This window comes from Streptomyces sp. SID13726 (assembly GCF_010548375.1).
Lineage (GTDB): Bacteria > Actinomycetota > Actinomycetes > Streptomycetales > Streptomycetaceae > Streptomyces.
Window position 1 is genome coordinate 1 of the sequence record NZ_JAAGLY010000031.1, and the last position, 57,671, is coordinate 57,671.

Here is a 57,671-nt window from a genome sequence, read left to right on the forward strand (position 1 = left end):
GCTCCTGGCAGCGGGCCGACGGCTCAGGCCCCGGGTCACGCGCCCGGGACCACACCGCCCGCCGCCCAGGCCCCCGAGGGCGCCCCGGTCGGCGCTGCCCCGGCGCAGCCGTCCGCCGCCCCGCAGGGATCCGCCCCGACCCAGTCCGAGGACGTCCGATGAGCACCCCGCAGCCCCCGATGCCCCAGGCCGCCGCGGCCGTCGCGAACTGGCAGGCGCCGGGTGGGCAGCCGCACCCCGGCTACACCTCGCCGATCCCCGTCGTGCGCACGCACCTCGGGCACGCCGTCACGTCGGAGTGGACGAAGATCCGGTCCGTCAGGTCGACGATCTGGACGCTGGGCGTGTTCGTGCTGCTCGTCGTCGGGATCGGGCTCGGGGCCGCCGCGCTGGTCGCGGCCAACGCCTCCGAGGAGAGCATGCGGGGCGAGAACCCGCTGTCGTTCGGCTTCTTCGGACTGCTGCTCGGCAGCATGTGCGTCATCACGCTCGGCGTGCTGACCACCGCTTCCGAGTACGGCACCGGCATGATCCGGACCACCATGGTCGCCTGCCCCTCGCGCAGCCGCGTGCTGGCGGCGAAGGCCATCGTGTTCTTCTCCGTCGCCTTCGTGACCACCCTGGTCTCGGTCCTCGTCGTCGCCTTCGCCGACGTGGCCCTGCTGGACGGCGCCCGGACCCCGACCGGCCAGGAGTGGCTGAAGGGCACCCTCGGGATCTCGCTCTACATCGCCCTGCTCGGTCTGCTCTCGCTGATCATCGGCTCGATCATCCGGCACTCGGCGGGCGCGATCACCGTCATGATCGGCGTGGTGCTGGCCCCGCTGGTCATCGCGCTGTTCATGTTCTCGCAGTCCCTGGAGAACCTGCGCCAGGCGCTGTTCGAGTACTCCATCCCGAACCAGCTGAGCGTCTTCTACTCCAACTCCCTCACCGAGACCGGCCCTTCGGGCTGGGACCCGCTGTGGATCATCATCGGCGTGACCGCCGCCGCGTTCGCCGGCGCCTACGCCCTGCTGGAGAAGCGGGACGTGTAACTCCCTCAGAACTTCGGCGCGTTACGGGACCGCTGCACCCGCGTGGTGCGGCGGTCCCGTGCGTTCCAGCACGCCTTGTGCCAGTGCCGGCGCTCGTCGACGCCCGAGTGGTCCGGCCACGCCACCACGTGCGGGACGCCGTCCGGGATCATCTGGTCGCAGCCCGGGCAGCGGTACGCCTTGCCCTGCGCGCTGGCCCCCGCCACATGCCGGACGTTCCACTCCTCGCCCTGCCAGTTCGTGGAGGACTGGAAGCCGCCGTAGCGGCCGGACCGGTCGTCCTCGGCACTCCGGCCGACCGAGTCCGACGAACCGGAACCCTTGGGTCGGTTGCGACGCGGGGACACAGGACACCTCACGGGGCTATACAGGAAGCAGGAACCGTGTCCAGCCTACGCGGCGCGAAGCTGGGTACGCGTAGGGAACCAACCCCCACAAGTCCCCCTCCGGGACGACGCATTCTGAAGACAATCGGCAAATCCCTCCGCCAGGCCGTGTCCTCGGCACGTGTCAGACGGTTATGCCGTGTGGGGGAGCTCCGCGTCGGAGCCAAGGAAGCAGGAAAAGCAATGCACGTTGGAACATTCGTGTTGGCGGCCCAGTTCCCGGGACAGGGCCAGGGGGAGGCGCTGCACCGCGCGGTCCGCTCGGCCGAGGTCGCGGAGGAGGCCGGACTCGACGCGGTCTGGCTGGCGGAGCACCACTTCGTGCCGTACGGCACCTGCCCGTCCGCGATCACCCTCGCGGCCCTGCTGCTGGGCCGCACCCGCCGTATCCGCGTCGGCACCGCCGTGAGCGTGCTGCCCACCGTCCACCCCGTCGCCCTCGGCGAGCAGGCCGCGCTGCTGCACATGACGAGCGGCGGGCGCTTCTCGCTCGGCGTGGGGCGCGGCGGGCCGTGGGTCGACCTGGAGGTGTTCGGCTCGGGGCTCCAGGCGTACGAGAAGGGGTTCCCGGAATCACTCGATCTGCTGGTGCGCTGGCTGCGTGAGCCCTCCGTCGGGGCGGACGGCGAGCGCTTCCGGTTCCGTGAGGTACCCGTCGTGCCGCGGCCCTCGGAGTCGCTCTCGGAGGCGGCGGGGCCCGAGGTCGTGGTCGCCTGCACCTCCCCGGCGAGTGTCCGGCTCGCCGCCGAGCGCGGGCTGGCGATGCTGCTCGGGATGCATGTCGGGGACGAGGAGAAGGCGGAGATGGTGGCGCTGTGGCGCAGGCACGCGCGCGCCGCCGGACACACGCCCCAGAAGGTCCTGGAGGCGCCCCACGTCTCGGCCGGGGTCTGCCAGCTCGCCGACCGGCGCACGGACGCGGTGGAGGCCCTGGTGAAGGCGATGCCGGGCTGGCTGCGGCAGGGGCTCGGCGCCCATGTCACGGTCGACGGCCGGGTCCGCCAGATGCGCGACCCGGTGGCGTACACCGAACTGCTCTGCGGACTGCACCCGGTGGGCACCCCGAGGCTCGCCGCCGACCGGCTCGCGGCGACCAGTGAGCGGACGGGCATCTCCCGTTTCGCCCTGCTCGTCGAGGGTTCGGGAGACCTGGCGGCCACCGAGGAGAACGTACGGCGGCTGGGCGCGGAAGTGCTGCCGCACCTGACCTGAAGGGAACAACCCTGTCCAGCGGGAGCTTGCCGCCCCGGTACTGATGCACCTCCCGCGTACGGAGCGGCAAGCAAGCGGCGCCGCCTCAGCAGTCCCGGAACTCCGGAGACTGGTTCAGCAGCTGACTGCGCACCGAGGTGAAGCGGACGAGCGTCTCGTCGACCGAGGAGTCCAACGGGAACACCGCCACCCGGTGGCAGTTCTGGAAGGCCAGCCGCACACCGAAGTGCCGCTGGAGCGCGCCGCGTATCGCGTCACTCGCAAGCGCACGCAGCAGCTGGCCGCGTGCCTGCTCGTCCGGCGGGGGCGTCTGGTTGTCGGCGAAGTTGCCGCCGTCCACCTTCAGCTGGGCCACCAGGGAGCTGATCATCTCCCATGCATAGGGCAGGGAGGTCCGGACGCAGTCGACGAATTCGGCTTCGTCGACCTCGCCTCGCTCGGCCTTCTCGAGTAGGGCCGGTGAGACGTCGAGCGACATGGGTTCTCCTCTCGCACCCCTGATTTCATTCAGGGGTTGCCGGACAGGTAAAGGGAGTTCGCGCTGCCGGACACTCTCAGTACACGCCTCGCGACCTCCCGTTTACTACGGTAGGCAACGGACCGTGACGGCACCAGGAGAATGCGAACAAAGGGCACTCCCAACAGGCCCACAATCGGCCACAAGTGAACAGGCTTCCTCCACAGCCTTACGGGCCGAATCGCGTGGACATGCGCCCGTCGAGTAGCGTTGCCGACCATGCGTCTCGTCATTGCCCGGTGTTCCGTCGACTACGCGGGCCGGCTCACCGCCCACCTGCCCTCGGCCCCCCGTCTGATCCTGGTGAAGGCCGACGGCAGCGTCTCCATCCACGCGGACGACCGCGCCTACAAGCCTCTGAACTGGATGTCGCCGCCCTGCACGTTGAAGGAGGGGACCGGCGACGAGGAGGGCGTCTGGACCGTCATCAACAAGGCGGGCGAGAAGCTCATCATCACGATGGAGGAGGTTCTGCACGACTCCTCGCACGAACTGGGCGTCGATCCGGGCCTGATCAAGGACGGCGTGGAAGCACACCTTCAGGAGCTGCTCGCCGACCGCATCGAAACCCTCGGCGACGGCTACACGTTGATCCGCCGCGAGTACATGACGGCCATCGGCCCGGTCGACATCCTGTGCCGGGACGCCGAGGGCCAGACCGTCGCGGTGGAGATCAAGCGGCGCGGCGAGATCGACGGCGTGGAGCAACTCACCCGCTATCTCGACCTGTTGAACCGCGACCCCCATCTCGCCCCGGTCCGCGGCATCTTCGCCGCGCAGGAGATCAAGCCCCAGGCCCGCGTCCTCGCCACCGACCGCGGCATCGGCTGCCACCTCATGGACTACGACGCGCTGCGGGGCATCGAGGACGACAAGCTGCGGCTCTTCTGACCGCGGTTCCTCTTCTACGGCTTCTACAGCTTCTACGACGACGAGGGCCGGGTCCGTGTGAACGGACCCGGCCCTCGTGCTGTCGTGCGGTGTGTCAGATGACCTGTTGCGAACTGCTCGGCGAACTCACGGTGGTGGTCTCCACCGGGGTGGTGGAGGCGGGGCCGCTGGCCGAGTCGGACGTGGTGGGCTCGGTCGTGGTCGGCTCACTGGTCGTCGGTTCCGACGTGGTCGGCTCACTGGTGGTCGGTTCCGACGTGGTCGGCTCGTCCGTCGGCGTGGACGGTGTCGAGGGCCTGGGCGACGAGGGCTTGGGCGACGTCGGCTTCGGCGAACTCGGTGTGCTCCCCGTCCCCTTCGTCCCACTCGGATCGTCGGACGGCCTGGACCCACCCGTAGGCGTCGGATCGTCCGAAGTCCCGTACGTCCCGTCCGGCCCCGGATCGGTCGGCCGGGAGGTTGCCGTACCCGTGTCGCCCTTGCCGTCGCCGTCCTGCGGAGCGTCCGCGCCGAGGTTGCCGTCGTCGAGGCCGACGCTGGCCGAGGGGTTCACGCCGACCTGGGTGGACGGGTCTCCCGGGTCGTGGTCGGAGGTGGCGCCCAGGGTCACGACCGTGCCGAGCACCGCGACCAGCAGCGCGCCCGCGCCCGCCGCGACGAGGTTGCGCTTGGCGAGGCCCTTGAGCCCGCCCCGGGCCTTGCGCGAGGGCGCGGGGCCGGACGGGGTGCGGTGGACGACGATGGTCTGCGAGTCGCCCGGCGGCTGGAGCGGCGGGAAGGCCGCGGGGACGCCCCCGGGCGGTGAGGCCGACTCGTCGTACCGGGCGTCGGGCACCTCCTCGCCCGCTGTCGCGCCGAGCCCTGCCAGTCCGGAGAGTCCGCCCGCGGTGCCGTCCCGGTCGGAGACCAGGGCGAGGGCACGGCGGCCGGCGACGGTGCCCCGCTTGTCGGCGAGCGCGCCGCGCAGGCCGATGGAGGCCTCCAGTTCGGCGCGGGCCCGGTCGAGCTGTTCGCCGCAGAGCGCGAGGATGCCGAGTTCGTGGTGGAAGTAGGCCTGTTCGGACACCTCGCCGGCGAGCCGGGAGGCTTCCGCACCGGCCCGCAGCGAGCGCTCCCAGGCGCCCCAGTGACCGCCAGCGGCGAACGCGGGTGCCGCCGTGCGGGCCAGCTGCACGGTGGCGCTCTCCTCGCCCTCGGCGGGCGCGGTGGTGACCGGGGCGAGGACGCCGAGCGCGGCGAGCAGGGCGTCCGCCTCGGCGCACACCCGCTCCGGGGTGACCGAGGGGTGTCCGGCCCACCAGCCGTAGTGCTGGGCGGCGGCGAGGGCGCGGGGCTCGATGTCGTCGCCGTAGCCCGCGGCCTCCAGCTGGGTCAGGACCCCGGCGGCGAGCCGGTAACGGGCGCCGACCGGGGAGACCAGTCCGCAGTCCGCGAGTTCGCCGAGCGCGGCGTCCGCGTGGGTGTCGCCGACCAGGGCGGGCAGGTGCGCCTGGTGGGGCACCTCGCCGCCGAGGGCTACGGCGAACCGCAGGGTGGCGCGCGCGGACTCGCTGAGCCGGGAGGCGAGCAGCGGGGCGGGCGCGGCGGCCTCGCCGAGCGCGGGCAGCGGTATCTCCTCGCCCTCGTCGGGGACCAGCGGCGCGTCGGCCGTGACCGCGTCCGCGAAGACCCCGAACTCGTCGACGGCACCGGCCCCGGCCCGCTGCCGGTCGCGCTGCCTGAGCAGGGCGCCGGCCTGGACGAACCGCAGCGGCAGGCCCTCGGACTCGAACCAGAGGTCGCCCGCCCAGTTCGACTCCTCCTCCGTCAGCACCCGGCCGACGGCACGCTCCAGGAGTTCGAGCCCGTCGGCGCGCTCCAGGCCGCTGAGGAAGACCTCCTCGACGGCGGAGTCGGCGGAGGGCGCGGGCACCTCGGGGGTGGCACCGATCACGAACGCGCACTCGGGGGTGGCGTCCAGCAGCTCGTCCAGGGCCGCGCCGCCGAACTCGATGTCGTCGAGGACGACGACCGCGCCGACGTCCCGGACGCAGGAGAGCAGCGCGTCCCGGTCGGGGCGGTGCAGGGGTGAGTTGTGGACCGCGTAGTAGAGGTCGTACAGCAGGTCGCTCGCGGTGCGGTGGAAGCCGGTGAGGCGGACCACGCCGTCGGGGGCGAGGTCCGAGCAGTCCTCGGCGACGACGTCGAGGAGGCTGGTGCGGCCCGATCCGGCGGCGCCGGTCAGGCGGACCGAGCGGCCCCGGGCGAGCAGCCGTACGAGACGCTCGCGCTCGTCCTGGCGGGCCAGCAGGGGCAGGGCGGTGCGGGTGGGTCCCGGTGGAACGGGCGGGCGGGCCGCGCGGTCCACCTCGGCGCGTTCGGCGGCGCTGAACTTCTCGGGTCTCCCCGGCCGCTCACCGGGCGGGCAGGCCTCTATCTCGCTGCCGTCGACCGGGTTGACGGTGAGCAGGAAGTCACCCGCGACGAGCTGCACGGTGCGGGCGAGCGCGGGCGAGTGCTGGCCGAAGTCGGACGTGAGGGAGTCCCTGGGCGGGCGCTGACGGGGCGAACCGGTGTCGCCGTCATGGCCGTACTCCTCGGGTCCCCGGTTGTTCGGGTCCATAGGTCAAGCCCCCCAAAAGCGTCTCGTGTGCGGTGGGTCCCACAGGACCCAGGCCCCTCCCGACCTGCTGCACACAGCGCTGTCGCTTCTGGTCCGGGCCCGCTGGAAGGGATGTTGGCAGCGGGCGACCGAACCCTAAACCTTCGCACAGTATCTACGACAGCCCGGGGTACCGCGCCGTCCGAGACGTCACAGTCTCGTGAGGATTGCGCACGACACGCGCTCGGCCTCGGCGGCCCGGATCAGACGCGGGGCAGCGACTCCACGCCGATACCGCCCTCGATGGCCAGGATCCGGTGCAGCCGGGTGGCGACCAGGAGGCGCTGCATCTGCGGCGGTACGTCGCGCAGCACCAGGCGGCGGCCGCAGCGGCCTGCCCTGCGGTGCGCCCCCATGATGACCCCGAGGCCGGTGGCGTCCCAGGAATCCAGCTCGGACAGGTCGAGCACCAGGTCGCCGGCTCCGTCGTCGACGGCCGAGTGCAGGACCGTACGGGCGTCCGCCGCGCTGCGGACGTCGAGGCGGCCCCCGACGACCAGCTCGACGTGGTCGCCCCTGATGTACATATGCGCTCCCCGTGAGTGCGGTTGTGCATCGTCTGACTGGTTGAGCGACGGTGAGGTTGCCGTCTGTAAGCAAACCGATACCGAATTCACCCCTCGGGGTGACACCCGAGGAACATGAGCGGTTTCAGTAGGTGTAGAAGCCTTGCCCGCTCTTGCGTCCGATGTCACCGGCGTCCACCATCCGGCGCATCAGCTCCGGCGGGGCGAACTTCTCGTCCTGGGACTCGGTGTAGATGTTGCCGGTGGCGTGCAGCAGGATGTCGACGCCGGTGAGGTCCGCCGTGGCCAGCGGGCCCATCGCGTGGCCGAAGCCCAGCTTGCAGGCGAGGTCGATGTCCTCGGCGCTCGCGACCCCCGACTCGTACAGCTTGGTCGCCTCGACGACGAGCGCCGAGATGAGACGGGTCGTCACGAACCCGGCGACGTCGCGGTTGACGACGATGCAGGTCTTGCCGACCGACTCGGCGAACTCCCGCGCGGTGGCGAGGGTTTCGTCGCTCGTCTTGTAGCCGCGGACCAGCTCGACGAGCTGCATCATCGGCACCGGCGAGAAGAAGTGCACGCCGACGACCCGCTCGGGGTGCTCGGTGGCCGCCGCGATCTTGGTGATCGGGATCGCGGAGGTGTTGGAGGCGAGCACGGCGTCCGGGCGCACGATCTTGTCGAGCGCGCGGAAGATCTCGTGCTTGACCTCAAGCTTCTCGAAGACCGCCTCGACGACGACGTCGGCGTCCGCGGCGGCGTCCAGATCGGTGGTCGCGGTGATCCGGGCGAGGGCGGCGTCGGCGTCGTGCGCCTCCAGCTTCCCCTTGCTCACGAACTTGTCGTACGAAGCCTTGATACCGTCGGTGCCGCGCTTCAGCGCCTCGTCGGTGACGTCCCTCAGGACCACGTCCCAGCCCGCCTGGGCGGAGACCTGGGCGATGCCGGAACCCATCAAGCCGGCGCCGATGACGGCTAGCTTCCGTGCCACTGTTGCGACTCCCCTTTGAAACGCCTTACGCCCTGTTTACGTTGCCTCTTCGGCGGACCCTAGCGCTCGTGAAGAGCTGTGTGACCGGTTAGTAACGCGCGTCACGTCTCATCTGACGGACATCACACCGGCGGTCGTCACGAGTGGTCTCGTACGGCGTAGTTGAGCACCTTATCGCTCAACGTCCTCATGCCGTCATTACGCTGACCCCATGGTCAATCTGACGCGCATCTACACGAAAACCGGCGACAAGGGCACCACCAACCTCGGTGACATGAGCCGGGTCGCCAAGACCGATCTGCGGATCTCCGCATACGCGGACGCCAACGAGGCGAACGCGGTGATCGGTACGGCGATCGCGCTGGGCGGTCTGGAGGAGGACGTCGTCAAGGTCCTCACCCGGGTGCAGAACGACCTGTTCGACGTCGGCGCCGACCTGTCCACGCCGGTGGCCGAGAAGCCGGAGTTCCCGCCGCTGCGGGTCGAGCAGTTCTACGTCGACAAGCTGGAGGCGGACTGCGACCGCTTCAACGAGCGGCTGGAGAAACTCCGCTCCTTCATCCTCCCCGGCGGCACCCCGGGCGCGGCCCTCCTCCACCAGGCCTGCACGGTCGTACGCCGCGCCGAACGCTCGACCTGGGCCGCCCTGGAAGCCCACGCCGACACCATGAACCCGCTGACCGCGACCTACCTCAACCGGCTATCGGACCTGCTGTTCATTCTTGCCCGGACGGCCAACAAGGGTGTCGGGGACGTGCTCTGGGTTCCCGGCGGGGAGCGCTGAGGCCTTTTCCGTTGTCGGCGGCTTCTTCGGCCAGATCGTGTACGACAGGGCGATCAGGCCGTAGATGCCGACCGCGCGCAGGGCCGTCCACTGGAAGGACCGCAGCGAGCTGACGTCCCCGTCGCCGACGTACCAGACGGCGAGCTGGAGGAGGCCCGCGGCCACCGCTCCCCCGTACACCGCCCGCAGCCACAGCCTGCCCTCGTGCGCGGCGCGGGCGCGGCCGTAGCGGGGCGGCTTCGGCGGGGGCGGGCCGCCGGCCAGCCGGTGGGCGGCGTGACCGTCCAGCCAGCGGATCGTGTAGTGGCCGAAGGCCACGGTGTAGCCGATGTACAGCGCCGCCAGGCCGTGCTCCCAGCTCGGCTCGGCGCCGTTGCGCAGGTCGACCGCCGTCACCGCGAACAGCACGAGCTCCAGCACCGGCTCGCACAGCAGGATCGCCACGCTGGTGCGGCGCCACTTCAGCAGGTAACGGACGGCCAGACCCAGGGCCAGCAGCACCCAGAAGGCCACCTCACAGGCGATGATCAGTCCGACGACCACGACACGCTCCCTTCGCTCACCCTTCCAGGCTCGCGGTGGGATCCGCCCCTTTCGTCGTCGGCGGTGACGAAAGCGCGGTACATCGAAAGATGCAGTCCACGACCGTCCCCCGGCATCAGGCGCGGCGCGCGGTCACCGTGTTGGATGGAGTCATGGCCCTCCCCCGCCCGCACCGTTTCGACCTGTACCTCGCGGCCGGCGGGCTGCTCGGCGGCCTGCTGCTGGTGGCCATCGGCCTGGGGACCCGCCCGTCCAGCGACCCGATCACGCTCTTCGACGGCCCCTGGCCGGTCCTCGTGCCGCTCACCGTGCTGGCCGGCTGCGAGCTGCTGCGCCGTACGGCGCCCCGCGCGGCCCTGCTCACCGGCACCGCCGCGATCTGCGCCGACCTCGTGACCCAGGGCAGTCTGGCCACGGTCCTGATGTTCACCGACGTCGTCTACGCGGCCGTGCTGTACGGCCCGCTCGCCTCGGCCCGCCGCATCCAGTGGATCACCGGGCTGCTGACGGTGGCCGGCACGCTGGTGCCGTTCGCGGTGTGGCGGAAGCCGGAGGCGCTGCTGATCGGCGTGGTCGTCGGGGTCGTGGCGTACGGGCCCGCCGCCACCGGCTGGATCGTGCGCAACCACCGGGACGCCGCCGAGGCCGCCCGGCTGCGTGCCGAACAGACCGCGCTGCTCGCGGAGATGGACCGCACCCAGGCCGTGGTCGCCGAACGCGCCAGGATGGCAAGGGAGTTGCACGACATGGTCGCCAATCACCTCTCGGCGATCGCCATCCACTCCACGGCCGCGCTGTCCATCGACGATCCCTCGACCTCCCGCGAGGCCCTGGGCGTCATCCGGGAGAACAGCGTCGAGGGGCTCGCCGAGATGCGCCGGCTGATCGGCATCCTCCGCGACGGCGAGGGTGAGCGGGAGCCCTCCGCCGTGCCCACCCTCGACGGCCTGGCCGCCCTGGTCGAAGGCGCCCGCGCCAACGGGCTGGACATCGCGCTGGACGCCGAGCGCGTGGAGGTGCCCGCGCCGGTGGAGCTCGCCGCCTACCGGATCGTCCAGGAGTCGCTGACCAACGCCCTCAAGCACGCCTGTCCCGGCCGGGTCACGGTGTCCCTGGCCCGCCGCGACTCGGTCCTCGACGTGCGGGTGAGCAGTCCGTACGGCCACCGGGACGGGCCCCGCGCCCCCGGTTCGGGCTCCGGGCTGGTCGGGATGCGGGAGCGGGCCGCGCTGCTCGGCGGCACCTTCGACGCCGGTCCCGACGGGGCGCACTGGACCGTGCGCGCCGCCCTGCCCCTGGGTGAAGGAGTCCCCGAATGATCCGTGTCCTGGTCGCCGAGGACCAGTCCGCCGTGCGCGCCGGGCTCGTGCTGATCCTGCGCAGCGCGGCCGGCATCGAGGTGGTCGGTGAGGCGGCGGACGGTGAGCAAGCGGTGGAGCGGGCCCGGGAGTTGAGGCCCGACCTGGTGCTGATGGACATTCAGATGCCGCGCCTGGACGGGGTGTCGGCGACCCGGAGGGTCGTCGAGGAGGGGCTCGCGGACGTCCTGGTGCTGACCACCTTCGACCTCGACGAGTACGTGTTCGGGGCGCTCAGGGCGGGGGCCGCCGGGTTCCTGCTGAAGAACACCGAGGCCAGGGACCTGATCGACGCCGTGCGCACGGTGGCGCGGGGCGAGGGGCTCATCGCACCGGCCGTCACCCGGCGGCTGATCGCCGAGTTCGCCGCCAAGCCGGTGCGCGAGCCGAGCGCCGACCCGGCCGTCCTCGACACGCTCACCCGCCGGGAGCGCGAGGTGCTCTCCTGTCTCGGCGAGGGGCTGTCCAACGCGGACATCGCACTCCGCCTCGACATGGCGGAGGCGACGGTGAAGACGCACGTCAGCCGGTTGCTGGGGAAGCTGGAGCTGCGCAGCCGGGTCCAAGCGGCGGTGCTCGCGCAGGAGTTGGGGGTTTGAGAAGCATCCGGCACCAGAGTGGTCCAGACCTATTGACCCGTGGTCCAGACCTTTCTATTCTCGCGGCACCGTGGGCGTGAAGGCTCAGTCACGCCCCCAACTCCCCGAGGAGGCGCACGATGCGCTTCAGACACAGAGCCGCGGCAGGACTCGCGACGCTGTTGCTCCCCTTCGCCGGACTGGTCGGCCTCGCGAGCCCCACCCAGGCCGCGGCGGATTCCGCTGGCGCCACCGCCACCTACGCCAAGACCCAGGACTGGGGCACCGGCTTCGAAGGCAAGTGGACGGTGAAGAACACCGGTACCACCAGCCTCAGTTCCTGGACCGTCGAGTGGGACTTCCCCTCCGGCACCTCTGTCACCTCCGCCTGGGACGCCGACGTCACCTCCTCCGGCACCCACTGGACCGCCAGGAACAAGTCCTGGAACGGCACCCTCGCCCCCGGCGCCTCCGTCTCCTTCGGCTTCAACGGCGCAGGCAGCGGCTCCCCCGCCAACTGCAAGCTGAACGGCGGCAGTTGCGACGGCGGCTCCACCCCGGGCGACGCGGCCCCGTCCGCCCCCGGCACCCCCACCGCCTCCGCCGTCACCGACACCTCGGTGAAGCTGACCTGGAGCGCCGCCACCGACGACAAGGGCGTCAAGAACTACGACGTGCTGCGCGACGGTGCCAAGGTGGCCACCGTGACGACCACTTCGTACACGGACACCGGGCTGACCGCGGGCACCGACTACTCGTACACCGTGCAGGCCCGTGACACCGCCGACCAGACCGGACCGGCCGGCGGCGCGGTCGCCGTGCGCACCACCGGCGGCACCACGGAACCCCCCACCGGGGACAAGGTCAAGCTCGGCTACTTCACCGAGTGGGGCGTCTACGGCCGCAACTACCACGTCAAGAACCTGGTGACCTCGGGCTCCGCCTCGAAGATCACGCACATCAACTACGCGTTCGGCAACGTCAAGAACGGTCAGTGCACCGTCGACGACACCTACGCCGCCTACGACAAGGCGTACACCGCCGACCAGTCCGTCTCCGGCACCGCCGACACCTGGGACCAGCCGCTGCGCGGCAACTTCAACCAGCTGCGCCAGCTGAAGGCCAAGTACCCGAACATCAAGGTGCTCTACTCCTTCGGCGGCTGGACCTACTCGGGCGGCTTCGCACAGGCCGCGGCCAACCCGGCCGCCTTCGCCAAGTCCTGCAAGGCGGTCGTGGAGGACCCGCGCTGGGCCGATGTCTTCGACGGCATCGACATCGACTGGGAGTACCCGAACGCCTGCGGTCTGACCTGTGACACCAGCGGGGCCGCCGCCTTCAAGAACCTGATGGGGGCCCTGCGTTCGGAGTTCGGCTCCAACTACCTGGTCACCGCGGCCATCACCGCCGACGGCTCCTCCGGCGGCAAGATCGACGCGGCCGACTACGGCGGCGCCTCCCAGTACGTCGACTGGTACAACGTGATGACGTACGACTACTTCGGCGCCTTCAACGCGCAGGGCCCGACCGCCCCGCACTCGCCGCTGACGTCGTACGCCGGCATCCCGCAGGCGGGCTTCAACTCCGCCGACGCCATCGCCAAGCTGAAGTCGAAGGGCGTGGCCTCGAAGAAGCTGCTGCTCGGCATCGGCTTCTACGGCCGCGGCTGGACCGGAGTCACCCAGGCCGCCCCCGGCGGCACGGCGACGGGCGCGGCACCCGGCACCTACGAGGCGGGCATCGAGGACTACAAGGTCCTCAAGAACTCCTGCCCCACCACCGGCACGATCGCGGGCACGGCGTACGCCTACTGCGGCAACAACTGGTGGTCCTACGACACCCCCGCGACCATCGCCGGGAAGATGAGCTGGGCCAAGAACCAGGGCCTGGGCGGGGCGTTCTTCTGGGAGTTCAGCGGTGACACGAGCAATGGCGAGCTGGTGAGCGCCATCAACGGCGGGCTGTCGTAAGGGAATCAGCCGAAACAGCTAGGCGACATTGACGCGCTGACCGGGCGGGGCTGCCTCAAGCCACGCGAGGAAACCGGTCAGCGCGTCTTCGCTCATGGCGAGTTCGAGACGCGTGCCCCGGTGGAGGCAGGTGAGGATGATCGCGTCCGACAGCAGCGCCAGTTCCTCCTCGCCCTCGGGGAGACGGCGGCCGGCCACCTCGATCGCGGCGCGCTCCAGGACCCGGCGCGGGCGATAGGCGTAGGAGAAGACGCGGTACCACTCGACACGGTCGCCGTTGTAGCGGGCGACGCCGTAGCTCCAGCCTTTTCCGCTGGTGTCGGCCTTCTCCGGGACGTCCCAGCGCAGTGAACAGTCGAAGGTGCCGCCGGAGCGTTGGATGAGTCTGCGGCGCAGGCCGAAGACGAACAGCCCCAGCACCACCAGGGCCACGACGATTCCGCACACAGTCAGAGCGAGGACCATCGACACCGACCTCCTCGTCTCCTAGGTACCTTCGATAGGTAACGGAACGGAAAAAACATCCAGATCTGCCTCAGCCGCGACCGGCACCGGATCGCTCCGGTCCCAGCCGCGGCTGAGGGACGTCATCGCGTGGCGTGCTGTTTCAGCGCGCCGCCGCCGCACGCAGTCGTACGTCGGCGCGGCGCTCGGCGGAGGCGTCGCCCTCCGCCTTGGCACGCTCCAGCTCACGCTCCGCGCGCTGGACGTCGATCTCGTCCGACAGCTCGGCGATCTCGGCCAGCAGCGACAGCTTGTTGTCCGCGAACGAGATGAAACCGCCGTGCACCGCGGCGACGACTGTTCCACCCTCACTCGTACGGATGGTCACCGGGCCCGACTCCAGCACACCGAGCAGCGGCTGGTGACCGGGCATGACGCCGATGTCGCCGGACGTGGTGCGCGCGACGACCAGGGTGGCCTGGCCCGACCAGACCTCTCGGTCGGCCGCGACCAGCGCGACGTGCAGCTCAGCAGCCAAGGTGGCTCCTCGGGTCACCACCCGGCGGTTCGGCCGGGTGTTGGTTACAAGTCTAGTAGGCAGAAAAGAGGGGGCGGGACGTGCCCCGCCCCCTCAGACGAGCGCGATGCTCAGGAGACGCCCAGCTCCTTGGCGTTGGCCTTGAGGTCCTCGATGCCACCGCACAGGAAGAACGCCTGCTCCGGGAAGTGGTCGAACTCGCCGTCGCAGATCGAGTTGAACGCGGAGATCGACTCGTCCAGCGGCACGTCCGAACCGTCCACGCCGGTGAACTGCTTGGCGACGTGGGTGTTCTGGGACAGGAAGCGCTCGACGCGGCGGGCACGCTGGACGACCAGCTTGTCCTCCTCGCTGAGCTCGTCGATGCCGAGGATCGCGATGATGTCCTGGAGGTCCTTGTACTTCTGGAGGATCCCCTTGACGCGCATCGCCGTCTCGTAGTGGTCCGCCGCGATGTAGCGGGGGTCCAGGATCCGGGACGTGGAGTCCAGCGGGTCCACGGCCGGGTAGATGCCCTTCTCGGAGATCGGACGGGACAGAACCGTCGTCGCGTCGAGGTGGGCGAAGGTGGTGGCCGGGGCCGGGTCGGTCAGGTCGTCCGCGGGGACGTAGATCGCCTGCATCGAGGTGATCGAGTGACCACGGGTCGAGGTGATGCGCTCCTGGAGGAGACCCATCTCGTCGGCCAGGTTCGGCTGGTAGCCCACCGCGGAGGGCATACGGCCGAGCAGGGTCGAGACCTCGGAACCGGCCTGCGTGAAGCGGAAGATGTTGTCGATGAAGAACAGCACGTCCTGCTTCTGCACATCGCGGAAGTACTCCGCCATGGTCAGACCTGCGAGGGCCACGCGCAGACGGGTGCCCGGGGGCTCGTCCATCTGGCCGAAGACCAGGGCGGTCTTGTCGATGACGCCCGAGTCCGACATCTCCTCGATGAGGTCGTTGCCCTCACGGGTGCGCTCACCGACACCGGCGAACACGGAGACACCGTCGTGGTTGTTGGCGACGCGGTAGATCATCTCCTGGATGAGCACCGTCTTGCCGACGCCGGCACCGCCGAACAGGCCGATCTTTCCACCCTTGACGTACGGGGTGAGAAGGTCGATGACCTTGACGCCGGTCTCGAACATCTCGGTCTTCGACTCGAGCTCGTCGAAGTTCGGGGCCTTGCGGTGGATGCCCCAGCGCTCGCCGTCGTACTGCTCGTCGACGTTCAGGACCTCGCCGAGGGTGTTGAACACCTTGCCCTTGGTGAAGTCGCCGACCGGGACGGTGATGGAGGCACCGGTGTCGGTCACCGGGGCCTGGCGGACCAGACCGTCGGTGGGCTGCATGGAGATGGTGCGGACCAGGCCGTCACCCAGGTGCTGGGCGACCTCCAGGGTCAGCGTCTTCTTCTCGCCGTCCTTGGCCGGGTCGGCCACCTCGACGTGAAGGGCGTTGTAGATGTCCGGCATCGCGTCGACGGGGAACTCCACGTCGACGACCGGGCCGATGACCCGGGCGACGCGGCCCGTGGCCGTCGCGGTCTCAACAGTGGTGGTCATTAGCGGTCACTCCCCGCGGTCGCGTCGGCGAGAGCACTCGCGCCACCGACGATCTCGCTGATTTCCTGGGTGATTTCGGCCTGGCGGGCCGCGTTGGCAAGCCGGGAGAGCGTGTTGATCAGCTCACCCGCGTTGTCGGTCGCCGACTTCATCGCGCGCCGCGTGGCGGCGTGCTTCGAAGCGGCCGACTGGAGCAGCGCGTTGTAGATACGGCTCTCCACATAGCGCGGCAGAAGGGCGTCGAGGACGTCCTCCGCCGAGGGCTCGAAGTCGTAGAGCGGAAGGATCTCGCCCTTGGGGGCTGCTTCCTTCGCCACCTCTTCGAGGCTGAGCGGGAGCAGACGGTCGTCGAGCGCCGTCTGCGTCATCATCGAGACGAACTCGGTGAAGACGATGTGGAGTTCGTCCACACCACCCTCGGCCGTGTCCTTCTCGATGGCCTCGATCAGCGGGCCCGCGACCTTCTTGGCGTCCGCGTACGTGGGCTCGTCGGTGAAGCCGCTCCACGACTCCGCGATCTTGCGCTCACGGAAGTTGTAGTGCGCGACACCACGGCGGCCGACGATGTAGACGTCGACCTCCTGGCCCTCGCGCTCCAGCCGCGCCGTCAACTGCTCCGCGGCCTTGATGGCGTTGGAGTTGAAGGCGCCGGCCAGACCGCGGTCGCTCGTCAGGAGCAGCACCGCGGACCGCACGACCGTGTCGGCCTGCGTGGTCAGCGGGTGCTTGGTGTTCGAGCCGGTGCCGACCGCCGTGACCGCGCGGGTGAGCTCGGTCGCGTAGGGCGCGGAGGCCGCCACCTTGCGCTGCGCCTTGACGACACGCGAGGCGGCGATCATCTCCATCGCCTTGGTGATCTTCTTGGTCGCGGTGACGGATCGGATGCGACGCTTGTAGACCCGGAGCTGGGCTCCCATGAGTCAGGTCCCTTCCTTACGTCACTTGGCGGCGGCCGGGGCGTCCTCGCCGAGAAGCTTGCCGTCCGAGGTCTCGAACTGCTTCTTGAAGTCGGCGATCGCGTCGGCAACAGCGGTGAGGGTGTCGTCCGACATCTTGCCGCCCTCCTTGATGGAGGTCATGAGGCCCTGCTCCTTGCGGTGCAGGTACTCGAGCAGCTCCTTCTCGAAGCGGCGGATGTCGTTGACCGGGACGTCGTCCATCTTGCCGGTGGTACCGGCCCACACGGAGACGACCTGGTCCTCGGTCGGCATCGGCTGGTACTGGGCCTGCTTGAGCAGCTCGACCATGCGCTGGCCGCGCTCCAGCTGCGACTTCGACGCCGCGTCCAGGTCGGAACCGAAGGCGGCGAACGCCTCCAGCTCACGGAACTGGGCGAGGTCCAGACGCAGTCGGCCGGACACCTGCTTCATCGCCTTGTGCTGCGCGGAACCACCGACTCGGGAGACGGAGATACCGACGTTCAGCGCGGGGCGCTGACCGGCGTTGAAGAGGTCCGACTCCAGGAAGCACTGGCCGTCGGTGATGGAGATGACGTTGGTCGGGATGAACGCCGAGACGTCGTTGGCCTTGGTCTCGACGATCGGCAGACCGGTCATCGAGCCCTTGCCCATCTCGTCGGAGAGCTTCGCGCAGCGCTCCAGCAGACGGGAGTGCAGGTAGAAGACGTCACCCGGGTAGGCCTCACGGCCCGGCGGACGGCGCAGCAGCAGGGACACGGCGCGGTAGGCGTCGGCCTGCTTCGAGAGGTCGTCGAAGATGATGAGGACGTGCTTGCCCTCGTACATCCACTCCTGGCCGATGGCCGAACCGGTGTACGGCGCCAGGTACTTGAAGCCGGCCGGGTCGGACGCCGGGGCGGCGACGATGGTCGTGTACTCCAGCGCGCCGGCCTCTTCGAGGGCACCGCGCACCGAGGCGATGGTGGAGCCCTTCTGACCGATGGCGACGTAGATGCAGCGGACCTGCTTGTTCACGTCGCCCGAGCGCCAGTTGTCGCGCTGGTTGATGATCGTGTCGACGGCCAGGGCGGTCTTGCCCGTCTGGCGGTCACCGATGATCAGCTGACGCTGGCCACGGCCGATCGGGGTCATCGCGTCGACGGCCTTGTAGCCGGTCTCCATCGGCTCGTGCACCGACTTACGGGCCATGACGCCCGGAGCCTGCAGCTCAAGGGCACGGCGACCGGTGGTCTCGATCTCGCCGAGGCCGTCGATCGGGTTGCCGAGCGGGTCGACGACGCGGCCGAGGTAGCCCTCGCCGACGGCCACGGAGAGGACCTCACCGGTGCGGGTGACCGGCTGGCCCTCCTCGACGCCGCTGAACTCGCCGAGGACGACGGCACCGATCTCACGCTCTTCGAGGTTGAGCGCGAGGCCGAGGGTGCCGTCCTCGAACTTCAGCAGTTCGTTGGCCATGGCCGAGGGCAGACCCTCGACCTTCGCGATGCCGTCGCCGGCAAGGGTGACCGTACCGACCTCCTCGCGCGAGGCCGCGTCCGGCTTGTACGACTGGACGAAGTTCTCCAGCGCGTCCCGGATCTCCTCCGGCCGGATCGTGAGCTCCGCCATCTGGGTTCCCTGCTCTCCTTGTTGGGCCCGAAGTTTCACTTTGGGGGTCTGGGGGCGACCCCCAGGATTCTTCATGTACGGCCCAACCAGGGCCGTCGTCAGATACGTACTGCTATGAAGTTGCTGCTAGCCCGCCACGCGGCGGCCGGCGTCCTCGATACGGTCCGCGATGGAGCCGTTGATGACCTCGTCACCGACCTGCACCCGGATCCCGCCGAGGACCTCGGGGTCCACGTCGAGGTTGAGGTGCATCCGGCGGCCGTAGAGCTTCGCCAGGGCATCGCCCAGGCGCTGCTTCTGCCGGTCGCTCAGCGGAACCGCCGAGGTGACGACGGCCACCGTGCGGTCCCGGCGCTCGGCGGCGAGCTTGGACAGGGACTCGAGGCCCGACTCCAGGCTACGTCCCCGCGGCGCGGCCACAAGGCGCGTCACCAGACGCTCGGTGGTGGCGTCGGCACGGCCGCCGAGCAGGCTGCCGAGCAGCTCGCGCTTGGCGGAGCCGGTCGCGGTGCGGTTGGTCAGCGCGGCGCGCAGCTCGGTGTTCGAGGAGACGATCCGGCCGAACCGGAAGAGCTCGTCCTCGACGTTGTCGAGCTTGCCCCGCTGCTGTGCGGAGGTGAGGTCGGCGACGTTGGCCAGCTCCTCCAGCGCGTCCACCAGGTCGCGCGACTGCGACCAGCGGGAGCGCACCGTGCCGGCGACGAGGTCCGCGGCGGAACCGCTGACCTGCGTGCCGATCAGGCGCTGGGCCAGTTCGGCCTTGGCCTCGCCGGCCTGCGCCGGGTCGGTCAGGACCCGACGCAGCGACACCTCGCGGTCGAGCAGCGCGGTGACGGCGGCCAGCTCGTCGGCGAGCGAGCCGGCGTCCACGGACGTGTTGTCCGTCAGCGCGTCGAGACGCTCGCGTGCGGCTGCCAGGGCCTCGCGGCTCGCTCCGTTCATCGCGCGGCCTCGGCCTTCTCCTCAAGGTCCTCAAGGAAGCGGTCGATCACGCGGCTCTGCCGGGCGTGGTCCTCGAGGGACTCGCCGACGAGCTTGCCGGCCAGGTCGGTGGCGAGCTTGCCGACGTCCTGGCGCAGCGCGGAGGAAGCGGCCTTGCGGTCCGCCTCGATCTGCGCGTGCCCGGCGGCGACGATCTCCTCGCGCTGCCGCTGGCCTTCCGCGCGCATCTCGGCGATGAGCGTGGCGCCCTGCTCCTGCGCCTCCTGGCGCAGCCGCGCGGCCTCGTGCCGGGCCTCGGCGAGCTGGGCCTTGTACTGCTCAAGGACGCTCTGGGCCTCGGTCTGGGCGGCCTCGGCCTTCTCGATACCGCCCTCGATGGCCTCGCGACGCTCTTCCAGAACCTTGTTGATGGTCGGGAGGAGCTTCTTGGCAAGGAAGCCGAAGACGATGACGAAGGCGATCAGGCCGATGACGAGCTCCGGCCACGGCGGAATGAGGGGATTCTCCTTCTCACCCTCAGCCGCCAGGAAAACCAGGGCGGTGTTCACATCAATGCCTTTCGTCGGGGTCGGTCGTCAGGGTTCGTCTTAGTAGACGAACGGCATGACCAGACCGATGAGGGCGAGCGCCTCACAGAAGGCGAAGCCGAGGATCTGGTTGGCGCGGATGAGGCCGGCAGCCTCGGGCTGGCGGGCGAGAGCCTGCGTACCGTTACCGAAGATGATGCCGACGCCGACGCCCGGGCCGATCGCGGCGAGGCCGTAACCGATGGAGCCGAGGTTGCCTTCGACCGCAGCGAGGGTCTGGAGAGCGGACATGCCGGTTCTTCCTTCTCTTTACAGTGACCGGTGGGGGTTGGCCACCGGATGTCTCTAGGGGGTGGCTGGGCGGTGCTCAGTGGTGCTCGGCGAGCGCGCCCTGGATGAAGGTGCAGGTCAGGAGGACGAAGACGTACGCCTGCACTGCCTGGATGAAGAGCTCGAAGGCCGTCATGATGATGACCATCACGAACGAGACGGCGGAGTACGCGATGCCGATGCCGTTCAGCATGTACCAGCTGGCGATCGTGAAGAGCAGCAGCAGGGTGTGACCGGCGAACATGTTCGCGAAGAGTCGCACCGCGTGCGTGAACGGACGGACGATCAGGTTCGAGAAGAACTCGATGGTCATCGCCAGCGGGAGCACCGGGCCGAGCGACTTGTCGTAGCCGGTGAAGTTCTTGAAGGCGCCGACGAATCCGTGCCGCTTGAAGGTCAGCGAGACCCACGTGATGTACACGAGCGCGGCCAGGACGGCCGGGTAGGCGATGATCGACGTCACCGGGAACTGGGCGACGGGGATGATCGACCAGAGGTTCATCACCCAGATGAAGAAGAACAGCGTGACGGCGAGCGGTACGTACTTCTCGCCTTCCTTCTTGCCGATGGTCTCGTAGACGATGCCTCGGCGGATGAAGTCGTAGCCGGCCTCGGCGACCATCTGGAGCTTGCCGGGCACGACCTTCGGGCGGGCGAACGCGGCCCAGAAGAAGCCCACGATGATGACCGAGCCGAGCAGGGCCAGCAGCATCGGCTTGTTGAAGTAGAGGCCGTTGCCGTCGGCGTCGCCCCACAGGGGCTCGAACATGAACGAGTGCAGGCCCGGAGCCGGGAAGCCACACCCGTCGAACAGGTGACAGCTCGTGTCGAAAGCGAGCGTCTGCGTCGGGTCAGCACTCACCGCGGGCTCCTTCGTCGTGGCGCATAGGTACGGCAACCTCGTTGTGTCGGCGCGGCATCAGGCCGCGGTTCGGCACGGGACTGGTGTAACGGATGTGGGGGCGGCTGGGGGGCATCACGCCTCGCGTTCGAGCAGGCGTCAGCTCGGATGCCCGCGCCCGCGATGCCGCAGTTGGCACCGGACGATAGCAGGGTCTCTCAGTCGCATTTATCCCGGCCCTACCTCTCACGACGAGTGCCCCGTTTTTTCGGACTTGGTGCCCGAATCGGGTTCGACGTAGAGGATCTTGGACTTCATGTGGGCGCGGGTCTGTGCGGCGATCCACGTGAGGGTGCCGACGACCAGCGTGAGAGCGAAAGCCTTGGGGTGGAACAACGTCGTGTTCTTGAAGGCCGCGACGAAGACGAACAGCAGCAGGATCTGAGCCGCGTAGAGCATCAGGCCCATCGCCTGGAAGAGGTGCGGAAGCGATTTGGCAGTGCGCTGCAGGACGTAGAGGCCGATTCCCATGAAGAGGACGACGATCAGCGTCGCCACACCCGCCCCGATCGCGCCCTTGCCACCGACCACCACACCACTGACGACGGCGGCGATCGCGCCGACGGCAGCCGTGGGCACGGCGGCCTGAGCCAGGATCCGGACGTCGTTGGACGGCATGGCGGCAACTCCGCTTTCAAAGGGGGGGTGTGTCGTCATGGACGAGCGTAGTCCCGGGATGAGAGTGACCCTCACGCCAATGGACCGTCGCACTACGGTCCTTCGGCTCTGTCCCGGGTTCTCGTGAACCGTATCACAAACTATTTGATGCGGTCTTTACCTAGAAGGTGTGCCTGCTGTCACACATGAGAGTGAAGGTGCGCGTCTGTGCAGAATCACGGTCGACTTGTCTGGTATTAGGGCGCTTTGACGCCTCGGCAGAGTCCCACGCGTTGGCAATGCTTTAGTCAGATTCTTACCTTGGACGTCAGCGCGACGTTTCGGCTTTGCGCCTCTCCGGGACGCGCGAACGAGCGCCCAGAGCGGTCGCGCCGTTGACCCCGGCCACCCCGACCGCGACCGGGGTGCGCTGCTCGGCCTCCGCCGGCTCCATGGGTCCCGCGAGCACGGGCCGTCGCCGCCGATACCGCGGCGGCACAAACCGCTGAGCCCACATCGGCGCCCGCGGAGTGAAGCGCGGCAGCAGGAGCAGGACGAGCCCGATCGCGCTGAGGATCACCACGCCGAGCACGATCCACATGGACGCGGAGTTCACGGAGTACGCGAGCGAGCCGAAGGCGATCAGCGCGGCCCAGAAGTACATGATCCACACGGCCCGGCTGTGCGAGTGCCCGACCTCCAGGAGCCGGTGGTGCAGATGGCCCCGGTCGGCGGCGAACGGCGACTGGCCGCGCCAGGTGCGGCGCACGATCGCCAGGATCAGGTCGGCGGCCGGCACCGCGATGATCGTCAGCGGCAGCAGCAGCGGGATGTAGACCGGGACCGTCTGGTGCACGGCCGCCTTCTCGGACCCGGCGAACAGCTTCAGCGCGTCCGGGTCGATCTGCCCGGTGATGGAGATCGCGCCCGCGGCCAGCACCAGGCCGATGAGCATCGAGCCGGAGTCGCCCATGAAGATCCGCGCCGGGTGCATGTTGTGCGGCAGGAAGCCCAGGCACATGCCCATCAGGATCGCCGAGAACAGCGTGGCCGGAGCCGCCGCCTCGATGCCGTACGAGTACCAGATCCGGTAGGCGTACAGGAAGAACGCCGCCGCCGCGATGCCCACCATGCCGGCCGCGAGACCGTCGAGGCCGTCGACGAAGTTCACCGCGTTGATGGTGATGACGACGAGCGCCACCGTCAGCAGGGTGCCCTGCCACTGGGTCAGCGCGACCGAGCCGACGCTCGGGATGGGCAGCCACAGGATCGTCAGACCCTGCATGACCATCACGCCGGCGGCGATCATCTGCCCGCCCAGCTTGATCAGGGCGTCGATCTCGAACTTGTCGTCCAGGACACCGATCAGCCAGATCAGGGCGGCGCCGGACAGCAGCGCGCGAGGTTCGTTCGACTTCTCGAAGACCTCGCTGAGGTTCGTCAGGTGGTCGGCGACCAGAAGGCCCGCGCACAGTCCGAAGAACATGGCGATCCCGCCGAGTCGCGGAGTCGGTTCCCGGTGCACGTCACGGGCCCGGATCTCCGGCATCGCTCCGGCCACGATCGCGAACTTCCGTACCGGCCCTGTCAGCAGATACGTCACCGCGGCCGTGATGCAGAGCGTCAGCAGGTATTCACGCACGGGCTTCCCCACAGGTCTCGCTGGCCATCTCAGCACCACACCCTAGCGACGCTCGCATATGGTTGTGGACTTCCGGGTAGAGCCGATGGTTGCACGTGTGGCTGTGCACCCTGGTGCGACTACCCCCGCTCAGGCCGGATACGGCGGAAATCCGCCGACGAGATCCCGTACTTCTTCACGAGCCTTCGTGGTCTCCGCCTCACCGCGGATCACCCCTGCGAGCAGGGCGGCGATCCTCGCCATCTGCTCCTCGGTCATGCCCTGGGTGGTGACGGCGGCCGTGCCCAGGCGCAGGCCGCGGGTCTCCGTGTGCGGCAGCGCACAGCAGTCGAGGACCATTCCGGCGGCCGCGAGCCGTCCGCGCGCGGTGCGTCCGTCGACGCCGAGGGGCGCGGGGTCGACCGTGACGAGGTGGGTGTCGGTGCCGCCGGTGGTGACGACGAACCCCTCCCCGGCCAGCCCGGCGGCCAGCACCTTCGCGTTGGCGACCACCTGATGGGCGTACGCGGTGAAGGCCGGTGCCGCCGCCTCGCCGAACGCGACCGCCTTCGCCGCGACGGTGTGCATCTGGGCGCCGCCCTGGGTGAACGGGAAGACCGCGCGGTCGATCCGCTCGGCCAGCTCCGCGCCGCACAGGATCATGCCGCCGCGGGGGCCGCGCAGCACCTTGTGCGTGGTGGCGCAGACGACGTCGGCGTACGGCACCGGGCTGGGCGCCGCTCCCCCGGCGACGAGCCCGATGGGGTGGGCGGCATCCGCGATGAGATACGCGCCCACCTCGTCCGCCACCTCCCTGAAGAAGGCGTGGTCGATGTGGCGGGGGTAGGCGATGGAGCCGCACACGATCGCCTTGGGCCGGTGGCTGCGGGCCAGCGTGCGCACCTGGTCGTGGTCGATGAGCCCGGTCTCGGCGTCGACGCCGTAGGGGACGAAGTCGAACCAGCGGCCGGAGAAGTTGGCGGGCGAGCCGTGGGTGAGGTGGCCGCCGTAGGGCAGGCCGAGGGCGAGGACGGTGTCGCCGGGGCGCAGCAGGGCCGCGTAGGCGGCGAGGACGGCGGAGGAGCCGGAGTGCGCCTGTACGTTGGCGTGCTCGGCGCCGAACAGGGCCTTGGCGCGGTCCACCGCGAGCCGCTCGGCGACGTCGACGATCTCGCAGCCGCCGTGGTGCCGGGCGCCCGGATAGCCCTCGGCGTACTTGTTGGCGAGCGGGGAGCCGAGGGCGGCCAGCACGGCGGGTGAGCAGAAGTTCTCGGCCGCGATCAGCTGGAGCGTCGACGACTGCCGCAGGAGCTCCCCCAGCAGGATCTCCGCCAGCTCGGGGTCCTGCCGCCGCAGGACGTCGGCGCTCTGGGGCGCGTGGGTGACCGACATGGTGGACTCCGGGGCGTCGACGATGACGTACACCCAATGTAGGCCCGGGGCCGGTGGGGTGCTCGGTCGTTACGCCCTTGCAGCTACACCTGTGAGAGCGGTGACCACCGGGTCCAGCGCCTCGTTTATCTCGTCGCCGATCGAGCGGAAGAAGGTCAGGGGGGCGCCGTAGGGGTCGAAGACCTCGTCGGCCTCGGCGGTGGGGGCCAGGAGCCACCCGCGTAGAGCCGCCGCGGCGCGGACCAGGGCCCTGGCCCGGATGATCAGGCCGTCCTCCAGCGGGGGCAGGGTCGCCGGGTCTATCGCCTTCACCAGGCGGGTGAACTCCTTCAGGGTGAAGGTGCGCAGGCCCGCCGAGTGGCCCATGGAGATGACCTGCTGGCGATGGTCGCGGGTGGCCGTCAGGACCAGGTCCGCCATGATCACGTGTTCGTCCAGCAGCTCCCGGCCCATGAACCCGGTGGCGTCCGCGCCGAAGTCGGCCAGCACGGTCTCCGCGTTGGCCTCCATGGGCGCGCCCTCGTGGCCCCAGGTCCCCGCGCTCTCCACGACGAGGCCGCCCCACAGCGGGTCGCCCAGCCGGTCCGCCAGGGCATGCCGGGTCAGCCGCTCGGTGATCGGCGAGCGGCACACGTTGCCGGTGCTGACGTGGAGGATGCGGAAGCTGTCACGCGGGAGACCCGTGAAGGTCCGTGTCACTTCCCCGTCCCATATGCCACGCCCCGCGTCAGGGGCCGTCAATTCGCCACCTCGAGGTCGGGTACGACCTTCCTGAGCTCGTCGGCGGTGATCGCGCCCTCGCGCAGCAGCAGCGGCACCTCACGGGTGACGTCGACGATCGAGGACGGCACGATGCCCGGGGTCGGACCGCCGTCGAGGTACACGGAGACCGAGTCGCCGAGCATCTCCTGGGCGGCGTCGCAGTCCTCCGGCGACGGGTGCCCGGTCAGGTTCGCCGACGACACGGCCATCGGGCCGACCTCGGTGAGCAGTTCGAGCGCGACGGGGTGCAGCGGCATGCGCACGGCGACCGTGCCCCGGGTGTCGCCCAGGTCCCACTGGAGGGACGGCTGGTGCTTGGCGACGAGCGTGAGCGCGCCCGGCCAGAACGCGTCGACCAGTTCCCAGGCCAGCTCGGAGAAGTCCGTGACGAGACCGTGGAGGGTGTTCGGGGAGCCGATCAGCACGGGGGTGGGCATGTTGCGGCCCCGGCCCTTGGCCTCCAGGAGGTCCTGGACGGCCTCCGAGGAGAACGCGTCGGCGCCGATGCCGTAGACCGTGTCGGTCGGGAGGACCACGAGCTCGCCACGGCGGACGGCGGACGCGGCTTCGCGCAGACCGGTCGTGCGGTCGGTCGCGTCGTTGGTGTCGTATCGCCGAGCCATGTCTAGCGGGCCTCCTCGTACACGTACTGCTTCGAAGTCTTCGGGAAGTGGCTCACGGCATCGCCTTGCGGGCCGTCGCGAACCGGGGGCGGTTGTTGAGGTCCGGGTGGTCGGCCGCGTCGGCCCAGCCCCGCTCCTCGGTGAAGATCCACGGCACCTGGCCGCCCTGGGTGTCGGCGTGCTCGATGACGACGACGCCGCCGGGGCGCAGGAGCCGGTGTGCGGTGCGTTCCAGACCGCGGATGAGGTCGAGGCCGTCCTCGCCGGAGAACAGGGCGAGTTCGGGGTCGTAGTCCCGGGCCTCGATGGCGACGTACTCCCACTCGGTGAGCGGGATGTAGGGCGGGTTGGAGATCACCAGGTCGACATGGCCGTCGAGGTCGGGGAAGGCGTCCAGGGCGTTGCCCTGACGCAGGTCCACCCGGGAGCCCTCGACGTTCTTACGGGTCCACCTGAGCGCTTCCTCGGACAGTTCCACGGCGTGCACGCGGGAGCGCGGGACCTCCTGGGCGAGGGCGAGCGCGATGGCGCCGGAGCCGGTGCACAGGTCGACGATGCGGGGCTCGACGACGTCCATCGCGCGCACCGCGTCTATGGCCCAGCCGACCACGGACTCGGTCTCGGGCCGCGGCACGAACACCCCGGGGCCCACCTGGAGTTCGAGGTAGCGGAAGTAGGCGAGCCCGGTGATGTGCTGGAGCGGCTCGCGCTGCTCACGGCGCGCGATGACCTCCCAGTACCGGGCGTCGAAGTCCGCGTCCTTCACGGAGTGCAGCTCGCCCCGCTTCACGCCGTGCACGAACGCGGCGAGCTCCTCCGCGTCGTTGCGCGGCGAGGGCACGCCGGCGTCGGCCAGCCGCTGGGTGGCCTGGGCCACCTCTGCGAGCAGCACGCCGCGGGGGTTTGGGGGTCGCCCCCCAAATGGTTGCAGCACGCAAGTCCTCCGTGTCGTACTCGGTCGTGCGTAGGTACCTCTTTACGCGGCCGCCAGCTTCGCCGCCGAGTCCGCGTCGACGCAGGCCTGGATCACCGCGTCGAGGTCGCCGTCCAGGACCTGGTCCAGGTTGTACGACTTGAAGCCGACGCGGTGGTCCGAGATGCGGTTCTCCGGGAAGTTGTACGTGCGGATCTTCTCGGAGCGGTCGACGGTGCGGACCTGGCTGCGGCGGGCGTCGGCGGCCTCCCGCTCCGCCTCCTCCTGCGCCGCCGCGAGCAGCCTGGAGCGCAGGATACGCAAGGCCTGCTCCTTGTTCTGCAGCTGGCTCTTCTCGTTCTGGCAGGAGGCGACGACTCCGGTGGGAATGTGCGTGATGCGCACGGCGGAGTCGGTGGTGTTGACGGACTGTCCGCCGGGCCCGGAGGAGCGGTAGACGTCGATGCGGAGGTCGTTGGGGTTGATCTCGACGTCGACCTCCTCGGCCTCGGGGGTCACGAGGACACCGGCCGCGGAGGTGTGGATGCGGCCCTGGGACTCGGTGGCCGGCACCCGCTGCACGCGGTGCACCCCGCCCTCGTACTTCAGGCGGGCCCACACGCCCTGGCCGGGCTCGGTGGCGCCCTGGCCGCCCTTGGTCTTCACCGCGACCTGGACGTCCTTGTAGCCGCCCAGCTCGGACTCGGTGGCGTCGATGATCTCGGTCTTCCAGCCGACCCGCTCCGCGTACCGCAGGTACATCCGCAGGAGGTCACCGGCGAACAGCGCGGATTCGTCGCCGCCCGCGCCCGCCTTGATCTCCAGGATGACGTCCTTGTCGTCGCTGGGGTCGCGCGGGACGAGGAGCAGCCGCAGCTTCTCCGTCAGCTCCTCGCGCGTCCGCTCCAGCTCCTTGACCTCGGCCGCGAAGTCCGGGTCGTCGGCGGCGAGTTCCTTCGCCGTGTCGATGTCGTCGCCGGTCTGCTTCCAGGAGCGGTACGTGGCGACGATCGGGGTGAGCTCGGCGTAGCGCTTGTTCAGCTTGCGCGCGTTGGCCTGGTCGGCGAAGACCGACGGGTCGGCGAGCTTCGTCTCCAGGTCGGCGTGCTCACCGAGGAGTTCCTCGACGGCCTCGAACATCTCTGGCTCCTGTACTGCGGATAGCGGGGGAAGGCGGGCGACCAAAAACGCCGGTCCCGGCGCACTCCGAGGAGTGCGGCGTGGACCGGCGCTGGTGGCTCGCTACTTCTTGGCAGCAGCCTTGCCGAAGCGGGCCTCGAAGCGGGCCACACGGCCACCGGTGTCGAGGATCTTCTGCTTGCCCGTGTAGAACGGGTGGCACTCGGAGCAGACCTCGGCGCGGATGGTGCCGCTCTCGATCGTGCTACGGGTGGTGAACGACGCGCCACAGGTGCAGCTGACCTGCGTCTCGACGTACTCGGGGTGGATGTCGCGCTTCAAGGTGTCTCCTAGTTTCGGGAGGGCACCGGGTCGCCGTCCGCGGGCTGCGGGGGCGTGAACCGGGGCCGACGTACCAGTCTGCCAGGACTGGCCGCATCCCCCAAAACGGGGGGTCGCCCCGATCTATTCCCGGACCGCGGCGGACGGTCCGCTACGACGTGACGACACCCTTGGCCTGGCCCGTCGCCGTGCCCTCGGTGGCCGACCTCGGGATCGCCCGGTCGTTCTCCAGGGCCGTCCAGACCTGCTTGGCCTTGGCCTCCTCGACGATCACGCGGTTGGGGTCGGCGGGGTCGTACTGGACCGGCATGGTGACCATGGTCATGTTCTTGGAGCCGATCCCCTTCAGGCCGTTCGCGAAGGACATCAGCTTGTTGACGGAGCCGAGGTCGGAGTCGGTGGTGACCGTCTTCGTCGCGGTGTCGGCGAGGTCGTACAGCTTCTTCGGGCTGGTGAAGACGCCGACGTCCTTGATCTGCTCGACCAGGGCCTTGATGAACGCCTGCTGGAGCTGGATCCGGCCGAGGTCGGAGCCGTCGCCCACGCCGTGCCGGGTGCGGACCAGGCCGAGCGCCTGCTTGCCGGTGAGGGTGTGGGTGCCGGCCTTCAGGTCGAGGTGGCTCTCGGCGTCCTCGATGTTCTTCGTGGTGGTGACCGGGACCCCGCCGAGCTCGTCGATGAGCTTCTGGAAGCCGGAGAAGTCGACCTCCAGGTAGTGGTCCATGCGGATGCCGGTCATGGACTCGACCGTCTTCACCGCGCAGGCCGCGCCGCCGGTCGTGTACGCCGAGTTGAACATCACGTTCGTCGCCGCGTCGTGCGTCTCGCCGTCGGTGCCGGTGCACTCGGGGCGGTCGATGAGGGTGTCCCGGGGTATGGAGACCACGCTGGCCTTCTTGTGGCCCTCGTAGACGTGCACGACCATCGCGGTGTCGGAGCGGGCGCTGCCGTCGTCGGTGCCGCCGCCGAGCTTCTTGTTGGAGCCGGAGCGGCTGTCCGAGCCCAGCACGAGGATGTTCTCGGAGCCGTTGTCGACCTTGGTGGGCCGGGCGCTGCCGAGGGCCTGGTCGATGTCGACGCTCTTGATGTTGCCGTTGAGCTTGAAGTACAGGTAGCCGGCCCCGGTGCCGCCCAGCACCACGATCCCCGCGGCGACCCAGGCCGTGACGAGCAGGCCCTTGCGTCCCTTGCTGCGGGGTTTACGACGACGTCCCTTGCCGCCCGGTGTTCCGGGTTCCGGCGTGCTCTCGGCTGACATGTGCTCCTCGCATCTCGTCCGGTCGGTTACCCCCTGTTTTCAGGGTCAGACGTGGTCACAAAAAGACCCGTACCGCTCCATGTTCGCTCCGCCTGGTCAGACGGCGAAACTCGAGAAAGGGTTGCACAACGCGCTGTGACCACCACGTGAAGCGGTGGTCACAGCACGTCACCAGAACCTCAGGGCGAGCCTTGCTCACCAGCGGTTTCAGCCAAAGATGTCGTACTGCTGGAAACCGGTACCAACACTGACCCTTGTGGCAAAGATCTCGCTGGTCGCCTTGCCGGTGCCCTTGTACAGGTAGAGCGTGCCGCCCGGGGTGCGGGCCAGCAGGTCGGCGCGGCCGTCGCCGGTGATGTCGCCGACGGTGTCGAAGACGTTGTAGCCGGTCCAGGCCTTGCGCACCTTGATCCGCGCGGTGAAGGCACCCGTGCCGGACTTGCCGACGCCCTTGTACAGGTAGAGGTCGCCGTTGCTCTTGGCGCGGGCCAGCAGGTCCGCCCGGCCGTCGCCGTTGAAGTCGCCGTGCCCGAGGAGCTGGTTGTACTGGTTCCAGCCGGAGCCGACCTTCACCCGGGTCGCGAAGCTGCCGTCGCCCTTGCCCGGGTAGATCCACAGGACGCCCGCGGAGTCGACGGAGAGCAGGTCCGGCTTGTAGTCGCCGGTGACGTCCCCGGGGGTGACGATCCGGGTGCGGGTCTTCCAGTTGGTGAAGACCTTCTTCGGCGCGGCCCAGGTCCCGCTGGAGGGGACGTACCGCAGCCAGTAGATGTCACCGGTCGCGGAGACCCGGTACACGAAGTCCTGGAAGCCGTCCCGGTTCAGGTCGGTCTGCCGGACCAGGTTGACGCCGTTCCAGTCGCCCCAGGACTGCCGGGCGCCGAGGGTGCTGCCCTTGGAGTCCAGCTCGTAGCCGACCTTGGTGGAGGACTTGCGCACCCACAGGTCGGCCTTGTCGTCGAGGCTGAGGTTGGTGTCGTCGATGCGCGGATAGGCGGCGCCGACGTACTTGCTGACCTTGGTGAAGACGCTGTAGGCGCCCTTGGCCACGCAGTCCGTGACGTTCCAGGAGACGACACCGGCGATCCGGCCGTTCACGACGAGCGGTCCGCCGGAGTCGCCGCTGCAGATCGCGGTCGTACCGGAGTCGCTGCCGCTGGCGGGCTTGCCGGCGCAGACCATGTGCCCCTTGATGAACCAGTCGCCGTAGGCCGAGGCGCAGGTCGCGTCCGACTTGACCGGCAGCGTGGCCGTCTTCAGGGCCTCGGAGATGTCGTCGCTGGTGGAGCTGGTGCGGCCCCAGCCGTAGACCTTGGCGCTGGTGTTGGTCGCGTACGACGCGGTGTCCGTGGACGTCACCATGCGGATCGGGGTGGCCTTGACGGGGGCCGCCAGGGTCAGCACCGCGATGTCGTTGTCGATGGTGTCCGCGTTGTACGACGGGTGGTACCACTGCCGCAGTACGGCCGTCGCGGTGCCGCCGTGCAGGTTGCCGTCGGCGGCGGGCAGCTGCGCGGTACCGGTGACCACGGCGCCGCCCTTGGCCCAGTCGGCGCCCTTGACGCAGTGCGCGGCGGTGAGGATCTTCGTGGGCGCGATGACGGCGCCGCCGCAGAAGAAGCCGGTGTCGTCGCTCTCGTCGGTGGTGCCGTGGTCGTCGGTGTACCAGAGCTGGGCCATCCAGGGCGCCGAGGAGATGGTGGTCGTCGAGCCGCCGATGACCATCGGCGAGATGCCGCTGTCGACGGTGGCGCTGCTCGCCGCCGACGTCGACGGCCTGGTCACCGTCCCGGAGCCGTCGTCGGTCGCCATGGCGGCCACGACCCGCTTCTCCAGTTCGGCCCGCGAGGGCGCCTTCGCGGCGGTCCTCTTCGGCGCCTTCGGCTCGGGCGCGACGGTGGCGGCGTTCGCCGACGTGGCCAGCAGCGCGGCGGCCACGGCGACGGGCAGCGCGATCCGGACCCGGCGTCTGTAGCGCCCGGCACCTCCGGACATGGGTATGCCCATGCAAGTCCCCCCTAGGGATATGAAGTTCAGAGGATCGAAAATTCAACCGAAGAGCGTGATCGTAAACCAAAAAGAGCCGCCCCCTGACAAACAGGGGGCGGCTCTTCCAAAAGGGTCCGGCTCAGTCGCCGTTGCCCGGCGTCGGCGTCGTCTTCTGGATCTGCATCAGGAATTCGGCGTTCGACTTCGTCTGCTTCATCTTGTCGAGGAGCAGTTCCACCGCCTGCTGCTGGTCGAGGGCGTGCAGCACCCGGCGCAGCTTCCATACGATGGCCAGCTCGTCGGGGGCGAGCAGGATCTCTTCCTTACGGGTGCCGGACGCGTCGACGTCCACCGCCGGGAAGATCCGCTTGTCCGCGAGCTTCCGGTCGAGCTTGAGCTCGGCGTTGCCCGTGCCCTTGAACTCCTCGAAGATGACCTCGTCCATGCGGGACCCGGTGTCGACGAGCGCGGTGGCGAGGATGGTCAGCGAGCCGCCGTCCTCGATGTTGCGCGCGGCACCGAAGAAGCGCTTGGGCGGGTACAGGGCCGTCGAGTCGACACCACCGGAGAGGATGCGGCCGGAGGCGGGGGCGGCGAGGTTGTAGGCACGGCCCAGACGCGTGATCGAGTCGAGCAGGACGACCACGTCGTGGCCCAGCTCCACCAGCCGCTTGGCGCGCTCGATGGCGAGCTCGGCGACCGTGGTGTGGTCCTCGGCCGGGCGGTCGAAGGTCGAGGAGATGACCTCGCCCTTGACCGACCGCTGCATGTCGGTGACCTCTTCCGGACGCTCGTCGACCAGGACGACCATCAGGTGGCACTCGGGGTTGTTGTGCGTGATCGCGTTGGCGATGGCCTGCATGATCATGGTCTTGCCGGTCTTCGGCGGGGCCACGATCAGACCGCGCTGGCCCTTGCCGATCGGCGACACGAGGTCGATGATCCGGGTGGTCAGCACGCCCGGGTCGGTCTCCAGACGGAGCCGGTCCTGCGGGTACAGCGGGGTCAGCTTGTTGAACTCCGGGCGGCCACGGCCGTGTTCGGGCGCCATGCCGTTGACGGAGTCGAGCCGGACCAGCGCGTTGAACTTCTCGCGCCGCTCGCCTTCCTTGGGCTGGCGGACCGCGCCGGTGACGTGGTCGCCCTTGCGCAGGCCGTTCTTGCGGACCTGGGCGAGGGAGACGTACACGTCGTTCGGCCCGGGCAGGTAGCCCGAGGTACGGATGAAGGCGTAGTTGTCGAGGATGTCGAGGATGCCCGCGACCGGGATCAGGACGTCGTCCTCGTTGATCTGCGGCTCGCTGCTGCCACCGATCTCGTCGCGGCCGCGACGGCCCCGGCGGTCCCGGTAACGGCCCCGGCGGCCGCGGCGGCCACCCTCGAAGTCGTCGTCGTCCTGCGGGCCGTTGTCGCGCTGCTGACGGTCCTGGCGGTCCGGACGGCCGCCGCCCTGCTGCTGGTTCTGCTGCTGGCGCTGACCGCCCTGGCCCTGCTGGTCGTCGCTCTTGCGGCGGTCCCCGCGCTCGCCCCGCTCGCCGCGCTCCCCGCGGTCACGGCCGCGGTCACGGCGGTCGCGGCGGCCACGGCCCTCGCCGTCACCGGCGTCGCCCTGCGGCTGCTGCGCCTGTGCGGGCGTCTCGGCCCTGGCCTCGCTCTTGGCCTCGGCCACGACGGTCTCGGGGCTGCCCGCGGGGGTGCCGGCCTCGGCGGTCGCGCGCCGACGGCGGCGCTCGGCCGGGGCGTCCTCTCCCCCACGCTCGGCCTCGCTCGCGCGGGAGGGGCCCCCGGCCGGCTGACCGGGGATCTCGATCTGCTGCTGCGCGACGGCCTTCTCGGCCTGCTCGGCGGGGGCCTCGGCCTTCGCGTCCGCCTTCTTCTCCACGGCGTCGCCGGTGCGGGCCTTGGAGGTGGCGCGGCGCTTCGGCTTGGTCTCGGTGGCGCTCTCGGCCTTCGCCGGGGCCCCACCACCCGCCTGCGCCTCCTTGATGACCTCGATCAGCTGGCTCTTGCGCATACGCGCGGTGCCCCTGATACCGAGGCCGGATGCGACCTGCTGCAGCTCGGCCAGCACCATGCCGTCGAGGCCGGTACCGCGGCGCCGCCGGGAGCCGGCACCGGTGGCAGGCGCGGAGGCGTCCGTGGAGGGCGCGGCAGCGGTCTCCTCGACACGTGCGCCCATCAGATCGGTGGTGTCGCTCACGAAGGGTCCTTCCCTGGAGCGGACGTCGGCCTGTCTGGCTCGGCGACCGTTTGTGCTGTCCGACGTCGGTCCCATCCTTGTGGACCGTGCCGGGGCGGTGGTCCGCCTAAGCGGCGGAGGAATGTGGTGACGGCGCTTCCGAGAGCCGTGGCACTGAGTGTCCGTGTCACGTGGCTTGGTCGCACCGGTTCCGGAGCGTGCCCGGCAAGTCGCTCAGTGCTCGCGTACGAGGTACTGCCCATGTACGTCGTACGAAACACAGTGCGGCTTGGGAGGCTCCCGGAAGAATGTCTGTCCCGGACGGGGACACGAAGCACCTCGCCATGGTGGGGTCGGGTGCAGACTTGAGGTTAACACTACCGGATCCAACAAACATTCCCCCTCTCGAAATCCGGCACACGCCGGATTTCAGATGTCACTGGCCGCCGCGAGCGGCAGCACACTCGCCCCGTGGGCGTCGAGTTCCAGACGGTTGGCGGCCCAGCCCCCGCCCGCCAGATGGGCCACCTTGTCGGCGCTGTCCCCGTCGACGAGCGCGAGCACGGTGGGTCCCGCTCCTGAGATGACTGCCGGGACTCCGTCGGCCCGCAGCCGCTCCACCAGTGCGGCGCTCTCCGGCATGGCGGGAGCGCGGTACTCCTGGTGGAGACGGTCCTCGGTGGCCGGCAGCAGCAGCTCGGGGCGCCTGGTGAGGGCCTCGACGAGCAGCGCGGCACGGCCCGCGTTGGCGGCGGCGTCGACGTGCGGCACGGTGCGCGGGAGCAGTCCGCGCGCGGTCTCGGTCAGGACGGGTTTCCCGGGTACGAAAACCACCGGAACGATGGAATCGGCGGGCTCCAGCCTGATCGCCCGGGCGGCACCGGCCTCCATCCAGGCGACGGTGAACCCGCCGAGCAGACAAGGCGCCACGTTGTCGGGGTGGCCCTCGATCTCGGTGGCCAGCTCCAGCAGCGCGGTGTCGTCGAGCCGGGCCTCGCCGCCTATGGTCACGGCGCGCGCGGCGACGATGCCGGCGCAGATGGCGGCGGAGGAGGAGCCGAGGCCCCGGCCGTGCGGGATGCGGTTGGCGCAGACGATCTCCAGTCCGCGCGGCTGGCCGCCCAGCAGATCGAAGGCGGTGCGCAGGGATCGTACGAGAAGGTGGTTCTCGTCACGCGGGAGCGTCTCGTTCCCCTCCCCCGCGATGTCGATGTTCAGCCCGGAGTCGGCCACCCGGACGACCACGTCGTCGTAGAGCCCCAGCGAGAGGCCCAGGGCGTCGAAGCCCGGGCCGAGGTTGGCGCTGGTGGCGGGGACGCGCACCCGGACGGCGGCGGCGCGGAAGGCGGGACCGGCCATCTCTCGATGACTCTCCTTGAGCTGCGTGATTGTCGAATGACATTCGATGACGTACGAGGACCCCTGGCCCTTCAGGCCACGGAGACGACGCGGCACCGTCCATACGACTCCGGTCGGAGGCATATGCAGCGGGCGGGTTCGGTACAGCCTATCGAAGGAAGGTTCTGTGGCGACATAGGGCGCACAGGAGGCGCACGATGCGTGTCGTAAGCCCCCTGTGCACCCCTTACCGGGATCCCCCGGCCGGAGTCGCTGATTCCGTGTCAGGCGAGGCCGAGGCGCTCGGCCGCCGTCGCCGCGTCGACCGGGACGGTGACCGGCTGCGGGGCGCCCGCGACCGCCCAGTCCGGGTCCTTGAGGCCGTTGCCGGTGACCGTGCACACGATCTTCTGGCCCGGGTCGACCTTGCCCTGCTCGGCCGCCTTCAGCAGACCGGCCACCGACGCGGCCGAGGCGGGCTCCACGAAGACACCCTCCTGGGAGGCCAACAGCCGGTAGGCGCGCAGGATCTCACGGTCCGTCACCTCGTCGATGAACCCGCCGGACTCCTCCTTCGCCGCGAGGGCGTACTGCCAGGAGGCAGGGTTGCCGATGCGGATCGCGGTCGCGATGGTCGAGGGGTCCTTGACGACCTCGCCGCGCACGATCGGGGCGCTGCCGGAGGCCTGGAAGCCCCACATCCGGGGCGTCCTGGAGGCGGTGCCGTCGGCGGCGTACTCCTTGTAGCCCTTCCAGTACGCCGTGATGTTGCCGGCGTTGCCGACCGGCAGGACGTGGATGTCGGGCGCGTCGCCGAGCATGTCCACGATCTCGAACGAGGCGGTCTTCTGGCCCTCGATGCGCACCGGGTTGACCGAATTGACCAGCGCCACCGGGTAGTTGTCGCTCAGCGCGCGGGCCAGGGTGAGGCAGTCGTCGAAGTTGCCGTCGACCTGGAGGATCTTCGCGCCGTGCACGAGGGCCTGGCCCATCTTGCCGATCGCGATCTTGCCCTGCGGGACGAGGACGGCGCAGACCATGCCCGCGCGCACCGCGTAGGCGGCGGCGGAGGCCGAGGTGTTGCCGGTGGAGGCGCAGATGACCGCCTTCGCGCCCTCCTCCTTGGCCCGCGTGATCGCCATGGTCATACCGCGGTCCTTGAAGGACCCGGTGGGGTTGGCGCCCTCCACCTTGAGGTGGACCTCGCACCCGGTGCGCTCGGAGAGCACCTGCGCGGGCACGAGGGGCGTGCCGCCCTCGCGGAGCGTCACGACCGGCGTGGTGTCGGAGACGGGCAGCCGGTCCCGGTACTCCTCGATGATTCCGCGCCACTGGTGGGTCATTGCTCGTTACTCTCCTTCAACCCGCATGATGCTGGCGACACCCCGCACGGTGTCGAGCTTGCGCAACGCCTCGACCGTGCCGTTCAGAGCGGCGTCGGACGCGCGGTGCGTGACGACGACGAGGGACGCCTCGCCGTCCTTCCCCTGCTGCCGAACGGTATCGATCGACACCCCGTGCTCGGCGAACACGGTGGCCACCTGGGCGAGAACACCCGGTTTGTCGGCCACGTCCAGGCTGATGTGGTAGCGCGTGACGACCTCGCCCATGCCCTCCACGGGCAGCGCGGCGTACGCGGACTCGCCGGGGCCTGTCATGCCGCTGAGCCGGTGGCGGCAGACGGCGACGAGGTCGCCGAGGACGGCGGAGGCGGTCGGGGCGCCGCCCGCGCCCGGGCCGTAGAACATCAGCTGTCCGGAGGCGTCGGACTCGACGAACACGGCGTTGTACGCGCCGCGCACGGAGGCCAGCGGGTGGCTGAGCGGGATCATCGCGGGGTGGACGCGCGCGGTGACGGACTGCCCGTCCTCGGCCCGCTCGCAGATGGCGAGCAGCTTGATGGTGCAGCCCATGTTCTTCGCGGAGGCGAAGTCGGCGGCGGTGACCTCGGTCATGCCCTCGCGGTAGACGTCGTCGAGGCGCACCCGCGAGTGGAAGGCGATCCCGGCGAGGATGGCGGCCTTGGCGGCGGCGTCGAACCCCTCGACGTCGGCGGTCGGGTCGGCCTCGGCGTACCCCAGGGCGGTGGCCTCGTCGAGGGCCTCCTGGTAGCCGGCCCCCGTGCTGTCCATCTTGTCGAGGATGAAGTTGGTGGTGCCGTTGACGATCCCGAGCACCCGGTTGACCTTGTCGCCGGCGAGGGACTCGCGCAGCGGGCGGATCAGCGGGATCGCTCCGGCGACGGCGGCCTCGTAGTAGAGGTCCTTGCCGTGCTGCTGGGCGGCGGCATGGAGCGCGGCACCGTCCTGGGCGAGCAGCGCCTTGTTGGCGGAGACGACGGAGGCGCCGTGCTCGAAGGCGGTGGTGATGAGGGAGCGGGCGGGCTCGATGCCGCCGATCACCTCGACGACCACGTCGATGTCCCCGCGCTTGACGAGGGCGGTGGCGTCGGTGGTGACGAGGGACGGGTCGATGCCCTCACGGACCCGGTCGGGCCGTCGTACGGCCACGCCCGCGAGCTCCACCGGAGCGCCGATCCGGGCGGCGAGGTCGTCGGCGTGCGTCGTCATGATGCGCGCCACCTCTGAGCCGACCACTCCACAGCCCAGCAGCGCCACCTTCAGCGGACGCGTACGCATCATCCGACCTCGTTTCCTCATACCGTCTACGGTGGGACCAGTCTCACTCACCGGACGGGAGTTTCTGCCTCTCGTCCGGATTATGAGACATCTATTTCATTTGTACGGGGGTGGAAGACCGCAGATCTTCCTTCGTCCGTTTCCGCGCTCAGCCGACGTCGAGCCGCAGCAGGTCCTCCTCCGTCTCGCGGCGGACGATGACCCGGGACGCACCGTCATTCACGGCGACGACCGGCGGACGCAGGACGTGGTTGTAGTTGCTGGCCATGGACCGGCAGTAGGCACCCGTGGCCGGTACGGCGATCAGGTCACCCGGTGCCAGGTCGGCCGGCAGGAACGCGTCCTTCACGACGATGTCCCCGCTCTCGCAGTGCTTGCCGACGACCCGGGTGAGCATGGGCTCGGCGTCGCTGGTCCGGGAGACGAGGGCGACGCTGTACTCGGCGTCGTACAGCGCGGTGCGGATGTTGTCCGACATGCCGCCGTCGACGGACACGTAGGTGCGCAGCCCGTCGAGGGGCTTGATGGTGCCGACCTCGTACAGCGTGAACGCGGTCGGCCCGACGATCGCGCGACCGGGCTCGACGGAGATGCGGGGAGTCCGCAGCCTGGCGGCCTCGCACTCACGGGTGACGATCTCCGTCAGCGCCTTGGCGATCTCGTGCGGCTCACGGGGGTCGTCGTCGGAGGTGTACGCGATCCCCAGCCCGCCCCCGAGGTCGATCTCGGGAAGCTCGACGCCGTGCTCGTCGCGGACGTCCTTGAGCAGTCCGACGACCCGGTGCGCGGCGACCTCGAAGCCGGACATGTCGAAGATCTGCGACCCGATGTGCGAGTGGATCCCGATGAGTTCGAGCGAGTCGAGCTGAAGAGCCCGCCGTACGGCCTCGGCGGCCTGCCCCCCGGCCAGCGGGATGCCGAACTTCTGGTCCTCGTGGGCGGTGGCGATGAACTCGTGGGTATGTGCTTCCACCCCGACGGTGATCCGGATCTGCACGCGCTGCCGCTTGCCCTCGGACCGGGCGATGTGCGCGACCCGGACGATCTCCTGGAAGGAGTCGAGGACGATCCGCCCGACCCCTTCGGTGATCGCGCGGCGGATCTCCTCCGTCGACTTGTTGTTGCCGTGGAAGGCGATGCGGTCGGCGGGCATACCGGCGGAGAGGGCGGTGGCGAGCTCGCCCCCGGAGCACACATCCAGATTGAGCCCCTCCTCGTGCAGCCAGCGCACGATGGCCCGGGACAGGAACGCCTTGCCGGCGTAGAAGACGTCGGCGTCGGCCCCGAAGGCGTCGCGCCAGGCCCGCGCCCGGGACCGGAAGTCGGCCTCGTCGACGATGTAGGCGGGGGTGCCGTGCTCCTCGGCGAGGGTCTTGACGTCGAGACCGCCGACGGTGACGACACCGTCCTGGCCACGGCCGACGGTCCGGGCCCAGACCTTGGGGTCGAGGGTGTTGAGGTCGGCGGGCGGCGCGGAATAGTGGCCCTCGGGGAGGACGTCGGCGTGGCGGGGCCCGGCGGGGTGGGCGGAACGGCTCATTTTCGGCTCTCTAAAGGTGTTCGGGTGCGTCGATGCCGAGCAGGGACAGGCCACCGGCCAGCACCGCCCCGGCGGCTTCGGCGAGCGCGAGCCGGGCACGGTGGGCGGCCGAGGGTTTCTCCGCGCCGCGCGGAAGGACGGTGGCGAGGAAGGGCAGCACGGCATCGGCGACGGTGACGAGGTGCCGGGCCAGCCGGTCGGGGGCATGGTGTACCGCCGCGGCCCGGAGGACGCGGGGATGATCGGCGAGGGCGTTGTACAGGGCCGAGGTGTCGTCCGGTACGACGGCACCGACGCCCTTCATCTCCCCAGGCTCGGCGTGAAAGCCCAGGTCGGCGGCGTTGCGGTGGAGGGCCCGGGTACGGGCATGGGCGTAACGCACACGAAAGAGGGGGTTGCTCTCACACTGAACCAGAAGGTCGGCGGCGCCTCGGACCCGGTCATGGGCAGCGGGGTGAAGCAGCGCCCAGCGGGCGGCGTCTCGGCCGAGGGGGGTGGGGTCGGTGTCCGCGGGGGTGGGGCGGATGTTGACGGCGAGGGGGGTGGGGGGTTCGGGGGTGCCGTGTGGGTCGACGCCGGCGCGGAGGGTGCCGGTTGAGTCGGGGGTGGGGTTTGGTGGGGCTGGGGTCTCGGGGGTGCCGTACGTGTCGATACTCGCGCGGAGGATGTTGGTCGACTCGGGGGCGGGGTCTGGCGGGGTGGGGGTGTGGGGGGTGCCGTACGCGTCGACGCTCGCGCGGAGGACGTCGGTCCACTCGGGGGCGGGGCCTGGCGGGGCGGGGGTCTCGGGAGTGCCGTACACGTCGACGCTCGCGCCGAGGACGCGGGCCCACTCGAGGGCGGGACCTGACGGGGCGGGGACGTCGGGGGTGCCATACACGTCGACGCTCGCGCCGAGGACGCGGGCCCACTCGAGGGCGGGACCTGACGGGGCGGGGACGTCGGGGGTGCCATACACGTCGATACTCGCGCCGAGGACGTCGGTCCACTCGGGCGCGGGCCGGCCGGCGCAGCTGGTGCGGACGTGGGCGCCCTGCGAGCGCAGGATGCGGGCGACGGCGTCCATGACGACGACGGCACGTACCTCACGGTCGGCGTGCAACTGCACGAGCTGACCGGTGGGCCGCTCTGCGTGGCCGTAGCGCCGGCCGCTCCGCAGGATCTCGCGCACGAGCGCGGTCTCGGTCCCCCGCACGCTGATGTTGAGGAAACCGGGCCCGGTGACGACGACCTCACTGATGCCGTCGGCCTCGACGAGGTGCCCCCGCAGGATCTCGGCGACCCGCAACGGCGGCTGCCCGGCGGGCCGCGCGAGCTGAAGCGCCACGTTGGTGGCGTAGTCACCGCAACCGCCGGGCCCTGGCGGCGTGACCTGCGTGTGCCCCGGCACGGGGACGTCCAGCTCCCCACCGTCGACAGCACGACGGACCGCGCGCAGCACGGTGCGGGAGAGCTCGACGGGGGTCACGGGACCAGCGTATGGGAGGAGGGGGGTGGGAGGGCGAGTGGGTTTGGGCGGGGGTCCGGGATGTGGACGGGGTGGGGGGCGGGGGTGCCGTGGGAGTGTGTGAGGGGGGAGGCCGGTGTGCGGGGAGGGGCCAGTGTTGCAAGGAGGCCGCTGTGCCTGGGGGCCGACGCGCAGGGGGGCGATGTACCGGGGGACCTGTGTGCCGGGGGGGGCGACGTGCCCAGGGGAGGCCCATGCACATGGGGGCCGGAGGCCGGGATCAACCGCCGGTGTGACCAGCGCGCTCGGTCTCTCCGCCGACGAGGGGGCCGTCCGCCTCCTCCGGACCCTGCGCCTGCCGCCCGCGCTCCTCCATCAACTGCCTTACGAGCTTGACGAGTTCGGCGGGTTCGAAGGGCTTGGCGAGGAACGCGTCGACGCCGACGTCGAGGCCGCTGTCGACCTCGTACTGAGTGCAGGCGCTGACGATGGCGAGGGGCAGATGACGCGTCCGAGGGTCGGAACGCAGCCGCGCGGCGGTCCGCAGGCCATCCAGCCGGGGCATGACCACATCGAGGGTGACCAGATCGGGGCGCACCTGATGAACGACATCCAGACACTCGACACCATCGGCCGCGGTCACGACCTCGAGACCCTCCAGCTCGAGATTGACCCTGATCAACTGCCGGATGACCTTGTTGTCGTCCACAACAAGCACTCGGCCCGACGCGCCTGGCACAACTCGAGAGTAGGTGCGGACCGGCCACCGCGTCCGGCTTTTCCCCACTTCCACCCCGCGCGAGGCCCCCACCCCGCCCGTCCGACCCCGCCAAACCCGTTCCTGATCACCCTTACGGAGCTGGTAGTGTTCTACCCGTCGCCACGAGCCACCAGCTCGACACCGACACGCCCCCGTAGCTCAGGGGATAGAGCAACGGCCTCCGGAGCCGTGTGCGCAGGTTCGAATCCTGCCGGGGGCACCTTGTATTAGGTGCCCAAAGACCCCGTCACCAGCGGAAACGCTGAGGCCGGGGTCTTCGCGTATGTGCAGGCGGATGCCGCCGGAAGCAGCTACATGACGGTGATCACGTAATGACCACGTAATGATCTTGACGCTCCTTTTCACAGGTCAGGCCGCATTTCCCGACCGGCTCAAGGCCATGGTACGCAGCGGCGCTCACGCCGCGTCCAGGGTGAGTCCTGCAAGCTGACGGACAGCACGGAGGAACGCGGTCATGTCGGACAGGTCGTCGAGGCTGTTCTCGTAGGCCTCGATCCGCGCTGCGTAGTCGACCGCCAATGCGTCGATCCGCAACTACAGATCAGCAGGAGAAGCGACCGTGACTGCATCGTAGTAGCCCACGTCCGAGCCAATCGTCAGGTCAACGAAGACTTCCTCATCCCTAAGGACCGAGGGCAGGCTCGGCCGCGCCGAGGTGCACAAAGAGGCCACAAGGTCTGTCCGACGGTCGGCGCCGGGGGCAACAGCGAAGAGGGAGACCTCTGCGGTTGAACCGCTCCGGGCCTGATGGAGGCTCCGGACTGTCCCGAGTTGGGTGGAGTCGAGTTGCTTGGTTTCAGGCTACTGGCGGGGTGCGAAGTTCGTACTCCACCGGGCTGAGCATGCCCAGTGCGGAGTGTCTGCGCTGTCGGTTATGCAAGATTTCCAAGTACTCGAAGAGCGCGGTGGACAGCTCCAGACGCGTCCGCCACCGTCTGCGGTTGAGCAGTTCGACCTGGACCCGGGCCCAGAAGGACTCCATCATCGCGTTGTCCACGCAGTCCCCGATGGAGCCCATCGAGGGCAGCAGGCCGGAGGCACTCGCGCGCTGGGTGAACGCCCAGGACCCGAACTGCACTCCGTGGTCGGAGTGGATGATGGTGCCGCCTGGCCGGGGGGAGCGGTTGCCGATGGCCATGGCCAGGGCGCTGGTGGTCAGCGCTGAGGTGGGTGAGGCGTCGATGGACCAGCCCACCACGCGTCGCGAGAAGGTGTCCAGGACGACCGCGCAGTAGACCTTGCCCTCAAAAGTGGGGTGCTCGGTGATGTCGGTGACCCATAACTGGTCCCGGGCGTGACGGGTGAAGTTCCGCTCCACCAGGTCGGTGACGGACGGAGTGACGTGCTTGGCGCGGGGGCGCCGGTTGCCGGGTAGGCCGTGCAGGCCGGCGCGTTGCATCAGCAGCTCCACGGTGCCGTGGCTGACATGGACGCGCAGGCCCAGGCCGAACTCGGCGTGGACCCGGCGGGAGCCGTAGGTGCCGCGGGACGCGGTGTGGATGCCTACGATGGCCTCGGTCAGCCAGGCATGCTTGACCAGGCGGTTCGACGGCGGCCGGTTCCGCCAGGCGTAGTACCCGGACTCGGCGACGTGCAGCACACGGCAGGCCAGTTGCACCGGCTGGTGCTCGCGGGCCATCACGCGGATGGCTTCGAACCGCCTTTTGGGGACGTCACCTCACCCAGCAGCTCGGCAGCACGGCGGTGGATGGCCAACTCTGCCTCCAGCTCGGCGATGCGTTTGCGGGCTGCAGCGAGTTCGGACTGGTCGCTGCTGTTCGTACCGGGCAACTGCCCCGTATCGATGAGGTGTTGGCGACGCCAGACATAGATCGTCTGGTCGCTGACGCCGAGGAGTTGGGCGACCTCGGCGACCTTCCTCCCAGATGCGATGAGATCGAGGACCTTGCGGCGGAACTCGGGCGGATAGCTGCGGGGCATCACGACCTCCGAAGGCTGCTGGACGGTCAATTGTCCAGCACCCCGACTCCATCAGAACCGGGGCATACCAGACATCCATGTCTGACATCGACGACAGCAGACACAGGCATCCTGGAGCGGCCTACTGCGGTCATTCCATCACCTAGGCGCCAAGAGTTGCCAACCTGTCGATCGATCTCCTAAAGCGGGTGTCGCAGGTTCGAATCCTGCCGAGGGAATAGTGCCTGAACAGGCACGAAGATTCGAACAGCCTCCTCGGAGTGATCTCCGAGGAGGCTGTTTTCATGTGTGCGGGATGTAACGCTAAACGACGTTCCGCTTACTGGATTTCCTACCGATCCCACGGGGGGGGCGGCGGCCTCCTGTACGAACTGGGGCATCAGCGAGGTGTAGGGATCCGTGTGGCTCGCGATCACCCCAACCGGAGGGGTGACCGCTCACCTCGCGGCGGGACCTCCAAGGTCACCTGGATCAGTCTGGATGGCGCCGCCTGCCGTTTGGACGCACCCGACGAGGTTGACTGAGTCGAGCCCGTCACCGCCCGGCAGCGGTCTGGCTGGCCCTCCATTCAGGAGCCTCGGGCGTGTCCTGAAACTCCAGGAGGTGCTGTCCGGCGAGTCGCTGCAGGACGGCGCGTACGTCTGCCGGTGTGACGTAGAAGAACTCCCGGCGCAGGTTTACCCGGTTGACGCGGCGGGACTCGAACTCCTGGTGCAGGCGGCGTTCCAGGCCGACGGCGTCCTCGCTGAAGATCAGGGCGTGTACGTCGAAGCGGAAGGGGACGGACGCGTCCCCGAGTTCGATGACGCGGTCCATGGGATCGAGGCGCCGGGTCATACCGATCTTGACCATGCGTTCGCCGAACGCTCCGACATTGGAGATGACGTAGACGTATCCGGCCCGGATGTTCGCCTCGCGGGCCTCGACCGCCTCCAGTTCGGAGCCCAACTCGGCGAGTTTTTCTTCGAGTTCGGCGATGGCGGCCTCATCGCCTGTGCCGGAGCGCAGGCGGCGCAGGGCGCCCTCGTAGTGGCTGCGTTCCTTCTCCAGCCGCTGCCGCTCGCGCTCGATCTCGCGCTGTAGGCGCTCCTCCTCGCGCTGCTGGGCTCGTAGCTCTCGCTGTTCCTCCCGCTCGGTCTCCTTCCTCACCAGGTAGTCCGCCGTCAGCTCCAACTCCTGGACCCGCAGTTGGTGGTAGTCATCGCCGATGCGGATCTGCATGGTGGCGCCGAGCCGGGCGATCGACTCCCGCGTCTTGCCGAGCCGGTCGATCAGCGAGTCGAGGCGGTGCGGCTTCATGCCGCGCACCGCGTTGTCCGCCTCGGCGTTGTACGCGCGCAGCATCAGCTTGGAGAAGTCACGGACCATCTTGCGGCCCTTGGCCGCTGAGCCGTCCACCATCCAGTACTGGTTGCCGAGAACTGCCCGGTCGTCCTTCGCCAACTGCTTGTAGCGGGTCTTGAGACTGTCTAGCCGGTCCTTGTAGGCGAGCGCGTCGGCGAGCGGATGGCGGTACTCGTAGATGCCAGCTTCCTGCAGCATCCGCATCTCGTCGGTGAGCACCAGACCCCGGCGCGCGGCCGTGAGACGCTGTTCGGCCTCCGCCGTCTGGCGAGCCATGTCGTCGGCTTGGCGGCGCACGTCGACCAGGGACTGCGCGGCGCTCTCGGCGGCGTGCTCTATCTTCTCGTCTAGGAGAGCGTCGATCCGTCCGATCTCTTGGAGCTTCTCCTCGTGCGCGCGGCGCAGTCGCTGCTGCTCGGCGACTATCTGAGCGCTGTCGGCTCCGATGAGACGACTCAATTGCTCCGTCAAGTGACGGTTGTCTTCCTGTAGTCCGCGTACCTGTGTTTCCATCAGCGCCAGCTCGTCCGCCAGACGCGCCGCCTCGGACTCCGCTTGCTTGCGGCGCCGGCTGAACAGACCCCCACCTGTGGCCGGGACCGTCGCCTGGGGACCGTAGGGGGACTGCTGAGGAACGGGTGCGCTCGGCTGCGGCGCGTCCCCTTCCGGGATCCAGATCTGCCAGCCTGGGGGTGTGGGCCATGCGGGGTCCGGTTCCCAGCCCGGTGGCGGGCTCCACCCCTCCGGCGGGGCGGGCCAGGTGGGCGGCGGGTTGAACCGGTAGGTCATGCGGCAACGACTCCTGTCGCGAGGGCGAGAGACGGCCGGTGTAACCCCGATGCCGTCCGGCAGCCAGCGGGCCGAGTCGAACGTACTCGGCCTTGTGGACCTTCGTCCTGGCATCTCCTGTTTTTGGACCTCGTGGCAGCAGATCCGACGAGGTGGGTAAGCCGCAGGGAGCCGTTAGACTCCGGCCGCTGTCAGGACGGCCCTCCGCCGGCAGCGAAGTGCCCTTCGTCCTCGAGGGACCGGTCCGGCGCCCTCGGGCACGGCCGACCGCCCCTGACGCACCGGGTGAAGGTGAAGCAAAGGTGGCCACCCCTCTGTCTCGGATGCGTTAGCGGCGTGCCAGGTTCGCGGCGCGACTGACTAACCTGAACGCACCCCGTGCCAGACCCGTGCCAGATACTGCGGGGAACCAAGGGAACTGCGGTCACCCACCCAGAGGCGCCGTCAGGTCACGACGCGGCTCGACAGCAGGTCAGCGAAACTATCGAGCCCGCAAGCCCCAAGCTTCCCAACCTGAGAGCGCTCGTCGCCATGGCAACGTCCGACGGCCAAGCCGGGTTTGGGGCTCAGGTAGAGAGCCAAGATGAGAGGCATGGGTAGCTGGGGGGATCTAGCGGGCCAGACACTCACTGCACTCATCGGGACCTTGGCCGGCGGAGGCATCGCGGTGTACGTGGCACGCTGGCAAACCGCAAGGACAATCGAGTCCCAAGTTGAGCTCGCCGCTTCTCAGGAAGCTGCCACTAGCGCGCTGGCCCGTCGGCAATGGACGCAGCAGCGCGCCACCGAGGCTGCGCAACGGCTCTTGGAGCGCCTCGCGGAACTCTATGCATGGCTACCATCGCTGCCAGACCTTGCACGGGACGAGCCGCAGCTGAACCCGCAAGCTCGTGAGCGTTGCGCAGTGGCCCTCGGCTCAGTCCGGCAGGGCATGCAAACCGATCTTCTCTCCATTGGAGATGACCGTGTCCGCGCCCGATACAGGTCGCTTGTGCGGTTGTGCTTCGACGTCGGGTACCGAGGCATCGGCCAGAGCCATCGCGAGCGCCACATTCGCGACGCACGCGGGTACCTGCGCTATGTCCAGTCCACACTTGAATCCGTGATCGACGGGAGCCCTTTGCCGGATGACTGCGAGGCACCAGTACTTGAGCGCAGTGACAGAGCTCCCTGGCTACCGCCAGCGCTGCCCTGGCACTGGCAAGACCCAGCCGACGGCAGTTGAAGCCTCGCCCCCTTGGGTACTTCGGCGACGGTCACCAAGTCCGTGACCAAGGCGTCGGCAACACCTGTCCGTCTCAGTTTCCGTCTCATTCAGCCCCGTTCACGGCCGTTCAGGCTAGACCCGCAGCCGCTGCCCCGACGGCCAACCGTCCATGAACCCAGGTGAACGCCCCCGAACGACGCCCACCACCCCACCACCACAGTTGGAAAGCGTGCGCGTGATGCGGAGTCCTCTCACCGCGCCGCATGTGTGATCACGAATTCGTTGTCGGCCCCGAGCTGTACGGTCCCGCTCATGACTGAGCGACGGACTACGATCTGGCGTCACGGCTTAGCTAAGACAGTGTCTTGATTGGCGAACTGGGACACATGTGCTGCTCTACGGGTCCTGTTCGGGAGCCGTAATGCCGAGATCGACACGCATGACGTGGCGCATTTCCCACAGGGGATCCCACAGCTTGTTCAAACTCTCCCAGGCGGCTTCTACGCTCTCTCCCGGCTGGGCAGTGCCTCCATCGAGGCGCATCAAGAGGCCGTACAGATCGCCAAGATGACGGTTCGCGGTGCTGGCTACTTCCGACACCGTGTCGGGCAGCACCATCTGGGCCTCGGCATGACGCAAGCGGTGGTCGCGGCGCGCCCGGTCCAGATCCGACCGCAGTTCCCCGGTCATCTCGCCCTTCTCCAGGGCGTGGAGGACCTGCGTCATCACGTTGGCCAAGTCGCGAGTGCCGGCGCTGAGAGTGGCGTAGCACGTGCGCCGCGCCTGAAGCTGAGCCTGGCGAGTGGCGTACTCGCGTTCATCCTGCTGGAGTTGCCTCGTGTGCTCCAGTTCGCGAGCCCTGGCGCGGTCCGCACCGCGCTGTGTGATGACGGCGGCTGAGAGCGTGCCGCCAATCCCCAAAACCGCGATCACGATCTGGCTGATCGAGCTGTTCAAGCTGCCTCCCCGGCTGCGATCGGCTCGCCGGGACTGTACCTGCTGCGGGACGTTCCCCTCAGCGGACGGTGCGCCGGTAGCAGATGAGGGCACTGGCGAGGGCGACGATGCCAGGAAGTGCTCGCCCTTGCGCTCATAGCGGCGGTGCAGGCGGCGGCAGCCGCCCAGCCAGGACAGCGTGCGCTCGATCACCCAGCGGTGCCGTCCGAGCCGGTTAGAGGTCTCCACACCGCGTCGGGCAATGCGCGGCACGATCTGCCTGCGCCGCAGCCAGTTGCGCAGGTGGTCGAAGTCGTAAGCCTTGTCAACATGGAGCCGGTCCGGGCGGCGGCGCCGGGGGCCGCGACGCGAGCGGATCGGAGGGATGCCGCGCATCAACGGTATGAGGGCCTGGCTGTCGTGCACGTTGGCGGCAGAGATACCTACCGAGATCGGCAGGCCATTACGGTCACAGATGACGTGAACCTTCGACCCCTTCTTGCCACGATCGGTCGGATTCGGTCCCGTCGACGGCCCCCTTTTACCACGCGGACACTGATCGAGTCGATCGCGCCGCGCGACCAGTCCACATCGCCGTTGGCGCCGAGCCGGTCGAGCAGCACCCGGTGCAGCTTGGCCCACACGCGAGCTGCAGACCAGTCAGTAAAACGCCGGTGCACCGTCTGCCAGGAGGCGCTGAAGACCGGCGGCAACTGCCGCCAGGTACAGCCCGTGGTCGCCACGAAGACGATCGCGGCCAGCACCGCACGGTCGTCGCACCGCCGCCGTCCCCCGCCCTGAGGGCGCTGCGGAGCCTGCGGCACCACATCCTGGAACAGCTCCCATAACCCGTCCAGCACCAGCCGCTCGACTATCTCCATGCCCAGAACAACGAGTTACCGCCAACTGAGACATCCTCTAAGGGAGCCGAAGGGCTCACCGCGGGGCCGCCACGGACATCCGCAGTGAAGCCCCCATCGGCAAGCAAGTCGCCAACCCGCGACAGTGTCTGGGTTCCCAAGTAGCCTTGGACTATGGCCTACTCAGCGAATGTTCTGCGGGTGATGATTGCCTCGCCCTCAGACACGATCGAAGCGCGTGACGCCGTGGAAACCGCTATCCACGGCTGGAACGGAGCCAATGCACAGACCAAACAGACCATCCTCCAGTCGTGGCGCTGGGAAACTTCCTCGGTTCCCATTCTCGGCGGCCATCCGCAGTCACTGATCAACTCACAGGGCGTTGACGAATCGGACATCGTGTTCGCGCTCTTTGGTAGCCGCCTCGGATCACCTACACCAGACGCCGTCTCTGGAACGGTCGAGGAGATCGAGCGTGCCATAGAGCAGGGCAAGCCTGTTCATCTATATTTCTCAACGGCGCAACTTCCCAACGACGTAGACACTGCGCAGCTTGACGGGCTGCGTGCATTTAAGAGCGAGATCAGCAAGCGTGGCCTTCTCGGGGAGTTCTCCAATGCCAGTCAGCTCGAATACGAGGTCTGGAAGGCAATTGAGTATGACATCGCAAACCTCTCACTCGGGGTTCCTGTTCTGAAGGCGGCAGATCGTGGAGTGAGATTCTCTGTCCAGCCGCGACAGGAACGGGAGATCCGATCTTACGACAGGAAGGGAAAGCCGAGATATTCAACGCGCCACTGGCTTGAGATCACCAACGACGGCGGCCAGGATGCAGAGGAAGTCGTGTTCGAGCCCGTAGGCGAACGCATCAGCCTCCACCTGGCTACAGACGGCACTCCAACAACTGTCCATGCCGGACAAACCCGGCTCCTGAATGTTGTGCACTCGATGGGCGGCGGCGATCCAAATATTCTTCGGATACGCTGGAAAGAAAACGGCGAAAACAAGGATCGCGATTTTCATGTCGGCTGACGCCTGGATTCTCTAGTACACGCTCCTGGAATTCTCCAGGGTTGCCGAGTCTGTTGTGCCTGTATGCGGTCCGCCCCGGTTCGGTGACCACTCGCCGGGCCGGGTCTTCCCCATCCCACGACTCTCAGAGGCGCCCTCAGAAACTGCACAGACTGGCGCGGAATTCATGGCACCGCCCGGGACACATTGAGGCTTTACAGAACTCCCATAATCCCATGGAAGCCCCGTATTCAATTACGGATCAAAAGGCCCCTGAAAACCAAGTTGACATCAACCAGCCGGAGCGGCCTTGCATCGACTCCTAAAGGGGGGTGCCGGACATCGGTCATGTCGACGTCGTCACGATCACCTTGGCCGAAAGATCCGCCGCCGGACCCTCGAAGTCAGGCAGGTGCTTACACACCGGCACCTCCTACGCGACGACAACAGCGGCACACCGGCTACTACCTGGATTGGCTGTAGTCATCAGCTTGCTGGCCTCTGTGGTCCCAACTGCTGGCAATGCAGCCGTTTCACAGGGGATGATTCGCTTCACAGCAGCACCATCCCAGGGGGGATCATGAGTACCAACGTAACACCGCCGCCGATGCCGGCTCAGCCGCCGCAGCCGGGCAAGAACGGCCACACCAACGCCTTCATCATCGGAGGCGCGGCCATCATCGCCGCAGCCATCGTCGGCACAGGGATCGCCATCTCGGGCAGCGGCGACGACATGGCAAAGCCAGAGCCCACCGTAACCGTGACGGAAACCGTTGAGCCCGAGCCCGCAGCCGAAGAGGACGCCGCAGCCGCAACCGACCAGAACACAGACACCAAGGTCGGCGAGGAGGCCAGGAACGGCGGAGCCGTCGTCAAGGTCACGAAGATGGTGGAGGCCGACAGCATCATGTTCGCCGGAGCCCACAAATCCGCAGGCCCCGACGCGAAATACGTCATCCTCAAGACCGTCGTCAGTAATGAGGGCAAGGCCAGCATGGACTTGACCTGCTCGCTGCCCATCGTCAACGCACTCATTGACGACCAGGGCCGTCGCTTCGATACGATCGAAGATCTTTACGACGTCGCTGACAACCCGGAATGCAACGCGCAACTGCAGCCCGGCTTCGACGATCAGATGCAGTCGTTTACCGCATTCCCAAAGACGCAGTGGTTACGACATGGGAGTTTTCTGAGTACGACCTTGAGAACGAGGTGACACCCACCCTCGTCGACCTCGCCTGACCAGGAAAGAACTCGGCGCCCTGTTCAATCCGGAGTCGAGCACCGGAGCCCATGGTGAAGCACAAGGGTGAGTGTCTAACTACGTGACAACGCCCACGAACAACGGCGAACAAGCGCGAACGCCTACGGACCATCAGCCCAGGTGAGAGGCGCCCAAGCCCAAGGCAGTGCCCTCCCTCAAGTTACTTCGGGACGAAGAGGTCCTCACCCAAGGTCTCACCGCCACGCTTCTGCCGGCGCGGCTTGCTCTGGTCGACGGCATGGCAGCGTGGCCAAGGACGGCGGGAGTACGGCGTGGCATACGCGTGCGTGACCGGTCGGCGTTCCCGCCGTCGTGGCTGACTTTCGTCGGCTGAGGCTCGGACACTCCAGGACCCGCCAAGGGACCTTTGAGGCGAAGGGACCGTGCCAATTACGTGCCGGAACCTGCGGGAAGCAACGGGGATTGGGCCCATGGACGAACAGCGGTCCAGCACCAATCTGCCGCAGGTCACCGCAACAACCGCCGCCAAGAAACCCGAGCTTCCCACGCTACGGTTCCCTCAACGGGAGCTCCCCCGAAACTGTGCCAGACAGTCTCAGCGGGACCCCGCGCACGGTATGCGATAGAGATCAGCCTCGCCTGCACACGGCCCCGGGATGGTGGCGTTGCAGTCAGTTGGGGCGCGGCGTGGGGGGCGGGGGGCGCAGACCGTCCCAGTCCCATTGCGAGGCCCAGTCAGCACATTCGGCAAGGCGTGCACACACCCACGGATCTTCCTGGAGAGAAGCTGGCAGCTTTGTGGAGGGTCCGATTCCTGCGGCGGATAATTGTTCCGCCGTCAGATGGAGGGCGCCGGAGAGGTCGGCCTCCAACAGGTTCGTTCCGGATAGGTCGGCATCTAGGAAGAGAGTGCCATCGCAAGTACTTCCGTGCAGTAGCGCCCGCTCCAAGTTCACTTCCACCAGCTGCGCTTCGCTGAGGTCACAGGCGAGGATACCCGCCCGGACTAGGTTGCAACGGTAGAAGTTGGTGTTCTTGAGCGACAATTTTACCCAATTCACTCTATAAAGGCGCGACAAGGCAATATTGGCCCGACTGAGCCCCTCACCCTCAATGATCTCAATTCCAGAAAGGTCCGTGCGCCGTAAATCCAGCCTATAGCCGTCGCGATCAGCTGCGCTACGCGCAAGCACAGTTATCGAAGCCCCGATGTCCACCGTGCACCCCTCATACGGATCAGGAGTTCGGGGCATATCTTCGCCTAGGTCCAACGTCGACGAGTGGTGCCGGAGGTAGGCGGACAGCACCTCACGCACCATCACGCGATCTGCGGGTGAATCGACGATGATCCTGCCCAGCGCGTAAATACCACCCAATCGCACATCGGCGGCTTCTGATGCCAACTGTTCGACCGCCTTGATGTAGCGATCCGTTATCTGCTCTTGTTCCTTGAGAGAGTGTGAGAGACGGTCGAGCGCATGCCTCCGAGCCGTATAGATAAGCGCCACGAAAGCGCCAGCTCCTGCTGCAACCTTTAGGATCTGCGACCGATCTCGGTCCAGCGCGGCATGCTGCTCCCCCAACCGCAATTTACCGAGCGCACGCAGACGCTCACCGTCGAGCCACCAGGGCCCTTGGCAGTACAGGACGATGAAGACAACGACAAGGAGCACGCCGATTCCCCATACGAGAACTGTGGTGTGGCCGACTATCCAGTGCAGCAGTCTTCTCCACATACATTCAATGATCCCCTGCACCCAAGGAACAAACACACATGACGGGCCGAAGATGAGGCACGACCATGTCCGAAAAGCCCCCTTCCGGGAAGATGGCCTGCACTGGTGCCAACCGCGAAGGTGTCAGCGAGCCCGGCCCTGTCGCCCGTCTCAGTTCTCATTCAGCGCCGTTCACGACAGTTCAGGCGAGACCAGAGCCGGTAGTCGTCCCCTCAGCCAGCCCATGAACGCAGGTGAACACCCCCGAACGACCCCCACCACCTCACCACCACAGTTGGAAGGCGTGTTGGTGGGTGTGCTCTGACGCCGCGCACCACGACCTGCTGCACACCGCATGAGCCTCTGAAGCGTTGCTGCCAATGCTGGCGAAGTAGCTCACCACAGCCTCTTGCTGCGCTAGAAATCTTCCGTGCGTAGTCTCCTGCAAAGGCTCGTCGAGAGCCGCGCGTGGCGGGTAGCTCGGGTGGTGGCCTACTCCTTGGCAGGCCTTATCGGCGTAGGGATCTTCATCGTCCTCCCGATCACAGCTCAACTCAGTGGGTGGAACGATGATGACGAGGATCTGCCCGTCAGTTCTGGAACACCGTCCGCTACGTACACTCCAGTTTACTGGACGTATGAGGGCTACGAGTGCGCGGACGGGTGGTCGTCAGACTCCATCGGCCGCCAGGGAGCCTGTAGCCATCACGGAGGCGTTGTCTCCGTATTTGAAGGAGACGACGGAACACTCCTCAGGTGCGGAGACGACGAGCACGCACCTCGTGCCGACGAACAGCAGCAACAGATCGAAGATTATGGGCGCGTCGCCTGCGTGTTCAGGTGACATCGGGTTCCAACGCGGATGATCACGGCCGCACCACAAGCGCACCAGATCGAGCGGATAACAGCAGGGAATTACGGTGAAAGCCGACGAGGCCGACGGCGCAACGCCCAGACTGTTCGCCCAGCTCAGCGGCCGAACCAGCTGCGAATGATCGCAGCTTCCCAAGCTGATATCGCCTGTGGCCCTGCCGTTCGTCCGGGCTGCGGCGCTGGGGCGCCGGTCCCGGCCGAGCGGCAGGGCCACTGACCGCCGAAAAGCAGGTCAAGCCGCAGACGTTTCCCAGGGAGGGAGCAGCGGCGTGTCACGCGATTCCGCGGCCAGTCCGGCCGCGGCCAGTCCGGCCGCGATCAGCCTCGCCAGCAGCTCAGCCGCTTCAGGGCGAACGGTCCCGAGCTGCACCAACCCGTCACCGGAGACGTTCACGTCGGCCATCAGGCCGGGAAAGTCGGAGTCCAGCCCGAGTAACACGAGCTGATCAGCCAGAGCGCCGGCGCTTCGTCGCGCGCGGTTCCAGCCGCGTACATAGGGCACGCCGGGCGACAGGTTCTCCGCTCGCTTGGCTACCACTCCGCGCCGGTCGGTCATGGCCTCAGGCCCTTCCTTTGTGTTCTTCGGTGATGGTCGGCTCGTGATCGTCATCGTTACGGTCTCGGCTGAAGCCGCTTGTCAAAGCCAGACGCAGGAGCTCTGCGAGACGCTCGGCCGTGTCAGGGGAGACTCGGCCCAGCTCGACGAGGCCGTGCCCGAAGGCGTTCAAGTCCGCGCGCAGGTAGGGGAAGTCCTTCTCCAGGCCAGCGCGCACGAGGACGTCCCGGAGTGCGGTAGTCGCGTTTCGGGCCGCGTACCAGCCGTCGCTGTCGAGAGGCGACCACGCGGCAGAGTCTCGACCGCCGATCGGCTCATCTGCCATCCGTGTTCGTCTCCTCGGGAAGGGCAGCGACCGCCGCGTAGGGCATCGGGTACTGCTCGTCGAAGCGGTCGATGCGCGCCAGGAGTTCCACGGAGGCGACCAGCGCGGTGGCGAGGGCGACGGGGCGCAGTGGATTAGCCTCCGGCCGGCGTGTGGGGGCGCGGAGCCACTGATAGCGGTCATCGGACAGTGGGATGGGGCCGGGGACGACAACGGCGCAGCCGCGGCCGAGGTACCGGTACGGCGGTGTCGATGACGTCTCCCGTTCGAGGTAGTGCGTGAAGGTCTCGCGGCTCCCCGAGCCGAGGAAGAACCCGACGCGCTGCGCCTTGCGGTCGACGACTGTCGGTCCGAACGGCATCCCGCTTCGTAGGAGGCGGTCGAACATCTCCGTCCCGAGGCGCTGTTCGACGCTCAGCACGTCGAAGAGGCGGCCGGTCGACAGCAGGCACGGCATCCGAGGGTCGTCCGCCCAGACTTGCCGGCACTCCGCAGGGTTGTCCGCCGCTGCGGAGAGCCAGTCCACGCCCCTCCTGGTCATCCTCTGCACTTCATCTCACCTCGGTCGGGTTCAGTTGCGGCCGCAATGCCGCCCTGCGTCCAGACTCAGGGGCCATGCCCCGGTCGGGGCAGATGACGAGGGATGACGGGGGATGACGCGTCGCGCGTGGACGCGTCATCCCCCGTCACGAGTCAACGACCATGGATCTTCGGTTACTTGCAGCGCGCGGTGAGGAACAGCGCGTACATTCGGTCGAGAGGCCGAAGAGTCGTGCGCCGCAGAAGTCGCATCTATGAACAGGCGGGGAGGGAATGGTCACGCCTTCGCTGGAGCCGATCAGCGTTCGCTTACGGCAAGCCCGTGTGGGCCGGGGCTGGAGTCAGCCACGGTTGGTGCGCGAGCTGCGTCACATTGCGCTCCGCCGTGGCCACCAGCTTCCCTCTGACGCCAGCGTGAAGCGCCGCATCGCCAGTTGGGAGAACGGGCACAGCACACCGGACGACTTCTACGGTCCGATGCTGTGTGAGGCGTACGACCTCAGTGCCGGTGAGTTAGGGCTGAACCACGAAGGCGAGCGGGACACCGGACTTCTGGACGCCAGCTATCCGGCGAGTCCCGAAGGAGCGATCGATACCGTCGGCCAACTGTGGCGCGCGGATCTCAACAGGTACGAGCCCCTGTTACAGGCCGAGCCGTCCGAACCAGCGTGGAACGAAGCCTCGCTCCGGTGGTTGGTCGCGCCCGAGCCGGCCGTTCCTCCGCAACGTCGAGACGGGATGCGCGTCGGCTTTGGAGACGTGGCAGCAATCAAGACTACCGCGGACATGTTCGCAGAGTTGGACGACCGTTTCGGTGGCGACCATGCCCGGCACGCAGCAGTCCAGTACCTCAGTACTGAGGTGACACCGCTCCTGCGAGGGCAGTACACAGAGCAAGTCGGACGGGCACTGTTCTCCACCGTGGCGGAGGCAACCCTCCTGGCCGGTTGGATGTCGTACGACGCCTGCCGTCACGGCTTGGCACAGCGATACTTCCTTCAGGCTCTCCGATTGGCCCAGGACGCGAACGATCGTCGGCTCGCGGGAAGCAGCCTGTCCGCGATGAGCCATCAGGCGACGTTCCTCGGTCGCTACACCCAGGCCGCCACGCTCGCCCGCGCGGCACTCATGGGCATCTCCCCCGTGGCGACACCGACGCTTCGCGCCCAGTTCCATGCCATGGAGGCCCGCGCGCTTGCCCGGACAGGCGATGTACGGGCCTGTGAAGCCGCCTTGGGCGCAGCCACGAACGCACTGGCGAGCAGGAACAACGACGATGAGCCCGAATGGATCAGCTACTTCGACGAAGTTGAGCTTGCCGCTGAAGCCGCTCACTGCTTCCGAGACGTCAACAGCGCCCGGAAGGCGGTACTCCACGCCGAGAACGCCATGAGCGGCAGCCACGTGCGGAGCGACTTCTTCGCGACCATGGTTCTAGCCGACGCCCACCTTCGTGCCGGAGACGTCGAGGAAGCCTGCCGCGTGGCGCTCGATGCCCTCGACTTGGGCGAGCAGCTCAAGTCGGCCCGCTGCGTCAGCTACTTGGCCGAGTTCCGGCAGAACCTAGCTGGGGTCGGCACCAGCAAGGACGTACAGCTCTTCACCGATCAGGTCCGAGAGCACAGGCTGTGGATCGCGTCGGATGACCGTGTTGGCGCTTGTCCGAGAGCACAGGCTGTGGATCGCGTCGGATGACCGTGTTGGCGCTTGAGAGAACTCTCCTCAGCGGGTGCTCAGAACGGACCCCATTCGCCTCGGCCCTCCCCCGTGCGAAGTGACCGGACCCGCCGGGCAAACTCGACGGCAGCCCGGTCATTCCTCGTGACCTGGTGACCTAGCCAGGCGACCATCATCAGCTCACGCAGGTCCGCAAGGGTCTCGTACCCGGGCCAGTTCATCAGGTCGAAGCCGTACCGGTGCACGAACTCCGCGTACTCGGCCTGCGTGTGCCAGCCGTACCGTTCGTAGAACATCGACGTCTGAACCAGGTCCCACTCACGTGGCGCGAGAGCGAAACTGTCCAAGTCAATGAGCACCGCGTGCCCGTCCCGGTGGCGGAGGATGTTCCCGATGCTGGCATCCCCGTGGATCATGCCGAAGGGGAGGACGAAGTCAAGCCGGTCGTAGTCCTTGCCGAGGCTCGCCGCTCGCTCCTCCAGGAACGTCTGGTCCTCCCCCGAGATGCCCTCCAGCCCTTCCAAGGACGCCGCCACCTTGGCCAGCGGGTCGAAATACGGCAGACGCAGGGATTCCGGCTCTTCGAGCCAGTGCAAGCGGCGCAGAAGGTCGGCGAGTTCGCCGACGGTCCCATATTCCTCGTGCTCCTGAACGCTCTCCCAGAAGGTGACCACCCGGCCGCCGACGACGAGCGGTTGGGCGACCTCCGCCGGCACACGCATGGCCGGGAAGTCCCGCGTCTCAAGCCACCGGGTCACGTTCACGGCCCGTTCCATCTCCGCCAGCACCGACCGATCGCGCGCGATGCGGACGATCACCGGTGCCGACGCCAGGCGGTAGACCGCGTTCGAGCCGAGGCGCAGCAACTCGGCTCCGTGGGCGTCGAGTTCGGCCGTCTCGCACGCCTGTCGAAGGAGCGGCTCCAGGCCCTCCGCCGTGAACTCCGCGCCGCCGTCCG

Annotated in this window: 51 protein-coding genes, 1 tRNA gene and 2 pseudogenes (1 of these 54 running past the window's edge); 12 read left to right on the plus strand and 42 right to left on the minus strand. The window is 68.5% G+C overall.

Going from position 1 to position 57,671, the window contains the following annotated elements; translation table 11 throughout:
- Positions 1 to 158: 158 nt before the first annotated feature.
- Positions 159 to 1,037 carry an ABC transporter permease subunit gene (locus tag G3I78_RS41980; RefSeq protein WP_164434855.1) on the plus strand — a complete coding sequence of 293 codons (879 nt, stop codon included), beginning with the start codon at positions 159 to 161 and terminating at the stop codon, positions 1,035 to 1,037.
- Positions 1,038 to 1,042: 5 nt separating this feature from the next.
- Here the strand turns inward: G3I78_RS41980 and G3I78_RS41985 are convergent, their stop codons facing one another.
- A complete protein-coding gene (locus G3I78_RS41985) occupies positions 1,043 to 1,384 on the minus strand; it encodes an ATP/GTP-binding protein (protein WP_164434857.1) in 342 nt (113 codons plus the stop codon).
- Between the two features lie 222 nt (positions 1,385 to 1,606).
- On the opposite strand from G3I78_RS41985, the gene G3I78_RS41990 reads away from it, so the two are divergent.
- On the plus strand, positions 1,607 to 2,635 hold the full coding sequence (locus G3I78_RS41990; protein WP_164434859.1) for an LLM class flavin-dependent oxidoreductase: 1,029 nt from the start codon (positions 1,607 to 1,609) through the stop codon (positions 2,633 to 2,635).
- A gap of 85 nt (positions 2,636 to 2,720) precedes the next feature.
- On the opposite strand, the gene G3I78_RS41995 is transcribed toward G3I78_RS41990, so the two are convergent.
- A complete protein-coding gene (locus G3I78_RS41995) occupies positions 2,721 to 3,113 on the minus strand; it encodes an SCO5389 family protein (protein ID WP_007384741.1) in 393 nt (130 codons plus the stop codon).
- A gap of 258 nt (positions 3,114 to 3,371) precedes the next feature.
- On the opposite strand from G3I78_RS41995, the gene nucS reads away from it, so the two are divergent.
- Positions 3,372 to 4,043 carry an endonuclease NucS gene (gene nucS, locus G3I78_RS42000; protein WP_164434861.1) on the plus strand — a complete coding sequence of 224 codons (672 nt, stop codon included), beginning with the start codon at positions 3,372 to 3,374 and terminating at the stop codon, positions 4,041 to 4,043.
- A 94-nt stretch (positions 4,044 to 4,137) separates the two neighbouring features.
- Here the strand turns inward: nucS and G3I78_RS42005 are convergent, their stop codons facing one another.
- The 3 genes from G3I78_RS42005 to G3I78_RS42015 all read right to left on the minus strand — a co-directional run bounded on the left by G3I78_RS42005 (position 4,138) and on the right by G3I78_RS42015 (position 8,184).
- Positions 4,138 to 6,645, minus strand: a complete 2,508-nt coding sequence (locus G3I78_RS42005; protein WP_164434863.1) for an ATP-binding protein — start codon at positions 6,643 to 6,645, stop codon at positions 4,138 to 4,140.
- Between the two features lie 242 nt (positions 6,646 to 6,887).
- On the minus strand, positions 6,888 to 7,211 hold the full coding sequence (locus G3I78_RS42010; RefSeq protein ID WP_164434865.1) for an STAS domain-containing protein: 324 nt from the start codon (positions 7,209 to 7,211) through the stop codon (positions 6,888 to 6,890).
- A 124-nt stretch (positions 7,212 to 7,335) separates the two neighbouring features.
- The gene (locus G3I78_RS42015) at positions 7,336 to 8,184 is read right to left on the minus strand and encodes a 3-hydroxyacyl-CoA dehydrogenase family protein (RefSeq protein ID WP_164434867.1); all 849 of its coding nucleotides are present in this window, start codon (positions 8,182 to 8,184) and stop codon (positions 7,336 to 7,338) included.
- 211 nt (positions 8,185 to 8,395) lie between these two features.
- Here G3I78_RS42015 and G3I78_RS42020 point away from each other — a divergent pair, with 211 nt between their 5' ends.
- Complete coding sequence (locus G3I78_RS42020) at positions 8,396 to 8,968, plus strand: cob(I)yrinic acid a,c-diamide adenosyltransferase (protein ID WP_164434870.1); 573 nt, start codon at positions 8,396 to 8,398, stop codon at positions 8,966 to 8,968.
- On the opposite strand, the gene G3I78_RS42025 is transcribed toward G3I78_RS42020, so the two are convergent.
- The gene (locus G3I78_RS42025; RefSeq protein ID WP_164434872.1) at positions 8,885 to 9,511 is read right to left on the minus strand and encodes a hypothetical protein; all 627 of its coding nucleotides are present in this window, start codon (positions 9,509 to 9,511) and stop codon (positions 8,885 to 8,887) included. The two genes, G3I78_RS42020 and G3I78_RS42025, sit on opposite strands and share 84 nt — an antisense overlap.
- 152 nt (positions 9,512 to 9,663) lie before the next feature.
- Between G3I78_RS42025 and G3I78_RS42030 the strand changes: the two genes are divergently transcribed.
- From G3I78_RS42030 to G3I78_RS42040, 3 genes are all read left to right on the plus strand, one after another.
- Positions 9,664 to 10,830 (plus strand): histidine kinase, encoded by a 1,167-nt coding sequence (locus G3I78_RS42030; RefSeq protein WP_239158372.1) that lies wholly within the window; start codon positions 9,664 to 9,666, stop codon positions 10,828 to 10,830.
- Entirely contained in the window at positions 10,827 to 11,468 is a 642-nt protein-coding gene (locus tag G3I78_RS42035; RefSeq protein WP_164434875.1) for a response regulator transcription factor, read from the plus strand. Before G3I78_RS42030 ends, G3I78_RS42035 begins: the two co-directional genes overlap by 4 nt.
- A gap of 119 nt (positions 11,469 to 11,587) precedes the next feature.
- Entirely contained in the window at positions 11,588 to 13,417 is a 1,830-nt protein-coding gene (locus G3I78_RS42040; protein ID WP_164434877.1) for a glycoside hydrolase family 18 chitinase, read from the plus strand.
- A gap of 18 nt (positions 13,418 to 13,435) precedes the next feature.
- On the opposite strand, the gene G3I78_RS42045 is transcribed toward G3I78_RS42040, so the two are convergent.
- From G3I78_RS42045 to G3I78_RS42135, 19 genes are all read right to left on the minus strand, one after another.
- Positions 13,436 to 13,882, minus strand: coding sequence for a DUF2550 domain-containing protein (locus tag G3I78_RS42045; protein ID WP_164434879.1), 447 nt, complete (start codon positions 13,880 to 13,882; stop codon positions 13,436 to 13,438).
- A 142-nt stretch (positions 13,883 to 14,024) separates the two neighbouring features.
- Positions 14,025 to 14,399 carry a F0F1 ATP synthase subunit epsilon gene (locus G3I78_RS42050; RefSeq protein WP_164434881.1) on the minus strand — a complete coding sequence of 125 codons (375 nt, stop codon included), beginning with the start codon at positions 14,397 to 14,399 and terminating at the stop codon, positions 14,025 to 14,027.
- 110 nt (positions 14,400 to 14,509) lie between these two features.
- A complete protein-coding gene (gene atpD / locus G3I78_RS42055; RefSeq protein WP_164434884.1) occupies positions 14,510 to 15,946 on the minus strand; it encodes a F0F1 ATP synthase subunit beta in 1,437 nt (478 codons plus the stop codon).
- Entirely contained in the window at positions 15,946 to 16,863 is a 918-nt protein-coding gene (locus G3I78_RS42060; protein WP_164434886.1) for a F0F1 ATP synthase subunit gamma, read from the minus strand. Before G3I78_RS42060 ends, atpD begins: the two co-directional genes overlap by 1 nt.
- Positions 16,864 to 16,884: 21 nt before the next feature.
- A complete protein-coding gene (gene atpA / locus G3I78_RS42065; protein WP_164434888.1) occupies positions 16,885 to 18,474 on the minus strand; it encodes a F0F1 ATP synthase subunit alpha in 1,590 nt (529 codons plus the stop codon).
- A gap of 126 nt (positions 18,475 to 18,600) precedes the next feature.
- On the minus strand, positions 18,601 to 19,416 hold the full coding sequence (locus G3I78_RS42070; protein WP_164434890.1) for a F0F1 ATP synthase subunit delta: 816 nt from the start codon (positions 19,414 to 19,416) through the stop codon (positions 18,601 to 18,603).
- A complete protein-coding gene (locus G3I78_RS42075) occupies positions 19,413 to 19,964 on the minus strand; it encodes a F0F1 ATP synthase subunit B (protein ID WP_164434893.1) in 552 nt (183 codons plus the stop codon). The genes G3I78_RS42070 and G3I78_RS42075 overlap by 4 nt, the downstream gene beginning before the upstream one ends.
- Positions 19,965 to 20,003: 39 nt before the next feature.
- Positions 20,004 to 20,234, minus strand: coding sequence for an ATP synthase F0 subunit C (gene atpE, locus G3I78_RS42080; RefSeq protein WP_006381669.1), 231 nt, complete (start codon positions 20,232 to 20,234; stop codon positions 20,004 to 20,006).
- 76 nt (positions 20,235 to 20,310) lie between these two features.
- Positions 20,311 to 21,135: a F0F1 ATP synthase subunit A gene (gene atpB / locus G3I78_RS42085; RefSeq protein ID WP_164434895.1), complete on the minus strand. Its 825-nt coding sequence runs from the start codon at positions 21,133 to 21,135 to the stop codon at positions 20,311 to 20,313.
- Positions 21,136 to 21,360: 225 nt separating this feature from the next.
- Positions 21,361 to 21,792 (minus strand): hypothetical protein, encoded by a 432-nt coding sequence (locus tag G3I78_RS42090; RefSeq protein ID WP_164434897.1) that lies wholly within the window; start codon positions 21,790 to 21,792, stop codon positions 21,361 to 21,363.
- Between the two features lie 307 nt (positions 21,793 to 22,099).
- Positions 22,100 to 23,413, minus strand: a complete 1,314-nt coding sequence (locus tag G3I78_RS42095) for an MraY family glycosyltransferase (protein ID WP_164434899.1) — start codon at positions 23,411 to 23,413, stop codon at positions 22,100 to 22,102.
- Positions 23,414 to 23,542: 129 nt separating this feature from the next.
- Entirely contained in the window at positions 23,543 to 24,784 is a 1,242-nt protein-coding gene (glyA, locus tag G3I78_RS42100; RefSeq protein WP_164435005.1) for a serine hydroxymethyltransferase, read from the minus strand.
- A 69-nt stretch (positions 24,785 to 24,853) separates the two neighbouring features.
- Positions 24,854 to 25,525: a protein-tyrosine-phosphatase gene (locus tag G3I78_RS42105; protein ID WP_164434901.1), complete on the minus strand. Its 672-nt coding sequence runs from the start codon at positions 25,523 to 25,525 to the stop codon at positions 24,854 to 24,856.
- Positions 25,522 to 26,169: an L-threonylcarbamoyladenylate synthase gene (locus tag G3I78_RS42110; RefSeq protein WP_164434911.1), complete on the minus strand. Its 648-nt coding sequence runs from the start codon at positions 26,167 to 26,169 to the stop codon at positions 25,522 to 25,524. The genes G3I78_RS42105 and G3I78_RS42110 overlap by 4 nt, the downstream gene beginning before the upstream one ends.
- A 52-nt stretch (positions 26,170 to 26,221) precedes the next feature.
- Complete coding sequence (gene prmC / locus G3I78_RS42115; protein ID WP_164434913.1) at positions 26,222 to 27,061, minus strand: peptide chain release factor N(5)-glutamine methyltransferase; 840 nt, start codon at positions 27,059 to 27,061, stop codon at positions 26,222 to 26,224.
- A gap of 84 nt (positions 27,062 to 27,145) precedes the next feature.
- On the minus strand, positions 27,146 to 28,222 hold the full coding sequence (prfA, locus tag G3I78_RS42120) for a peptide chain release factor 1 (RefSeq protein WP_164434915.1): 1,077 nt from the start codon (positions 28,220 to 28,222) through the stop codon (positions 27,146 to 27,148).
- Between the two features lie 102 nt (positions 28,223 to 28,324).
- Positions 28,325 to 28,543, minus strand: a complete 219-nt coding sequence (gene rpmE, locus G3I78_RS42125; protein WP_079311057.1) for a 50S ribosomal protein L31 — start codon at positions 28,541 to 28,543, stop codon at positions 28,325 to 28,327.
- Positions 28,544 to 28,694: 151 nt separating this feature from the next.
- Positions 28,695 to 29,801, minus strand: coding sequence for an LCP family protein (locus G3I78_RS42130; RefSeq protein WP_164434917.1), 1,107 nt, complete (start codon positions 29,799 to 29,801; stop codon positions 28,695 to 28,697).
- Between the two features lie 207 nt (positions 29,802 to 30,008).
- Complete coding sequence (locus G3I78_RS42135) at positions 30,009 to 31,481, minus strand: trypsin-like serine protease (protein WP_343243979.1); 1,473 nt, start codon at positions 31,479 to 31,481, stop codon at positions 30,009 to 30,011.
- Between G3I78_RS42135 and G3I78_RS53335 the strand changes: the two genes are divergently transcribed.
- On the plus strand, positions 31,462 to 31,776 hold the full coding sequence (locus G3I78_RS53335) for a hypothetical protein (RefSeq protein WP_343243980.1): 315 nt from the start codon (positions 31,462 to 31,464) through the stop codon (positions 31,774 to 31,776). The genes G3I78_RS42135 and G3I78_RS53335 overlap by 20 nt on opposite strands.
- 153 nt (positions 31,777 to 31,929) lie before the next feature.
- Here G3I78_RS53335 and rho read toward each other — a convergent pair whose 3' ends face one another.
- The 7 genes from rho to G3I78_RS42170 form a co-directional block, all read right to left on the minus strand.
- A complete protein-coding gene (gene rho, locus G3I78_RS42140) occupies positions 31,930 to 33,990 on the minus strand; it encodes a transcription termination factor Rho (RefSeq protein ID WP_164434919.1) in 2,061 nt (686 codons plus the stop codon).
- A gap of 408 nt (positions 33,991 to 34,398) precedes the next feature.
- Positions 34,399 to 35,328, minus strand: coding sequence for a homoserine kinase (gene thrB / locus G3I78_RS42145; RefSeq protein ID WP_164434921.1), 930 nt, complete (start codon positions 35,326 to 35,328; stop codon positions 34,399 to 34,401).
- A gap of 263 nt (positions 35,329 to 35,591) precedes the next feature.
- Complete coding sequence (gene thrC / locus G3I78_RS42150; RefSeq protein WP_164434923.1) at positions 35,592 to 36,650, minus strand: threonine synthase; 1,059 nt, start codon at positions 36,648 to 36,650, stop codon at positions 35,592 to 35,594.
- A gap of 6 nt (positions 36,651 to 36,656) precedes the next feature.
- Positions 36,657 to 37,949: a homoserine dehydrogenase gene (locus G3I78_RS42155; protein WP_164434925.1), complete on the minus strand. Its 1,293-nt coding sequence runs from the start codon at positions 37,947 to 37,949 to the stop codon at positions 36,657 to 36,659.
- Between the two features lie 145 nt (positions 37,950 to 38,094).
- Positions 38,095 to 39,486: a diaminopimelate decarboxylase gene (gene lysA, locus G3I78_RS42160; RefSeq protein WP_164434927.1), complete on the minus strand. Its 1,392-nt coding sequence runs from the start codon at positions 39,484 to 39,486 to the stop codon at positions 38,095 to 38,097.
- A gap of 10 nt (positions 39,487 to 39,496) precedes the next feature.
- Positions 39,497 to 40,954: an ArgS-related anticodon-binding protein NrtL gene (gene nrtL, locus G3I78_RS42165; protein WP_164434929.1), complete on the minus strand. Its 1,458-nt coding sequence runs from the start codon at positions 40,952 to 40,954 to the stop codon at positions 39,497 to 39,499.
- 259 nt (positions 40,955 to 41,213) lie between these two features.
- Positions 41,214 to 41,720, minus strand: a complete 507-nt coding sequence (locus tag G3I78_RS42170) for a response regulator (RefSeq protein ID WP_343243984.1) — start codon at positions 41,718 to 41,720, stop codon at positions 41,214 to 41,216.
- A 121-nt stretch (positions 41,721 to 41,841) separates the two neighbouring features.
- Here G3I78_RS42170 and G3I78_RS42175 point away from each other — a divergent pair.
- Positions 41,842 to 41,913, plus strand: a tRNA-Arg gene (locus tag G3I78_RS42175).
- Between the two features lie 197 nt (positions 41,914 to 42,110).
- Here G3I78_RS42175 and G3I78_RS42180 read toward each other — a convergent pair.
- The 5 genes and pseudogenes from G3I78_RS42180 to G3I78_RS42200 all read right to left on the minus strand — a co-directional run bounded on the left by G3I78_RS42180 (position 42,111) and on the right by G3I78_RS42200 (position 48,812).
- Positions 42,111 to 42,248, minus strand: a complete 138-nt coding sequence (locus tag G3I78_RS42180; RefSeq protein WP_164434933.1) for a hypothetical protein — start codon at positions 42,246 to 42,248, stop codon at positions 42,111 to 42,113.
- 262 nt (positions 42,249 to 42,510) lie between these two features.
- A pseudogene (locus G3I78_RS42185) lies at positions 42,511 to 43,655 on the minus strand (IS3 family transposase).
- Positions 43,656 to 44,189: 534 nt separating this feature from the next.
- Positions 44,190 to 45,458, minus strand: coding sequence for a DUF4041 domain-containing protein (locus tag G3I78_RS42190; protein ID WP_164434935.1), 1,269 nt, complete (start codon positions 45,456 to 45,458; stop codon positions 44,190 to 44,192).
- 1,933 nt (positions 45,459 to 47,391) lie between these two features.
- Positions 47,392 to 47,952 (minus strand): hypothetical protein, encoded by a 561-nt coding sequence (locus tag G3I78_RS42195; protein WP_164434937.1) that lies wholly within the window; start codon positions 47,950 to 47,952, stop codon positions 47,392 to 47,394.
- Between the two features lie 58 nt (positions 47,953 to 48,010).
- A pseudogene (locus G3I78_RS42200) lies at positions 48,011 to 48,812 on the minus strand (IS5 family transposase).
- A gap of 153 nt (positions 48,813 to 48,965) precedes the next feature.
- On the opposite strand from G3I78_RS42200, the gene G3I78_RS42205 reads away from it, so the two are divergent.
- Positions 48,966 to 49,823, plus strand: a complete 858-nt coding sequence (locus G3I78_RS42205) for a DUF4062 domain-containing protein (RefSeq protein ID WP_164434939.1) — start codon at positions 48,966 to 48,968, stop codon at positions 49,821 to 49,823.
- 559 nt (positions 49,824 to 50,382) lie between these two features.
- A complete protein-coding gene (locus G3I78_RS42210) occupies positions 50,383 to 51,018 on the plus strand; it encodes a hypothetical protein (protein WP_164434941.1) in 636 nt (211 codons plus the stop codon).
- Positions 51,019 to 51,698: 680 nt separating this feature from the next.
- Here G3I78_RS42210 and G3I78_RS42215 read toward each other — a convergent pair.
- From G3I78_RS42215 to G3I78_RS42230, 4 genes are all read right to left on the minus strand, one after another.
- Entirely contained in the window at positions 51,699 to 52,763 is a 1,065-nt protein-coding gene (locus G3I78_RS42215) for a pentapeptide repeat-containing protein (RefSeq protein WP_164434942.1), read from the minus strand.
- 1,084 nt (positions 52,764 to 53,847) lie between these two features.
- A complete protein-coding gene (locus G3I78_RS42220) occupies positions 53,848 to 54,171 on the minus strand; it encodes a hypothetical protein (protein WP_164434944.1) in 324 nt (107 codons plus the stop codon).
- A 4-nt stretch (positions 54,172 to 54,175) separates the two neighbouring features.
- Complete coding sequence (locus tag G3I78_RS42225; protein ID WP_164434946.1) at positions 54,176 to 54,496, minus strand: hypothetical protein; 321 nt, start codon at positions 54,494 to 54,496, stop codon at positions 54,176 to 54,178.
- A complete protein-coding gene (locus G3I78_RS42230) occupies positions 54,486 to 55,046 on the minus strand; it encodes a bifunctional DNA primase/polymerase (RefSeq protein ID WP_343243981.1) in 561 nt (186 codons plus the stop codon). Before G3I78_RS42230 ends, G3I78_RS42225 begins: the two co-directional genes overlap by 11 nt.
- Positions 55,047 to 55,450: 404 nt before the next feature.
- Here G3I78_RS42230 and G3I78_RS42235 point away from each other — a divergent pair, with 404 nt between their 5' ends.
- Complete coding sequence (locus G3I78_RS42235) at positions 55,451 to 56,731, plus strand: hypothetical protein (RefSeq protein WP_343243985.1); 1,281 nt, start codon at positions 55,451 to 55,453, stop codon at positions 56,729 to 56,731.
- Between the two features lie 38 nt (positions 56,732 to 56,769).
- Here G3I78_RS42235 and G3I78_RS42240 read toward each other — a convergent pair whose 3' ends face one another.
- A protein-coding gene (locus G3I78_RS42240) for an aminoglycoside phosphotransferase family protein (protein WP_164434949.1) crosses the window boundary here: on the minus strand, positions 56,770 to 57,671 show its 3' portion. The gene runs 25 nt beyond the window's last position; 902 of the gene's 927 nt are visible here — the last part of the coding sequence; its start codon lies off the right edge, out of view; its stop codon occupies positions 56,770 to 56,772.

Coding starts and splice junctions, on each gene's coding strand:
- G3I78_RS41980 (WP_164434855.1), top strand. CDS start 159: ATGAGCACCCCGCAGCCCCCGATGCCCCAGGCCGCCGCGGCCGTCGCG.
- G3I78_RS41990 (WP_164434859.1), top strand. CDS start 1,607: ATGCACGTTGGAACATTCGTGTTGGCGGCCCAGTTCCCGGGACAGGGC.
- G3I78_RS41995 (WP_007384741.1), bottom strand. CDS start 3,113: ATGTCGCTCGACGTCTCACCGGCCCTACTCGAGAAGGCCGAGCGAGGC.
- nucS (WP_164434861.1), top strand. CDS start 3,372: ATGCGTCTCGTCATTGCCCGGTGTTCCGTCGACTACGCGGGCCGGCTC.
- G3I78_RS42005 (WP_164434863.1), bottom strand. CDS start 6,645: ATGGACCCGAACAACCGGGGACCCGAGGAGTACGGCCATGACGGCGAC.
- G3I78_RS42010 (WP_164434865.1), bottom strand. CDS start 7,211: ATGTACATCAGGGGCGACCACGTCGAGCTGGTCGTCGGGGGCCGCCTC.
- G3I78_RS42020 (WP_164434870.1), top strand. CDS start 8,396: ATGGTCAATCTGACGCGCATCTACACGAAAACCGGCGACAAGGGCACC.
- G3I78_RS42030 (WP_239158372.1), top strand. CDS start 9,664: ATGGCCCTCCCCCGCCCGCACCGTTTCGACCTGTACCTCGCGGCCGGC.
- G3I78_RS42035 (WP_164434875.1), top strand. CDS start 10,827: ATGATCCGTGTCCTGGTCGCCGAGGACCAGTCCGCCGTGCGCGCCGGG.
- G3I78_RS42040 (WP_164434877.1), top strand. CDS start 11,588: ATGCGCTTCAGACACAGAGCCGCGGCAGGACTCGCGACGCTGTTGCTC.
- G3I78_RS42045 (WP_164434879.1), bottom strand. CDS start 13,882: ATGGTCCTCGCTCTGACTGTGTGCGGAATCGTCGTGGCCCTGGTGGTG.
- atpD (WP_164434884.1), bottom strand. CDS start 15,946: ATGACCACCACTGTTGAGACCGCGACGGCCACGGGCCGCGTCGCCCGG.
- G3I78_RS42060 (WP_164434886.1), bottom strand. CDS start 16,863: ATGGGAGCCCAGCTCCGGGTCTACAAGCGTCGCATCCGATCCGTCACC.
- atpA (WP_164434888.1), bottom strand. CDS start 18,474: ATGGCGGAGCTCACGATCCGGCCGGAGGAGATCCGGGACGCGCTGGAG.
- G3I78_RS42070 (WP_164434890.1), bottom strand. CDS start 19,416: ATGAACGGAGCGAGCCGCGAGGCCCTGGCAGCCGCACGCGAGCGTCTC.
- atpE (WP_006381669.1), bottom strand. CDS start 20,234: ATGTCCGCTCTCCAGACCCTCGCTGCGGTCGAAGGCAACCTCGGCTCC.
- G3I78_RS42090 (WP_164434897.1), bottom strand. CDS start 21,792: ATGCCGTCCAACGACGTCCGGATCCTGGCTCAGGCCGCCGTGCCCACG.
- glyA (WP_164435005.1), bottom strand. CDS start 24,784: ATGTCGGTCACCCACGCGCCCCAGAGCGCCGACGTCCTGCGGCGGCAG.
- G3I78_RS42110 (WP_164434911.1), bottom strand. CDS start 26,169: ATGGCTCGGCGATACGACACCAACGACGCGACCGACCGCACGACCGGT.
- prfA (WP_164434915.1), bottom strand. CDS start 28,222: ATGTTCGAGGCCGTCGAGGAACTCCTCGGTGAGCACGCCGACCTGGAG.
- G3I78_RS42130 (WP_164434917.1), bottom strand. CDS start 29,801: ATGTCAGCCGAGAGCACGCCGGAACCCGGAACACCGGGCGGCAAGGGA.
- G3I78_RS42135 (WP_343243979.1), bottom strand. CDS start 31,481: ATGGCCCAGCTCTGGTACACCGACGACCACGGCACCACCGACGAGAGC.
- thrB (WP_164434921.1), bottom strand. CDS start 35,328: ATGGCCGGTCCCGCCTTCCGCGCCGCCGCCGTCCGGGTGCGCGTCCCC.
- thrC (WP_164434923.1), bottom strand. CDS start 36,650: ATGACCCACCAGTGGCGCGGAATCATCGAGGAGTACCGGGACCGGCTG.
- G3I78_RS42155 (WP_164434925.1), bottom strand. CDS start 37,949: ATGATGCGTACGCGTCCGCTGAAGGTGGCGCTGCTGGGCTGTGGAGTG.
- lysA (WP_164434927.1), bottom strand. CDS start 39,486: ATGAGCCGTTCCGCCCACCCCGCCGGGCCCCGCCACGCCGACGTCCTC.
- G3I78_RS42205 (WP_164434939.1), top strand. CDS start 48,966: ATGGCCTACTCAGCGAATGTTCTGCGGGTGATGATTGCCTCGCCCTCA.
- G3I78_RS42210 (WP_164434941.1), top strand. CDS start 50,383: ATGAGTACCAACGTAACACCGCCGCCGATGCCGGCTCAGCCGCCGCAG.
- G3I78_RS42215 (WP_164434942.1), bottom strand. CDS start 52,763: ATGTGGAGAAGACTGCTGCACTGGATAGTCGGCCACACCACAGTTCTC.
- G3I78_RS42220 (WP_164434944.1), bottom strand. CDS start 54,171: ATGACCGACCGGCGCGGAGTGGTAGCCAAGCGAGCGGAGAACCTGTCG.
- G3I78_RS42225 (WP_164434946.1), bottom strand. CDS start 54,496: ATGGCAGATGAGCCGATCGGCGGTCGAGACTCTGCCGCGTGGTCGCCT.